The following is a 57,671-nucleotide window of genomic DNA, read 5'->3' as shown; positions in this document are numbered from 1 at the left end:
GCCGCCGCTGAGATTGTCGGTCAGATCCGTCGCGGTGATATCGGTCAGCCCGGCCTCATCAAGCATTTGACGCAAGCGCTCCGCCAGATCCCAGCGTTCGTCGATAAGGTCGAAATCTTCGGCTGTTGCACGACCCTGTTTCAGTCGTTGCAGTGCGCGGATCACCGGAGCTGTTCCTGTCGCGTCAGCTACGGTTTGTCCAGGTGTGGTGACGAAGGTTTGCGCGACATAGTGCGCGGACGCTGAACGTGCCACGCTGCCGAAATCAGGCTGCAACTGCCCGGCAATCAAGCGTGCGAGCACACTTTTGCCGACGCCATTGCGCCCGACAATAGCGGTCGGTTGACCATCGAAATTCAGGTTCAGGGCTTCGAATAGCGTTACGCCATTGGCGAACTGAAAACCCAGTTGATTCAGGGAAACGAGTGCGGCTGTACGCGAGACGTGAGTCATCGGCACCTCCAAAAATGTCGTGAAAACTGACAAGCGCCGAGAGCGGCGTGTCGCGATTGCATTTTTAGAAGGCTGCGTTGTTCACTTCTGCGGTCGTCCGGAGGAGGGGAAGGTCGCTAGCCTAGATGACGCTGCGCAGCGGATCAAGGTGCGTCGGTCATTTCGCTCATTCGCTCGAGAAACATTGCCAATGCGACTTCCTCGGCCCGCAAGCCCTTGCGCACACGCGGACGCGGCAGTTCGGCAAGCGCGCCGAGCATGAATTTTTCCACCACAGCAGGGTGGATGTAGCACTTTCGGCAAACCGCCGGCGTGTTGCCCAGCTGCCTGGCGACGCCTTTGACCATCTCGACCACGTGCCGCTTGGCTTCGGTCTCGGACTCCCATTGCAACTCGCGCAATACCGCCAACGCCAAAGCGCTGCCGGCCCAGGTGCGATAGTCCTTGGCGGTGAAGTCGGCGCCGGTGAGGGTTTGCAGGTAACTGTTGACGTCGGAAGAGCTGACGGTGTGGCGCTCGCCGTTTTCATCCAGATACTGGAACAGGTTCTGCCCGGGAATTTCCAGACAACGCTTGATGATGCGCGCCAGGCGCCGGTCCTTGACGGTGATCTGATGTTCGATGCCGCTCTTGCCGCGAAACTGGAACAGGATTGCGCTGCCGTTGACCTCGACATGTCGACTGCGCAGGGTGGTCAGGCCATAGGAGCGATTGTCGCGGGCGTATTGCGTGTTGCCGACGCGAATCAGTGTGGCGTCGAGCAGGGTGATTACCGTGGCCATGACCTTGTCGCGACTGAAACCGGGCGCGGCCAGCAACGCCTCCAGTTGTTTGCGCAATTTCGGCAGCGCCAGACCGAACTCGCGCAGGCGTGAATACTTGTCGGCATCGCGCACTTCGCGCCAGCGCGGGTGATAGCGATATTGCTTGCGGCCACGGGCATCACGGCCGGTGGCCTGCAAGTGGCCGCACGGGTCGGCGCAGATCCACACATCGGTATAAGCCGGCGGCACGGCGAGCGCATTGATGCGTTTGATTTCATCTGGGTCGCTGATGCGCTCGCCAGACGGTTTGAAATAGCTGAACTTGCCGCGCAGTTTCTTGCGGGTAATACCGGGCTGGGTGTCATCGACGTAATGCAGATCGGAGGGCAGTTCGGCAATCAGCGCGGTGTCGGGCATGGCGGTTTCCTTCGGTGGCGCGGCGGTCTGTAAAACCATTGACCGCACGCCGTGGCCGTCGTGCCGAATGATTCAGGCGAGGACCGCGACCGCTTTGATCTGCGCCCACAATCGCTGGCCCGGGTGCACGCCCAATTGATCTTTGGAATACCGGGTGATGCGTGCGAGCAGCGGGGTGCCGCCCGCATCGAGACGAATCAGCACGTGGGCAGCGTTGTCGGCCGATTGCTCACTGACCACCGTGACCGGCAGTCGATTGAGAATGCTGCTGAATTCACTGTTCTGCAGGGTCAGGCTGATATCGCGCGCGTGCACTTTGCAGCGCAAGGCCTGACCCAGTGCCATCGGCGCGTGGGTGACGCGGATGCTCATCTCGGTGGCCGGTAGTTGCAGGCTCAGCAATTGATAGTCGGCGTCGTAAGCGCTGACCTGGCCTTCAATGATCACGCCGGCGTCATCGCCCATCGCCATCGGCAGGTCCAGGCGCGCGAGGGTTTCGCCGATCGGGCCGCTGGCCAGCGCTTTGCCTTCGCTGAGCAACACCAGGTGATCGGCCAGCCGCGCGACTTCGTCCTGCGCATGGCTGACGTACAGCACGGGAATGTCCAGTTCGTCATGCAGGCGCTGCAGGTAAGGCAGGATTTCACTTTTGCGCTGGCTGTCGAGGGCCGCCAGCGGTTCGTCCATCAGCAACAGTTTCGGGCTGGTCAGCAACGCTCGGGCGATACCGACACGCTGGCGTTCACCGCCCGACAAATGTTGCGGATGGCGTTCGAGCAAATGACCGATGCCCAAGAGTTCGCTGGCCTGTGCCATGTCTACCCGGCGCTGGGATTTGGCAATGCGCTTGAGGCCAAATTGCAGATTGGCCAGCACCGACAGATGCGGGAACAGGCTGGCCTCTTGAAACACATAGCCGAGCGCACGTTTGTGTGGCGGGACGAAAATGCCGTTTTCGCTGTCCTGCCAGACTTCGTCGTTGATCTGAACGAATCCTTGTTCGGCGCGCTCAAGTCCGGCGATGCAGCGCAGGCAGGTGGTTTTGCCGGAGCCCGAGTGCCCATAAAGCGCGGTCACGCCACGGCCCGGCAGGTTCAGATCGACATCGAGGCTGAAGCCCGGATAGACCCTGTTCAGACGTACATCGATCATCGATCAGCTCCAGCCTGCACGGGTCTTGCGGCTGGAATACAGCGCCAGCAACACCAGAAACGAGAACACCAACATCGCTCCGGCCAACCAGTGGGCCTGCGCGTATTCCATTGCTTCGACGTGGTCGTAGATTTGCACGGAAACCACGCGAGTCTTGTCGGGAATGTTGCCGCCGATCATCAGCACCACGCCGAACTCACCGACGGTATGCGCGAAGCCGAGGATCGCCGCGGTGATAAAACCGGGGCGGGCCAGCGGCAGAATCACGCTGAAAAAAGTGTCCCACGGATTGGCGCGCAAGGTTGCGGCCACTTCCAGTGGACGGGTGCCGATCGCCGAGAACGCGTTTTGCAACGGTTGCACCACGAACGGCATGGAATAGATCACCGAACCGATCACCAGCCCGGTGAAGCTGAAGGTCAGGGTGCCCAAGCCCAGCCATTGAGTGAATTGGCCGAGAAACCCGTGCGGGCCCATCATCAGCAACAGATAGAAACCGATCACGGTCGGTGGCAGTACGAGGGGCAGGGCGACGATCGCCCCGATCGGGCCGCGCAGCCACGAACGGGTGCGCGACAACCACAGGGCAATCGGAGTGCCGACAACCAACAGGATTGCGGTGGTCAGGGACGCCAGTTTCAGGGTCAGCCAGATCGCCGCGAAATCGGCACTCGTCAGCGACATTTAGAGCTGGTAACCGTAGGACTTGATCACCGCAGCGGCTTTCGGGCCTTTGAGGTATTCAACCAGTGCCTTGGCGGCGGCGTTGTCCTTGCCTTTGTTCAGAATGACGGCGTCCTGTTTGATCGGGTCGTGCATATCAGCTGGGACGATCCACGCCGAACCGCTGCTGACCTTGCCGTCCTTGTAGATCTGCGACAGGGCGACAAAACCCAGCTCCGCATTGCCGGTCGAGACGAACTGGTAAGCCTGAGTGATGTTCTGGCCTTCGACGATCTTGGCTTTGGTGGCCTCGGTCAGTTTGAGTTTTTCCAGCACTTGCGTGGCGGCCAGGCCGTATGGCGCTGCTTTCGGGTTGGCGATGGACAGGTGCTGGTACTCGTTCTTTTTCAGAACCTCGCCTTTCCCATCGACATAACCTTCTTTCGCTGACCACAGCGCCAGCGTGCCGATGGCGTAGGTGAAGCGCGAACCTTTGACGGTATCGCCTTCTTTTTCGAGCTTTTCCGGGGTGGTGTCGTCAGCGGAAAGGAACACTTCGAACGGCGCGCCGTTCTTGATCTGGGTGTAGAACTGGCCAGTGGCGCCGTACGCTGCGACCAGTTTGTGCCCGGTGTCTTTTTCGAAATCGGCGGCGATGGCCTGGATCGGTGCGGTGAAGTTAGCCGCAACTGCCACCTGCACTTCATCGGCCTGTACAGCGCCGACGGTGAAGACCGCGAGTAAAGAGGCCAGGCAGGTAGGGGCAAAACGTGAGGCACGAATGGTCATGTAACAGCTCCGTGGTTGGCTAGTGCAGAGCGCAGCTATTGTTGGAAGTGGACTGCGCCGATGCGAGGGGTGAATTCGCTATATAGCGAAATATATAGCGAAATGCCGCCAAACAGGAAGTGTTGCTTGAAATCAAGAGTGAGGATGCTTGAATCCTCACTCTGTATAGCGTCACTGACGAGTGAGTTTTGCCAATGCACCTTGGGCCAATTGCCGGGTTAGTTCTGCGCTACTCAAGTCCTTGCCGAGGGTGAATGCCTGTCCCGCCCAGAGGTTGGCAAACCCGGCCTCGTCGATCGCTCGTAGCGGCATTAACGCACCGCCGGCCAAGGGAAATGCTGGTGCCTTCGATGACATCGGGCCGAGGTCACGCATGACGCGGTTGAGAATACCCCGCGCTGGCCGCCCGGTGAAGATATTGGTGATCGCCGTTTCGCTTTCCTTGGCCGTGCGCAGTGCCTTGTGGTGAGCGGCGCTGACTTTCGCTTCTGGCGTGAACAGATAGGCCGTGCCGACCTGTACTGCCGAAGCGCCCAATACGAACGCCGCCGCTACGCCTCGCGCATCGGCAATGGCGCCGGCGGCAATCACCGGTACGTTCACCGCGTCGACCACTTGGGGCACCAAGGCAAACGTACCCACCTGACTGCTCAGTTCTTCACTGAGAAACATGCCCCGATGGCCGCCGGCCTCGTAGCCCATGGCGATAATCGCGTCGCAGCCGTGCTGTTCCAGCCAGATCGCTTCATCGACAGTGGTGGCCGAGGAGAGAATTTTAGCCCCGGTTGCCTTGACCCGATCGAGCAAGGATTGCTCTGGCAGACCGAAGTGAAAACTCACGACCTCAGGCCGAAATTCCTCCAGCACTGCGCAGGCTGCCGCATCGAACGGCGCTCGATTGGACACTGGTGTCGGTGCGTCGAAATCGGCGCCCAGTTCGCGGTAATACGGTTCCAGCAGATGCTTCCATTCACGCGCGCGTTGCTCATCGGCCGCCGGTGGCTGATGGCAGAAGAAGTTCACGTTGAAGGGCTTGTCGGTGTGTTGGCGAATGGTTTTCAGCTCTTCGCGCAATTGCTCGATGCTCAGCATCGCCGCCGGCATCGAACCCAGGCCGCCGGCATTGCACACGGCGATGACCATCGACGAATTCGTCGCACCGGCCATCGGGCCCTGAATGATCGGCAGCTCAATGCCGAGCAGATCAAGAATGCGGGTGTCTGGCCATTGGCTCATGAACGCTGTTCTCCGAACGGTGGAAGGCAGAGCCGGTTTTTTAACAGCAAAACCGGATTCGCAGCCAGTTCGAAATTCAGAACAACCCGTGCAGTTTTTCAGCGTCGATGAAAGCCACCGCCGCCACCGCCGCCAAACGAGTGATTCATGAATTGCGAGGAATTGTGAAAGTTGTTGGTCCGCTGGTTGCCGAAATTACGCGCAGCAGAGTCGCGGTTGAGGTTCTGCAACTGCGCATTGTTGTTGATGGGGGCGCTGCGGGTCGCGCCGCCGCCAACCATCGACTGCCAGCCGTTATCGGTCTTTTTATACACGTTGCCGTCGTGGCCTGCGTAAACGTTGTCGCCAACATGTGCAGCGCCGCCGTTGCGTCCGCGAATGCCGCCATATTGGGTGGTGTTGCCAGTGTTGGGGTTGTACACGGCGCCACGATTGGCGGTGACCTGCGTGCCAGTGCGCGCATTGCCGGCGGTGACCCGTTCGCCGGCCATTGCGCCACCGTTCGGTCCGACCGCCACGCCACCGCGTCCGGCGGCGTAATTGCCGGTGTAGACGTTATGCACGGCGCCCCGTTGACCGGCAGCCGCGACGCCGGTGCGGGAGTTGTAGGACGCGCCGACCTGACCGGCCCAGCGATTGCCGGTCCAGGCGTTGTAACCGGTGCCGTAGCGGCTGACTGTAGCCCGGTCGCCCCACTGATGATAAATGTTGCCGGTGGTGCCGGCCCAGCCACCGGGACCCCAGGCCACTGCGCCGCCGCGATAACCGTAAGCGGCGCCACCCCAGGCCAAAGGCGCCGGATACAGGTGCGGGCCCCAGGCGTACCCCCAGCCGTAGTTGCCCCACCACGGGTAGGCGCCCCAGCCCCAACCCATCGCTACTGTGCTGCCGCCCCAGCTCCAGCCAAAACCGAAACCGAAGGTCCAGCCGGTCCACGGTGTATAGCGGATGGCGACGCCGAAACCGTAAGTCACCGGCGGGCCATACCAGACGCTGCCCACCCACGGCGTGTAGGGATAGCCGGTGCCATACACCACGACGCCCGTCGCCGGATCCAGATTCGAACCCTGATACCCGGGTGTATAGCCGACCACTACCGTGTCACCGCTGGACTCGTAGACTTTGACGTAAGTGAGGTAATGCATCGGCGAACTCGGCGGGATCGAATAGATCACCGCCGGCACGGAACTGGCCACAAGCCACGGGCCGTTTACGCCAGTGGCAGTGAACCAGATACCGTTCTCCACCGCGTACCAACTGTTGTTGTCGACGCGGATGATAGGCGTGGCGCTGTTGACCACGTATTGCAGCGGCGTGGTATCGATGGCTTTGAGTTGCGGTTCGCCATCGAACTGTGGCGCGGTCATTTTTACCGCGCTTTTCTTGATGGCCGACGTCTGTGGAATGGTCGCGGCAATGGCCGCCTCTTTGGCTTGCGGCGTGCCGGCGACCGAAGCCTTGACGTTCTCTTTCGGGCTGTCGTCGGGAATGTTGGCGAAGTCCGCCGGCAGTTTGTCTGCGGGGGTAAAGGTCCACGGACCATTCATGTCACTGGCGCGAAACCAGCGCCCGGAAATCAGCACATAGCTGTTCTGGTCACCGATTTCCTTGAAGATGTGCCCGGTAGTGTTGCTGACATACAGCAAACCGGTACCCTGAATCGGCGTCCATTGCGCTGCGCCGTCAGTGACCAGCAATTCCGTGGGCGTGGTGGCGATGAAAATCTTCGGTTGCGGCGCTTTGGCCAGGCTTGGAATCTTGTCTTTCGGATCGCTTTGCCCAGTCAGCAGATCCACTTGCCGGCTCTGAATGGCGGCCTGTTTGGCTTTCTCCAGTTCGGCAAACGGCGTAACCAGACGGGTATAGGCGCCATTGACCTGGTCGGCGACCATCCAGCCATCGAAGACATGCAGATAATGTTTGCCCTGTGCATCTTTCAATAACAGCGGGCGAGTGTTGATCACTCGTTGCAGCGCCGTGCCTTCTACCGGTCGGTACGCCGCGTCGCCATCGATATAGACGAGCAGGGCGGGAACGTCGGAACTGATAATCGTCGGCGGGGTGTTTTCCAGCGGCGCGCTGTCGGCTTTCTGTTCTGCAGAGAGTACGCCGACCGCAGCTTCGAGCTGATCGAGCGAAATGGTTTTCTTGCGGTTCTCGGCGTCTTTTTGTAACGCCGCGAGCCAGGTGTCGGCTTGACTGGCATCGGCGGGGAAATCGGCTTTGATGATCTTGTACTGATCCAGCGCGACCCAGCGCGTAGCTTTGTCGACCAGGGTATGTGCGCTGAACTGCACAATTCCGTAGGTGGACTTGCCATCCGCGCCGGTAGCTTCGACAGCCGCACGAGCATTGAGCGTGTAACCGTCCCAGCTGTCGAGTTGCGGCTGATACACCGTCAGTTTCGCTTTGCCGCTGCTGATGACTTGCGGCCAGGTCGGCTCGCTCGGGGCCTCGGTGGCCGGTGCCGCCCAGGCACTGCCGAGCGCCAGCAGACACAACATCAAGATGACAAAGAACGAGCGCGGGTAAGACATTGTCAGCTCCATCGACAGGCCGGTTTCTCAAGGAATAACGGCGAAACCACAGCCGTCGAAAAAGCATAGTCGTCCGCCATGGAAATACCCTGCCGATTCACCGATTGGCGCAAAGTCGAATGTGGCAGGGTGTTGCGATGTGGTATTTCAGGGCACGACATTCCGAAACCAGTCATGCGAGGCAGTCATGTTCAACGCCATTGTGATCGACAAAGACGACAGCGGTTATCGCGCAAACCTGCAGCAGGTCAACGAAGAGCAATTGCCCGAAGGCGATGTCACCGTCGGCGTTGCTTACAGCACGCTGAATTTCAAGGATGGCCTGGCGATTACCGGCAGCAGTCCGGTGGTGCGCAAGTTTCCGATGGTGCCGGGGATCGACCTTGCGGGCCGCGTAGAAGCCAGTTCCCACCCCGACTATAAAGTCGGTGATCAGGTGCTGCTCAATGGCTGGGGTGTTGGCGAAAATCACTGGGGCGGCCTGGCGCAGAAAGCCCGGCTCAATGGCGACTGGCTGATTCCATTGCCCAACGCCTTCACGGCGGCGCAAGCCATGGCGATCGGCACGGCCGGCTATACGGCGATGCTGTGTATTCTGGCCCTCGAGCGCAATGGCGTGACGCCAGAGCAGGGCGAGGTTCTGGTCACGGGGGCCAATGGTGGCGTTGGCAGTTTCGCCATCGCTTTGCTGAGCAAGCTCGGCTACCGCGTCGTCGCATCCACTGGCCGTGTCTCCGAGCATGAGTACCTGAAGCAACTGGGCGCCAGTGAAATCATCGACCGCGCAACCTTGTCAGCGCCCGGCAAGCCACTGGCCAAAGAGCGCTGGGCAGCGGTGATCGACTCGGTGGGCAGTCACACCCTGGCCAATGCCTGCGCCAGCACTCGCTCCGAAGGCACCGTCGCCGCGTGTGGCCTGGCGCAGGGTATGGATTTCCCGGCATCGGTCGCCCCGTTCATTTTGCGTGGCGTGACCCTGGCCGGCATCAACAGCGTGACCCAACCCAAGGTGCGTCGTCTGGAGGCGTGGGATCGTCTGGCCAGGGATCTGGATTTCTCGTTGCTGGCATTGATCAGCCATGAAATCGGTCTGAGTGAGGCCATTGATGCGGCGCCGAAGCTGCTCGCCGGGCAACTTCGCGGACGGGTTGTGGTGGACGTCAATCGCTGACCGCTGCCGACGGGGTGGGACGTCCTCTCAGGACGTCGTCTCGCGTTCCAGCAACTGACGCTTGCGCTCGACGCCCCAGCGATAGCCGGAAAGATTGCCATCGCTGCGCACCACGCGGTGGCAAGGAATCGCCACTGCCAAGCGGTTGGCGCCGCACGCCTGAGCCACTGCGCGCATGGACGTCGGTGCGCCGATGCGCTGAGCGATTTCGGCGTAACTGGCGGTGTGGCCCGCCGGGATTTCCCGCAGTGCCTGCCACACGCGCTCCTGGAACGCTGTGCCGCGAACATCCAGCGGCAGATCCAGGCCAATCGCCGGTGCTTCGATAAACCCCACCACTTTGGCAATCAATTGTTCGAAGCCGGCATCGGCGCCGATCAGGTTGGCCTGGCGAAACTGATCCTGTAGATCGCACACCAGTTGATGCGGGTCATCGCCCAACAGAATCGCGCACACCCCACGCTCGCTTTGCGCCACAAGAATCGCTCCCAGCGAACACTGGCCAACGGCAAAGCGGATGTCGTTGTTTTTCCCGGCCGCACGATAATCGCCAGGTTTCATGCCCAGCAAGTGATCCGCTGATTCATAGAAACGGCTATTGGAATTGAAGCCCGCGTCGTACAGCGCTTCCGTCACCGAATTGCCGTCTGCCAGACGCTCGCGGACTTTGCGCGAGCGATGGGCCGTTGCGTAGCCCTTGGGCGTCAATCCCGTCGCGGCTTTGAAGACACGATGAAAATGAAACGGACTCAGGCCAGCGGTCTGCGCCAGTTCATTCAGTGCCGGCAGGGTCTCGGCGGATTCGATGTGGCGGCAGGCAACGGCGACGGTCGCGGCGTGCTGCGCGGCGACATCACTCTGATCCTTGCTGGCACGCTTGCTCGGCCGATAACCAGCAGCCTCGGCCTGCTCAGCCGTATCGAAAAACTCCACGTTCTGCGGTTTCGGCAAGCGTGAGAGACTGCTCGGGCGGCAGTAGATGCCGGTGGTTTTCACTGCGTAGACAAATTGCCCGTCCGCCCGTGAGTCTCGCGCAACCACGGCGGCCCAGCGTGGATCGTTTTCGGTCTTGAAGGGGGTCGAAAGCGTTTTCATGGTGGTTATCCGTTGTCCTGTTTGATTCAGGTTAACCAGCGTCGCAAGGCGCAACACTCCGAGCCTTGCGGTCAAACTTTTACAGGTTATCCGGCCACGCGAAAAGTCAGATTGATCCGCTGCTCACCCAGACGTGGATGGCGGCCTTGCTTGATCGGCAGCACGCCGTGATAACGCAAGCGATCAACGCCGCCCCAGACCACCATGTCGCCATGTAACAAAGCAATGCGCTGGCTCTTGTCGCTGCGATTGAAACCGCCGAAGAGGAACATGGCCGGCAACCCGAGTGACAGCGAAACGATCGGCGCGCTGTAGGCCTTTTCGTCTTTGTCCTGATGCAATGACATCTTGGCGCCAGGGATATAGCAATTGATAAGGCAGGAATCAGCGTTGAAGTCGGCGAATCCAGCTTGCGCCGCTGCTGAGTGGGCCAGTGCCGCGAAGACTTCCGGCAGCGGCGGCCATGGCATATCACTGAGCGGATCGACGCTCGAGTAACGATAGCCGTGGCGATCAGTTATCCAGCCCAGTGCGCCGCAACTGCTGGTGCCCACCGACATGCTGAATCCACCCGGCGTGACCATGTGGCGCAAGGGCGCTGCGGCAAGAATCGCATCCAGTGCTGGCAGAATCTGCTCGACCAGCGGCAGGGCGAAACCATGCAGCACCCAGGATTGCTCGCCAATCTGCTCGGCGCGCGGGCGTTGTTCGGGTTCATGATCGGCGAACAGATCGAATGTGTTCGGTTGCATGGTCGTCATGTGGCGTCGTGGAAGATGATGCCTAGGGTATGCCTTTTTCCACTGTGCAGGCGACTGACGCCGTGGCGCATGGTCACCCGATAATCACCGCGCACGCCTTTGACCGGGCGCTGATTGACGGCAAAGATCAGCGCATCTCCTTTCTTCAGATCCAGCACGTGCGGCCGCGACTGCATGCGCGGGCGTTGCTCGGTGAGAACAAATTCTCCACCCGTGAAGTCTTGCCCGGGTTCTGACAGAAGAATCGCCACTTGCAGCGGAAAAACCGATTCACCGTATAGATCCTGGTGCAGGCAGTTGTAGTCCTGCGCGCCGTACTGCAATAGGAGAGGTGTCGGGCGGGTCTGACCGGCGGCATGGCAGCGCTGAAGAAATTCGGCGTGATCCGACGGAAAGCGCTCGGGCAGGTTCATGCGTTCGTACCAGCGATTGGCCAATGCAACGAGGTGTGGATACAGCGCGCCGCGCAGGCGTTCGACCGGTGTCGGAAGAGGGTAGCGAAAGTACTTGTACTCGCCGCGACCGAAACCGTGGCGGGCCATGATGACCTGCGAACGAAACGGTTCGGTCTGCGGATACAGCGCACTCAATTGATCACAGGTTTCGGCCTGCAGCAGCGAACGGATGATCGCGCAGCCGTCCTGATCCAGTTGCTGCTCAAGGCTTGCCCAGTCGAGCGAATCCAGCCGGGAAGGGGACATCGACATACTGACTCCTTGACTCATGGTCGAAGAACGTCAGTCTGGGCAGGGCCTTGCGGCAGAACACTCCGGCGCTTGCGGTCAAACTCCTTCGTTGCTTAAAGCGCTTTGCTGACGGCGATGTCGCTGATCTCGTCTTCCTGGCCATGAAGCTTGGCCAGTTCAACCTTGGCTTCTTCTTCAGTGCCGTTTACCAGCTGCGCGAACTCGAAGCGGCGTTCATCGTTGAGTTTGTACTTGATGACATATTTGGTCGTTTGGGCCACGGTCATGCATTCCTTTCTGGTTGAACGGCGTGTCTCAGCTGAGCTTGGTGCTGGAGCGACGGATGATCTTGATCGAGTGAGTCAGCGTCGGCTTGCGCGTCACACTGATCGGACGGCGGTTGACGGTGTCGATGGTGATGTTCCAGAAACCGGTGCTCGGCGCGGTGATACGGGCCGGGAAGGTGTCGAAGGCGCCGCCGTGATAGGTGTGACGGCCGCCATTCTTGAAGCTGCGGAAGTTGGCGTCGTTCATCAGACGGATGTTGCACATTTGCGAGCATTGAATGACGACGATGTCGTCTTCGTTGAGGTGTTCGCGCTGGTGAATGAATTTCATGGGCGCCTCCAGAAGGGCTTTTTCTACAAAATCAAAACGATAGCTTGTCGATTGGGCGCAGTTTATCAGCCCGCACGGGTTATTATCTGGCCGTCGGGCGTTGGTTTGACAATTTTGAACAGATATTCGCAATCGGATGCGGGTTAAATGCAGAAGACCCCGGAGAAAAACGGCATTTGTGCTGTCGGACGGTCTTTAACGGAGGTTTTGTATGAAGTGGGGTGTGGTGTGTCTGCCGTTGATTCTGGCTGTGGGTGGTTGTGCGAGTGTTTCCGAAATCAATGAAACGTTGCCGACCATGAGCGTGATATCCGGCAAGAAACCCCATGAATATGCCCAATGTCTGGCCGAGAAGCTGGCAGGCAGCCGTGGTGCGCTGCAAATGCAGCCGCACAAGGATGGGGTTCGGGTCATCGTGCCGGGGAAATTTTCCACTGGCGCAGCGGCGGTATTTGATATCGAAGATCGCTCGGGTGGCAGCAGCATCAAGCTGCATGAGCGCATGTCGAATGTGCCGGTTCGTCCTCATGACGTACAGAATGCCGCCAATGCGTGCATTTCCGGCTGATAGACTGACAGTCATCAGCACTGATGCCGTCGCAGTCATGCTGTGACGGCATTTTCATTTCTGGAGTCGCGATGAAGCGAGAGCAAGTGCGGGAGCGCCATGCAGAGGGCCTTATCTCTGCCACCCATGTCATCCAGAACCCGGCGAATCCGGGGGAGTGGATCGTGTTTTTCAAGAAGAGCGCCGGGCGCAGTTATTTTCTGGTGGACGATAACGATGAAGTCGAGTCGTTCGGTCGCCTCGACGATCTGATCGAAGTCGTGCGCGGACTCGGTATCAAATTCGCCGAAATTCACATGTAAGGTTTACTTGCAGACGACGACAACGCTGCGGTTCTTGTAGTTGCCGACATCGACGCCAAGGGTTTTGTCGCTTTCTTTGGGTTGAGGCGTGCCGTCTGTGCCAACGATGCGGTAACCGGTGCCTGCGCAGGACGCATCGGCTTTTTCATAGCAGCTCGCCCAGGAGTTGGCTTCGCCGGAGCAATCGATGGCCAGGCCCTGTTCGCCATTTTTCAGGTAAGTAGGCTGAGACGTGGCACAGCCGGCCAGTGCCAATACCGCAATCAGTGGCAGCAATTTTTTCATGGTCATGTTCATGGTCTTCAGCGAGGGGGACTAGACGCTGTGACAGCGCCGATGGGAAAAGGTTATAGCGTTTTGCCACTTGTTTGTACGCGGGTACAAAAAAGCCCTGCTCAAGGGCAGGGCTTGGGCGTATCGCAGATGATCAGTCCTGATCTTTGCCACGGCGTTTCGCCGATGCCGGCGTGTCCGTGAACACTGCCGCTACATCGGTCGCCATTTGTTCGCTGTCGAAAGGCCCGGCGATGTGTTCGCCATTGGTGGTGGTCAGCGTCCACTTGCCGTCTTTCTTGTCGATCACATACCCATTGATGATTTTTACCGCGGCCATCTATCTGTCTCGTTCGCTGGTTCAAAGGCGCCATGATACCGGCAAATGCTCGCATTGGGGGATGATCAGCGTATGGTGATCCGGTTTGTCGACCGCTTTGAGCTACGCTGATCTGGTTGCGCCAGGATGTCGATGGAACTATCGGCGAGAATATTTCTCTATGTTGGCATCGGTTAGCCAGTGCGGGGCATTGTAAGGTGCACGCCGCCTGATTAGACTGCGCCGAAACTCGTACACACAGCCCTTTCAAGGACTTATATGATCAAGAAATGCTTGTTCCCAGCAGCCGGTTACGGTACTCGCTTCCTGCCAGCGACTAAAGCCATGCCTAAAGAAATGCTGCCGGTGGTAAACAAGCCACTGATCCAGTACGGCGTTGAAGAAGCTCTGGATGCTGGCCTGACGGAAATCTCCATCGTCACCGGTCGTGGCAAGCGTGCTCTGGAAGACCACTTCGACATCAGTTACGAGCTGGAAAACCAGATCAAAGGCACCGACAAAGAGAAATATCTGGTCGGTATCCGCAAACTGCTCGACGAGTGCTCGTTCTCCTACACCCGTCAGACCGAAATGAAAGGTCTGGGCCACGCAATCCTGACCGGTCGCCCGCTGATCGGTGACGAACCGTTCGCCGTGGTGCTGGCGGACGACCTGTGCGTCAACCTCGAAGGCGACGGCGTACTGACCCAGATGGTCAAGCTGTACAAGCAGTTCCGCTGCTCGATCATCGCCATCCAGGAAGTCGATCCGCAGGAAACCAGCAAGTACGGCGTGATCGCCGGCGAGATGATCCGCGACGACATCTACCGCGTACACAGCATGGTCGAAAAGCCAAAACCGGAAGACGCGCCGTCGAACCTGGCAATCATCGGTCGTTACATCCTGACCCCGGACATCTTCGACCTGATCGAACAGACCGAGCCAGGCAAGGGCGGCGAAATCCAGATCACCGACGCCCTGATGAAGCAAGCCCAGAACGGCTGCGTGATGGCCTACAAGTTCAAAGGCAAGCGTTTCGACTGCGGTGGCGCTGAAGGCTACATCGAAGCGACCAACTTCTGCTTCGAGAACTTCTACAAGACTGGCAAGGCTTACTAAGAGCGTTTGATTGGCTTGTAAGAAAAACCCGCTTCGGCGGGTTTTTTCATTTTACGCCCCCATATGATTGGCAGCGCTTGCCCAATGGGTGGCTGCAGGTATGCTGATCCCCTGCCGAGGAGATAGAAATGGCCTACGATTTTGACCTTTATGTGATTGGTGCCGGTTCCGGTGGTGTGCGCGCTGCGCGTTTTGCTGCCGGTTTCGGTGCGAAAGTGGCGGTGGCGGAGAGCCGTTATCTGGGCGGGACCTGCGTCAACGTTGGCTGTGTGCCAAAAAAACTGCTGGTGTACGGCGCGCATTTCGCCGAAGACTTCGAGCAGGCGTCCGGTTTTGGCTGGAGCCTGGGCGAAGCGAATTTCGATTGGGCGACGCTGATCGCCAACAAGGATCGCGAGATCAATCGTCTCAACGGCATTTACCGCAATCTGCTGGTCAACAGCGGCGTGACCTTGCATGAAGCGCACGCGAAGATCATTGGCCCGCATGAAGTCGAAGTGAATGGCGAGCGTTTTACAGCGAAGAACATTCTGATCGCTACCGGTGGCTGGCCGCAGATTCCGGAAATTCCGGGGCACGAGCACGCGATCGGTTCCAATGAGGCGTTCTTCCTGAAAGAGCTGCCAAAGCGTGTGCTGGTGGTTGGCGGCGGTTACATCGCGGTCGAATTCGCCGGAATTTTCCACGGCCTCGGTGCGAACACCACGCTGCTGTATCGCGGTGACCTGTTCCTGCGCGGCTTCGATGGTTCGGTGCGCAAGCATTTGCAGGAAGAGCTGACCAAGCGTGGTCTGGATCTGCAATTCAACGCCGACATCGCGCGTATCGACAAGCAGGCTGATGGCAGCTTGAAAGCCACCCTGAAGGATGGTCGTGAGCTGGAGGCGGATTGCATTTTCTACGCCACTGGCCGGCGACCAATGCTCGACAATCTGGGCCTGGAAAACACCGATGTGCAGCTCACCGACAAGGGTTTCATTAAAGTCGACGAGCAATATCAGACCAGCGAGCCTTCAATTCTGGCGCTGGGCGATGTTATCGGCCGGGTGCAACTGACGCCGGTGGCTTTGGCTGAGGGTATGGCGGTGGCGCGGCGCTTGTTCAAACCTGAGCAATACCGTCCGGTGGATTACAAGATGATCCCGACGGCGGTGTTCAGCCTACCGAACATCGGCACGGTCGGTTTGACCGAAGAGGAAGCGCGCGAGGCCGGCCACGATGTGGTGATCTTCGAAAGCCGTTTTCGTCCAATGAAGTTGACCCTGACTGAGTGCCAGGAAAAGACCCTGATGAAGCTGGTGGTCGACAGCAAGACCGACAAAGTTCTCGGCTGCCACATGGTCGGCCCGGACGCTGGCGAGATCGTTCAGGGTCTGGCGATTGCGTTGAAGGCTGGCGCAACCAAGCGTGACTTCGACGACACGATCGGGGTACACCCGACGGCCGCCGAAGAATTCGTCACCATGCGTACGCCGGTCGGCGCTTAAGCGTCCTTCGGTTTGGCCGAGTCTGGCGCTGCCGCAACGGTAGCCGCCAGACGCTGGCTTTCTTCCAGGCTTGCTTGAGCCTTGTTCAATTCTTTTTCCAGTGACTGGTTGAGCAGCGTCTGCTCCTCAATGCTCTGTTTGAGTGTCTGGCTTTCCAGGGTGGCAACGCGCAAACGTTCCTGGAGGAGGGTGCGCTCACTGTCGACGCGGGTCGCTTGTTCGAGCAGTTGATCCTGACGCTGATTGCTTTGCTTGAGCTGATCCTGCATCAGGCTCAGTTCGCGTTGGGTGCCACGGTTCTCGGTAAGCAGACGCTCGTTGTCGCGGTGCAGTTGCGTGATCTCGTCCTGACGCACCAGCGCACTTTGCTGTGCCTGACGCAGCTCGGCCTGAATCTGCTGCACTTGGCTTTCGTGGCGGCTCTGTTCCTGCTCGCGCTGCTCTTTGGTGGCGTTGCGATAGTGTTCGAGCGCATCGCGAGCGTGCAGGTGCTTCTCTTCCAGTGAGCGGATCTGCTCGTCCTTGTCCTGCAAACGCAATTCAAAATCAGCCAATGCCTGATTCAGTCCGGCATTGCGGGTTTGCTCGGTTTGCAGCATCGACCGTGTGTTGCCAAGCGCTTCAGATTCACGCTCTAGCGCGGCCCCTTGAATGTCGTGATCGTGTTCGAGCTTTTCCAGTGCCTGGCGCGTTTGTTTCAGCTCCGATTCCAGTGCTTCGCGCTGCTCTTCAAACTGCTCGCGGGCCTGCTCGATGGGCTCTTGCGCTTGTTCTTTGAGGCGCTGAGCGAGGCGCGAGACAAGGGCGGTCAACTCATCATCGATCGGCTCTGCCGAAGCCTCAATCAGCTGCGCGCCGTCATCCAGTTCTTTCAGGTAACGATGGATCGTGGTTTTCGAGCCGGTGTTGCCCATTTCAATGCGTACTGCATCGATGCTTGGGTGTTCGCCACGAGCGAGGATCGCAGTGCGCGCGATCTGCACCAGGGCTTTGGTAATGCCGCCACGGGCCATGTGAACTCCTACGGTTACGTACTGTGGTACATGCCACTAAAGTACGCAGTGTACCATCCATAAAATAAAGGTAAACGTTTGATAATAAAGACACGGGATATACTGGTATTACCCAGTGTCAGACGGCAAAATGCGTTTCTGCATCCCTGTCTCAGTACGCCAGCGAGAAAACAGCCCATGAGCGATCTGGATCGCTATCTGCAAGCCGCCACCCGCGATAACACCCGCCGCAGCTATCGCGCGGCCATTGAGCATTTCGAGGTGAAGTGGGGCGGGTTCTTGCCGGCCACCGCCGATAGCGTCGCGCGGTATCTAGTGACGCACGCTGAAGAGCTGTCGATCAATACGTTGAAGCTGCGTCTATCGGCGCTGGCGCAGTGGCACAACAGCCAGGGGTTTGCCGATCCGACCAAGGCGCCGGTGGTGCGCAAAGTCTTCAAAGGCATACGTGCGTTGCACCCGGCGCAGGAGAAACAGGCCGAGCCGCTGCAATTACAGGATCTGCAGCGAGTGATTGATTGGCTCGAACATGAAGTACAAACCGCGAGAGAACTGCAGGACCGCCCGCTACTGCTCAAGGCTTACCGTGATCGCGCCTTGATTCTGCTGGGGTTCTGGCGCGGCTTCCGCAGTGATGAGTTGTGTCGCTTGCAGATCGAGCATGTGCAAGCGCAGGCCGGCAAAGGCATCACCTTGTATTTGCCGCGCAGCAAGGGCGATCGGGAAAATCTCGGGCAGACCTATCAAGCGCCAGCGCTGCTCAAGCTCTGTCCGGTGCAGGCCTATATCGACTGGATCACCGAAGCGGCGCTGGTGCGTGGCCCGGTGTTCCGCAGCATCGACCGCTGGGGCAATCTGAACGAGGAGGGGCTGCACGCCAACAGCATCATCCCGCTGTTGCGCCAGGCTTTGCAGCGCGCCGGCATTGCTGCCGAAAACTACACCAGCCATTCCCTGCGTCGAGGCTTCGCAACCTGGGCCCATCAAAGCGGCTGGGACCTGAAATCCCTGATGAGTTACGTCGGCTGGAAGGATATGAAGTCCGCCATGCGCTATGTTGAAGCCAGCCCATTCCAAGGGATGGCTCGGATTACGGATAACCCGGCTTCGTCGTAGATATCGTTTTCTTCTATTAATACAGTCAGCTAATAGCGAAAACAAATCAGCAGCATCAGGTTTGCCAATGAGCCATCCGTCGAGTGAGTGGGTAGGATTCACCCATCGAATTCATAACCACTGACGGAGAGTCATCAATGCCTATCATCAACAGCCAAGTAAAACCGTTCAAAGCTACCGCGTTCAAAAACGGCGACTTCGTTCAAGTCTCGGACGCTGACCTGAAAGGCAAGTGGTCGGTCGTGTTCTTCTACCCAGCCGACTTCACCTTCGTTTGCCCAACCGAGCTGGAAGACCTCGCTGACAACTACGCTGCTTTCCAGAAACTCGGCGTAGAGATCTACAGCGTTTCCACCGACACCCACTTTGCCCACGCTGCCTGGCACAACACTTCGCCAGCCATCGGCAAAATCGAATACACCATGATCGGCGACCCGACCCACGCCATCTCCCGCAACTTCGACGTACTGATCGAAGAAGTTGGCCTGGCTGACCGTGGCACCTTCGTGATCAACCCTGAAGGCCAGATCAAAATCGTTGAACTGAACGATGGCGGCGTTGGCCGTGACGCTTCCGAGCTGCTGCGCAAGATCAAGGCTGCTCAGTACGTCGCTGCTCACCCAGGCGAAGTTTGCCCAGCCAAGTGGAAAGAAGGCGAGGCCACTCTGGCGCCGTCCCTGGACCTGGTCGGCAAGATCTAAGTCTGTGACACGCAACTCAGGGCGGTACGCCGCACCTTCTTAAGTACGCTGCACCGCCCAAAAAAATGCCCGGGCGAGATTCGCTCGGGCTTTTTTTCGCCTCAAATAAAGGAAATCGCCCGTATGTTGGACGCCAATCTTAAAGCCCAGTTGAAATCGTACCTGGAACGGGTCACCCAGCCGATCGAGATCGTTGCCTCCCTCGACGACGGTGCGAAATCCCGTGAAATGCTGGAACTGCTGAAAGATGTTGCCAGTCTTTCGAGCCAAATTACCTTGATCGACAGCGGTGACGATGCTCGCAAGCCATCGTTCTCGATCAACCGCCCGGGCGCCGACATCAGTCTGCGTTTCGCCGGCATCCCGATGGGCCACGAATTCACTTCGCTGGTACTGGCCCTGCTGCAAGTCGGCGGCCACCCATCAAAAGCCAGTGCTGAAGTGATCGAGCAGATCCGCGCGCTGAAAGGCGAGTTCAGCTTCGAGACTTACTTCTCGCTGTCTTGCCAGAACTGCCCGGACGTGGTCCAGGCGCTGAACCTGATGGCCGTGCTTAACCCGAACATCCGTCACGTCGCTATCGACGGTGCGTTGTTCCAGGACGAAGTCAACGATCGCAAGATCATGGCCGTGCCGAGCATCTACCTCAATGGCGAAAACTTCGGCCAGGGCCGCATGGGTCTGGAGGAGATTCTCGCCAAACTCGACACCGGCGCCATCGAGCGTCAGGCCGAGAAAATCAGCGCCAAGGAAGCCTTTGATGTGCTCGTCGTCGGTGGCGGCCCGGCCGGTGCGTCGGCAGCGATTTACGCTGCACGTAAAGGCATTCGCACTGGTGTCGCCGCTGAACGCTTTGGCGGACAGGTGCTCGACACCATGGCCATCGAGAACTTCATTTCCGTGCAGGAAACCGAGGGGCCGAAACTCGCCACGGCGCTGGAAGAACACGTCAAGCAGTACGACGTCGACATCATGAACCTGCAACGTGCCGACAAATTGATCCCGGGCAAGAATGGCGAGCTGCATGAAGTCCGTTTCGCCAGCGGCGCGACCCTGAAAGCCAAAAGCGTGATTCTGGCGACCGGTGCGCGCTGGCGCGAGATGAACGTGCCGGGTGAGCAGCAATACCGCAACAAAGGCGTGGCGTACTGCCCGCACTGCGACGGTCCGCTGTTCAAAGGCAAGCGTGTCGCGGTCATCGGCGGCGGTAACTCCGGCGTAGAAGCGGCCATCGATCTGGCCGGTATCGTATCGCACGTGACGCTGCTGGAGTTCGACGTACAACTGCGCGCTGACGCCGTACTGCAACGCAAGCTGCACAGCCTGCCGAACGTCACCGTGATCACCAGTGCGCAAACCACTGAAGTCACCGGCAATGGCGAGAAGGTCAACGGCCTGCGTTACAAGGATCGCAACACTGATGAGTTGCGCACTGTCGAGCTGGAAGGGATCTTCGTGCAGATCGGTTTGCTGCCGAACACCGATTGGCTGAAGGGCACCATCGAGCTGTCGCCGCGTGGCGAGATCATTGTCGATAACCGTGGTGAAACGTCGATTCCGGGTATCTTCGCTGCCGGCGACGTGACGACCGTGCCGTACAAGCAGATCGTGATTGCGGTAGGCGAGGGCGCCAAGGCTTCGTTGAGCGCGTTCGATCACTTGATCCGCACTTCGGCTCCGGCGTAAGCGTTAAACCAGAAATGAAAAACCCGTGAGTGATCACGGGTTTTTTATTGCGTGTGAAAAGCTGCCCCTCACCCCAGCCCTCTCCCGAGGGAGAGGGAGCCGATCGAGGTGTCTGGCGCTGTCCATCGACCTGAAAGCGCCAGTCGATTATGGATTCAACGCCAATCGTTCAGGTCGGTGAACTTCCCCAATATCCCCCAATCAGTCCCCTCTCCCTTTGGGAGAGGGAGCCGATCGAGGTGTCTGGCGTTGTCCATCGACCTGAAAACGCCAGTCGATCATGGATTCAGCGCCAATCGTTCAGGTCGGTGTAACTCTCCAATATCCCCCAATCAGTCCCCTCTCCCTTTGGGCGGTCCGACGTTTCGGGAGGGTTAGGGTGAGGGGCTTTTCAGCTTTTACAGCGGCGCTGGCTGAATGATCTCTACCCAGTAACCATCCGGGTCCTTGATGAACGCCAGGCTCTTCATGCGGCCATCGGTCAGGCGCTTCTGGAAGTCGCAGCCCAGTTCTTCAAAACGTGCACACGCTGCAACGATATCCGGTACCGAAATGCAGATATGGCCAAAACCACGCGGGTCGGTGTTGCCATTGTGATAGGCGAAATCCGCGTCGTTTTCGGTGCCGTGGTTGTGGGTCAGTTCCAGAATGCCTGGAATCGACTTCATCCATTCGGTGCGAGCAGCGGCGTCGGCCGGGATCTGCGCTTTGTCGACCAGCGCGAGGAAGTACAGGCTGAACTCGGCTTCCGCGAAGTCACGCTTTTCAACCAGCGAGAAACCCAGGACGCGGGTGTAGAAGTCCAGAGATTGAGTGATGTCTTTGACACGCAACATGGTGTGGTTGAATACGAAGTTGCGGGTTGCGCTGTCCGGGGTGGCGGTGACGCCGGGGAAAGTGTTGAGTTCGTGCAGGCTCATGGGCCCTCCAATAACTATGGGCGAGTGAATGGGCGCAATGATACGCATGCCTGCCGGCATCGCCAAATGAAAGGGCAGGCTTGCCCTGCGCGTGGGCGAGGCTCAGACTTTACGGCTCAATCTGCGAGTGCGTCCGGCAATGATCCGACTGTTCAAATCCCTGTTTGTGTTTTTCGCGTGTTCTCTCGGCGCTGTCGGTGCATCAGCAAGTGAGCCGAGCATTACCTGGCCGGCCGGTTGGCAAGTCGAGGTGCTACCTGAAGCGACTGCCCAGGTCTCCCGTCAGCGTGCGGTCAAAAACGACGCTGATGGCAATCAGGTGATGGTCATGGAGTTAACAATGACGCAGGTAGAGACCGGGCATCAGGTCAACTTGCAAGGCGTGTTGCTGGAAATGCGCAAGTCGATCCAGAAGGACTTCTTCCAGGGCGGCTACCAAAGTGTCTGCAACAAAGTACATCCGGCCACGCTGGGTACGTTATCGGCGCTGGAGACCACTTGCACAATCACCGAAAACGGGCGACATGTGTTGTCGCAAACCCTGGTGGCAGCGGTCGAGGCGGACAAGGCTTATGTGCTTTCCTATGCCGGGCAGGCTGAGGTTTATAAGGCGAGCGCCGACGAGATAGTGGCGGTGAGAAACAGCTTGAAACTTTAAGCTGCTGTACTCTTCGCGGGATGGTTAGATACCCGAAGGCATTAAGCACAAAGTTTAAGACTGACCCTGATTCGCAACATTGCGCATCAAAATGTTTGGGAATCTGGCTCAGCAACGTTACAGAAAAGTCGTAACTTGTTCGATGAAAATCATTTCATTTGTTAGATATTGTCAATAAAAAAAGCCCTGCATGATGCAGGGCTTTTTTGTTGGCGCTGGATTAACCGCGCAACCAGGAATCAACGGTGGCTGCACCGTATTGTTCCTTCCACGCTTTCAGGCCGCGGTGGTTGCCGCCCTTGGTTTCGATCAGTTCACCAGTGTGTGGGTTGTGATAAACCTTGACCACGCGAGCGCGGCGGGTTTTAGGAGCTGCAGAGGTCTGCAGACCGGATTTTGCCGGGTTCGGATCGAGAATGGCGATGATGTCTTTCAGGCCTTTGCCGTAGTTTTTCATCAGCCCCTGGAGCTTTTCTTCGAATTCGATTTCTTTCTTGAGCCCGGCATCGTTCTTCAGCGATTCCAGCTGCTTGAGCTGTTCCTGAAGGGCCTTTTCAGCTGCACGAAATTCAGCGAGTCTGGACAATATCTTTACTCCAATAGTGTGTTTGGCTGATACCAACCGCAAACAAAGCTATAAGCCAAGAGCCTTGAAGCGACTCGGTGATAAATGGCTCACCTGCCAATTTTGCTCAGGTTGAAAAAATTGTAGTAGTTAATGCGCCAAGAGTAAATCCTGATGTTGTCTTCATGTAACAACAGCGGTCTTTTGTATCAATTTGGTGCGCCTGATCGGTACGCTCGTCTTAATCAGGCTTAGTTAATGGTGAGTTAATGCGCTGATGAAGTCCGCTGCCGGCATCGGTTTGCCGAACAGGTAGCCTTGCAGGAAGTTGACGTTATGCGCAGTCAGATAATCGGCTTGCGCCTGAGTTTCGACACCTTCGGCAACAATACCCAAATCAAGCTTGGCCGACAGTTCGATAATGGTGTCGAGAATGTGCCGGGACAGCGCGTCGATGCCGATCATGGCGACAAAACTCTGATCGATCTTGAGAAAGTCGACATTGAATTTGCGCAAGTAGCCAAGGCTCGAGTGCCCGGTGCCGAAGTCGTCAATCGCGATCTTCACGCCCAGTGCATGCAATTGCTCGAACAGTTGCCGAGTGATGTCGGTCGGTTCGATCAACTCACGCTCGGTCAGCTCCAGCACCAGGCTGATGCTGTCGGGTGCGAACGCGGCGAGAAACGCCCGGCAGTCTTCAACCAGTTCGAGGTCCTTGCAATGGCTCGCCGTAATGTTGATGCCGATATGAAACGGCGGGGTAAAGGTTGCTGACAGCGGCCCCAGCAGCGCCGCGGTCTGTTGCATCAGGGCGCGGGTCATCGGCACGATCAGGCCCGAATGCTCGGCGAACGGGATAAACAGATCCGGGCGCACCAGCCCTTCTTTGGGGTGAGTCCAGCGCATCAGGACTTCGGCTCCCGACCATTTTTTGCTGTCGCCGTGCACCACGGGCTGAAAGTAAGGAATGAACTCGCCGGCCTCGAGCGCGCGGAGCATTTCGTGGCTGGGTGACGTGGAGCGCTTCTGCAAGACATGACCGATGGCCCCCGACACCACGCCAAAAAAGATCAACAGACTGAACAACGGCGGATATTCATCGGCCATGTAACGCCAAGTTTCGCCCTCGGGAAAACCGGCAGAAACGCTGAACGCATAGCGGGAAGAGTCCAGGGTGTTTTGTGCGATCGGCAACGAGGGCAGGGCACCAGTGTGGACTTTGCCGTCGGCCGACAGCCAGTTATCGCCCACTTGCAGCACCAGCAACATGTGCCGGCCGATCAGACGCAACATGTTGCTCAGATGGTATCCGTCGAGTGTCGTCAGTGCGCCGCCGCGACCTTTGCTGAGCCGATAGACCAGTAGAGCGGTGTCGGGTGTGACCGGGTTGCCATTCATCAGCCACAACTTGCCCTGGTTGTAGTCGCCCGCGTTGACGGCTTCCTTGAAGTCGCCAAACAACGAGCTGCAATAGAGGTTGTCGTCCCACACCAGATTGGTCGAGCGCACGAACGGGCGGCGGGTCACCTGTTCGCGCAGGGCGAGTTTGACGTTCTCGCAGGTCTGGCCGGCCAGTGGCAGCAATTCGCGCGCCGCTTGCGCGGTGTTGTCGAGCATCAACTCGAACTGCTGCAGCGCCTCTTCGGCGGTCTGTTGTGATCCTTGTTCCAGTGTGCGGCCAGCCTGCATGTAAAGAATCGCGCTGCCCAGCAGCACCGGAAGCACACCGCTGAGCAGTGTGACGACGATGCGTGTGCTGCGTTTGCGGCGGGGTCTGACGGTCAACGGCATGGGCGCATCCTGTCGCGGTGGAATGGAACGATCGAATTCAGGCCGGATAACGGCGCGCCGCTGAAACAACTTCAGCCAGAGGGGAGGATAGATGGCAGAAGGCGCTTGCGCCGCTCATCAGTGCTTCATTCGCGTCGCCAGCTCGATAAAGGCCAAAGCGGCGGGAGACGCCTGGCGCCGATCAACAACGGCGAGCCCGACCTGACGTTGTACGGCGGGCAGTAATGGCCTCTTTACGTAGCGAGGCGTTGCCTCTTGCGGCAAAGAACCTTCGGCGACAATCGTGATGGCGTCGCCACGGCCAACCGTGTCGAGCGTGCTGAGCAACTGCGAACAGCGATAGCGAATGTTCGGTTGCAAACGCGCGGCCATGAACAGTCGTGACACCAGCTCCGCAGAACCGGCTTCGGTCAGAACGAACGGTGCGTCGCACAAATCCTTGAGGCTCAACGCCGCTCGCGCTGCCAGCGCATGGCCCAACGGGAGCAGCGCGACCATCTGGTCTTCGATCAAGGCGAAGGTGTCGAAGCGCTCCTCTGGCAGCACCACGAAACCAATATCGATCCGTCGTTCTTCCAGCCATTGCGTCACTTGTCGATCCGGCCCTTCATCGATATGCACTTCGATGCCCGGATGCGCCTCGCGATATTGCCGCAGAATGTTGGGCAGCAGTTTGATCGACGAAGTCGGGCCGAACGAGCCGATGCGCAAGGTGCCGCTTTTCATGCCCCGCGCATCAGCGGCTTCCTGGCGCAAAGTGTTGGCTAGCCCGAGCATGGCTCGGGCGCGCAGCAGCAATTGCTCACCGATGTCACTGAGCTCCACGGACGACTGATACCGGCGCAGCAGTTCGACACCCAGCTCCTGCTCCAGCGACTTCATCGCGTGGGACACCGCCGACTGCGAAATCCCCAGGCGATGGGCCGCGAGGGTGAAACCGCGCAGTTCGGCGACCAGCGAGAAGATTTCCAGTTGCGTGAGGGTCATGAGTGTTTGCTCATTTTACGATGATGTGGAATGAGGTGAATGATACGGCATTCCTCAAAAGCCTTGGTCTGGAGCCTCATGCGCAACGTCGAGCAGCTGCACACAACATCGTCCGACATCCCGGTTTATCTGACACTCGCGATGGTGACCATGGTCTGGGGTGGCACCTTTGTCGCTGGACGTTTCCTCGCCGGCAGCCTGAGCCCGGTGTTCGCCGCCAGCCTGCGTTTCCTGCTCGCCAGTGTGGCACTGCTCGGCTTTCTGTGGCTGGCGCGGATCCCTTTGGCGCGGCCGACTCCACGACAATGGCTGCAACTGGCACTGCTGGGGTTCTTCGGGATCTTCTTCTATAACCTGTGCTTTTTTTACGGCCTGCAATACATCAACGCGTCGCGGGCTTCGTTGATTGTGGCGTTGAACCCGGCGGTGATCGGTCTCGCCTCGTGGTGGTTGTTCAAAGAGCGTCTGGGAAGACTTGAAACTGCCGGTATCGCGATCTGTATTGGCGGTGCTGGCCTGGTGATCGTCAGCCGCAATCCGCAATGGCTGGCCACAACGCCGCAGGCATGGATCGGCGATCTGTTGATTCTCGGCTGTGTGCTGGGGTGGGGCGTTTATTCGTTGTTTTCCCGTGATCTGAATCGCACGTTAGGGCCGGTGCAGACCGTGACGTATTCGATCCTGATCGGCACCGTCATGTTGTGGGCTCTGGCGGCGGTACGCGGCGAACTGAGCTGGCAGGCGCTGGATAATCTGGGCGTGGCGCAATGGCTGAGCCTGCTGTACCTCGGCGTCCTGGGCTCGGCGCTGGCCTACATCGGCTATTACGACGGCATCCGTAAAATCGGCGCGACGCGCAGCGGGGTGTTTATCGCGCTTAATCCGTTGACGGCGGTCATCCTTGGCGCGCTGCTGCTGGGCGAGCAGTTGACACCGGCCATGTACCTCGGTGGCGCGCTGATCCTGAGTGGCATCTACCTGTGCAACAAACCCCTTGCACCGGGCGCAAAAAAGCGGATTTTATAGGGAGGGCAGACAAGCCTATTTACGCTGTGTAGAATCGGGTTACGCATACAATAATAATCGTCTTCTGGCAGCAGAAGCCTCGCCCGCAAGAGCCTTGGGTCGACAATGAAGATATTCGGGTTTCAACTGATCTACGGTGACTTCCTCGCCCGCAGTGTACGTGGCATCTCCTGTGCGCCACCCACCACCCTCGCATGACTGACAAATAACCCTGGTTAATTGATAAGAAATGATGAGGCGTCACCATGGCAGATTTATACGAAAACCCAATGGGCCTGATGGGCTTTGAATTCATCGAGCTCGCATCGCCGGTGCCGGGCACCCTGGAGCCGATATTCGAAATCATGGGCTTCACCAAAGTCGCCACCCACCGCTCCAAGAACGTGCACCTGTACCGTCAGGGCGCGATCAACCTGATCCTCAACAACGAACCCAACAGCGTCGCTTCGTACTTCGCTGCCGAGCACGGCCCGTCCGTTTGCGGCATGGCGTTCCGCGTCAAGGATTCGCAAAAAGCCTACAACCGCGCACTGGAACTCGGCGCCCAGCCGATTCACATCGAAACCGGCCCGATGGAACTGAACCTGCCGGCGATCAAAGGCATTGGCGGCGCGCCGCTGTACCTGATCGACCGTTTCGGCGAAGGCAGTTCGATCTATGACATCGACTTCGTGTTTATCGAAGGCGTTGATCGCAATCCGGTCGGTGCCGGCCTGAAGATCATCGACCACCTGACCCACAATGTGTATCGCGGTCGCATGGCCTACTGGGCGAACTTCTACGAGAAGCTGTTCAACTTCCGCGAGATCCGTTACTTCGACATCAAGGGCGAATACACCGGCCTGACCTCGAAAGCGATGACCGCACCGGACGGCATGATCCGCATCCCGCTCAACGAAGAATCGTCCAAAGGCGCGGGCCAGATCGAAGAGTTCCTGATGCAGTTCAACGGCGAGGGCATCCAGCACGTGGCGTTCCTCAGCGATAACCTGGTGGAGACCTGGGATCGTCTGAAGAAAATCGGCATGCGTTTCATGACTGCACCGCCGGACACCTACTACGAAATGCTCGAAGGTCGACTGCCTGACCACGGCGAGCCAGTCGATCAACTGCAATCGCGCGGCATCCTGCTGGACGGTTCGTCGGAGTCGGGTGACAAGCGTCTGCTGTTGCAGATCTTCTCGGAAACCCTGATGGGGCCGGTGTTCTTCGAATTCATCCAGCGCAAAGGCGACGATGGTTTCGGCGAAGGCAACTTCAAGGCGCTGTTCGAATCGATCGAGCGCGATCAGGTGCGACGTGGTGTGCTTGCCACCGAGTAATCCGCCATTGAAATGAAAAAATCCCGGCCTGCAGTAATGCAGAGCCGGGATTTTTTGCTTCATACAAAACCTGTGGGAGCGAGCCTGCTCGCGAATGCGGTCTCCCATTCAACATCCTGGGTGACTGAACCACCGCTTTCGCGAGCAAGCTCGCTCCCACATTTGTTTTGTGTTGCGTTCAGGGACGACGTTGGCGCGTCAGGTGCTTGAAGCCTTCAAAGACCAGAACGACAACCGCCAGCCAGATCGGAATGTACGTCAGCCATTCCCCGGACTTGATGCTCTCACCGAGCAACAACGCCACGCCGAGCAACAGCACCGGTTCAACGTAACTCAACAAGCCAAACAGGCTGAACGGCAGCAAACGGCTGGCAATGATGTACACCACCAGCGCCGACGCACTGATCAAACCCAGTAAAGGAATCAACCACATCAACCCGGGATATTGATCAAACACGCCAAAGCCTTGCTCGCCACCCTGCACGAACCACCAGGCGACCGGCAGCATCAGCGTCATATCCACCCACAATCCGCCCAGATTGTCGGTCTTCAGGTATTTGCGCAGGACGAAGTACAGCGGATAGCCGACGACCACCACCAGTGTCGCCCAGGAAAACCCGCCAACCTGGTACAGCTCGTTCAACACACCGAGGGTGGCGAAGAACACCGCCATTTTCTGCAGGTACGACAGGCTCTCGCCGTAGGCAATCCGCCCGGTCAGGACCATCGCCAGCGGCAGCAGGAAGTAGCCCAGCGACACATCAAGGCTGTAGCCGTTGAGCGGCGCCCACATGAACAGCCACAGTTGCACGCCGAGCAGGGCGGCCGAGATGATCAGGCCGGCGATTAGTTTTGGCTGTGCCGCGACCATCCGAATCAGCTCCAGCACCCGCCGCCATTCCCCGGACACCAGCATGAACACGGTCATGCACGGGACAGTCAGCAGCATCCGCCAGCCGAAAATTTCCACGCCACTCAACGGTGTGAGCAACGAGGTGTAGTAATACATGACGGCAAACAGCACCGAAGCCGAAACCGATAGAGCGATACCTTTAGACAAACTGTCCTCGCGGGTTGATGGTCAAACGGGGCGCGAAGGATACGTGGTTTTTGTGCTGAATATTGGCCGGTTGCTCAATATTCTTCACACGCATTCCTTCGTAGGAGCTGCCTCAGACTGCGATCTTCTGATCTTGCCTTTAAAAGTCGACATCACTGCGCAACCTTCAACGGATTACCGAAGCGCATGAGGTACATCTCGCCGAACTTGTAAGAGGCGTAATCGGTGATGTGACCAATATCACGATAGACCGGCAAACCGTCGACGGTGGTCATGCACGCGGCGTCTTTGCATTGCACGATTTTCGGGTCAATGACGATCAAACCGGGGTACTCGGTCTTCAGGTCATTGAACAGTTGTTCGAGCGCCGGCTCTTTCGTACCTGACCAGGGCGCCGTAGCGCAGAGGCTGCTTTGCTCGGCACTGCCCATCAAGCCGCGCAGCTTGACCTGTTGCAACAAGCAGGTGTTGATCCCCGCAGGCATGGGCAGCGTGTTTTCCAGAAAAACCGGCGTAGCACCGGATTCGACAATGATATCCAGCGCCTTGCGGATGGCGACCCCGATGCGTTGTTGCGTCAGTTCCGGGCTGCGCGGGTCATCCAGTCTGGTGACGATGTCATCGTCGAGATAAGCCTCCCAGAACTGACCCACGATTACATACTTGAAATGCCGCTTCGCAATCATGTCGTAATAGCGTTGAGTGGCGTCTTGGCATTTTTGATACAGCCCGTTCGTGTATTTATTCACGTCGTAGATATAGATCCCGGGCAAGGCGAGGCACGCCGGGTAGCCCTGTGTCAGTACTGCAAGATTGGCATCTCTGGCCAGTGTTTCGACAAAGCCCCAGTAGTGATTCGAAAACGAATCGCCCATCAGCAATATTTGTGGTGCGGCCCGCGCGGCGCCCGCTATGCAGCCCGGATCGGCGCCATCACTGACACCCAGGCATCCCTCCCGAGTGGCCGGAACAGACGCTTTCAAACCATTGAACACGTTGTTGTAGCCTTCGTTGAAGCGGTCCGGCCAGCCTTCCTGTCTGACGCTGGCCGCGTGGAGCAGCGACAGGCCGATTGCGGGCAGAATCATCAGCACGACCAGGGTTTTGGCAAAACCGAGCCTGGCCTTGCGAAAGCGCTTTTCGATCAGTACGTAGCAGAGCCAGGCCATGACGAACGTGGATACGAAGTAAACGACCGTCGCTGGCGCGGTGAGGGTGACGCCCATGTAGTTCATCACCGCCAGGATCGGCCAATGCCACAAGTACAAGGAGTACGAGAGCGTGCCTATAAACACCAAGGGTTTGAACGCCAACAGTTTCGAAGTGAAGCTCGCATCGCCAACCCCCTGAAACAGCAAGGCTGCAGTAGCGAGGCATACAGCGATGGCGTGATAACGCGGAAAGCCGGGGAGGATATTGTCCAGGGTGGCGCAGTAGAAGATCGTCGCCAGCGACAGCGCACAGATCAGCGTGGCACTCAGGCGATTGAGCCTGAACTTCTCGGTGCTGAAAATGACCGCACAGGAGCCGATCATCAATTCGAAAATTCGCGCAGTGAAGAAGTAGTAGTTTTTGTCAGGAACCGAGTAAGACAAGTACAGCGCGAGCGCCATTGCCGCCAGGGTCAAGCCGAGCACCACCGCTTTGAACAGGCTTTTCGCCAGGTAGCGATAGAGCAACCAAAGGCCCAGCGGCAGGGCCAGATACCACTGCCATTCGATGGCCAGCGACCAGGTGTGCAACAGCGGCAGGCTGGCCGCATCAGGTGTGGCGTAGCCGGTTGTGACTTTGGAAAAGTACTGATTGGAGATGATCAGTGACGTGTACTTTTCGCTTTTCAGAAAGTCGACGTAGTCATCGGGCAGGTACAGCAGTGTTGTGATTGTCAGGGTCACGACCAGCAACGCAATCACCGCTGGCTGCAAGCGCCAGATTCGCCGCGTATAAAACCCCGAGAACGTGAACGTACCGTTGTTCAGCGATTTCATGATGATCGCGGTGGTCAGATAACCCGAGATCACGAAGAAGATATCGACGCCAATAAACCCGGACGGGAAAAACGCCAGACCGCCGTGGAAAATCAACACCAGCAACACCGCGATTGCGCGTAGCCCGTCGATGTCCGCCCGGTACTCGATCGATGGTTTGCGATCACCGGCAGTCGCAGCCGGTGAAGGAGACTCGCGCTGCTGTTTATCGCCAAATATTTTAAACAGTAGCCCTCGCAAAGGCTTTCCGGCTACCTCAACGGGGCGATTGAGCATTTATTAATCCCTGACTGGTTCAGAACCAACAATCAATGCATTCCGTTTGATCGCGTTTGTTTCAATGAAAAACAGCCGAGTGTATCGGCTGTTGAAAGGACAGGGGAATCTAAGCCTGATGTGGTTTACGCCCCGACACAAAATGACTGACATCGTTGAATCCCGGGGTCGACGCGTGACCTGGCGTGACCAGCGAATCGATGAACGCCTCATCCTGCGCTGTGATCTGCACAGCCTGCGCCTTGGTATAGGCATCCCACTGTTCTTCAGTTCGCGGCCCGACAATCGCCGACGTCACCGCACTGTTGTTCAACACCCAGGCAATCGCAAACTCGACCATCCCGACCCCGCGCTGTTCGGTGTACTGCTGAATCTCTTGGGCGATACGCAGCGACTCTACGCGCCACTCGGTTTCCAGAATGCGCTTGTCCTGACGTCCGGCGCGGCTGTTGGCGTCCGGTTTCACATCGGGAGCGTACTTGCCGCTGAGTACGCCGCGGGCCAGCGGACTGTAAGGCACTACGCCAAGGCCGTAGGTTTGAGCGGCAGTGATCTGCTCGGTCTCGGCCTGGCGGTTGACGATGTTGTACAACGGCTGACTGATCACCGGGCGATCAACGCCGAGTTTGTCGGCGACGCGAATCACCTCGGCAATCCGCCAGCCGCGATAGTTGGACAGCCCCCAATAACGAATCTTGCCCTGACGAATCAGGTCGCCAATCGCCGACACGCTGACCTCCAGCGGCGTGTTGTGGTCTTCGCGGTGCAGGTAATAAATGTCGAGATAGTCGGTACCGAGCCGGGTCAGGCTGGCATCGATGCCATTGAAGATGTGTTTGCGGCTCAAACCGCTGCGATTCGGCACACCGTCCACCGGGCCGAAACCGACCTTGGTCGCCAGCACCCACTCCTGCCGATGCCGGGCAATCGCTTCACCGACGATCTCTTCGGACCGACCGTTGGTATAGACGTCGGCGGTGTCGATGAAATTGATCCCCTGATCCCGGGCCTTGTCGATGATACGCAGCGAATCCTCAGCGCTGGTCTGCTCGCCAAACATCATCGTGCCGAGGGTGAGGGTGGACACCTGCAAGCCCGAGTGACCGAGTGTGCGATAGCTCATGCCGAAATCCTTTTGTCGGTGGGAAAGGGGTAATCAAATAGCAGAAGCGAGACGTGTCGGCAAAGAGATTTGTTACTCGGACTGCGGGCCAGATTGCGTTCAGTGAGTGACCATTCGTCTTGACTGTCAGATATGACAGTAGGCAGTTGTCGGATAAATGGAGCCTGATCCTGAACGACGGGGCTAGCCCCAAATGCCCTATTCCATGAGCCAGGTCAGGAGTGTTCCATGACTAATCAACCTTGTTTTCCAGCGACATCCGATGAGTCTGTACTAGCTCTTTATCCGCCGAACCTGCCGGACAGCAACAAGTCTGTGGCCGGCGCAGACTGCGGTATTGCAAAGCAGTTTTATGACCTGACGCCAAGCGGCGCTAAGGTCATCGTTGATTCCTACCTGGGTCAAGCACCGCTGGACACTGTTCAGCTCAATTTGAACGGTGAAACTAATATTGCCAGCACCCAGACCCAATCCACTGATGATTCGGTGGTGCTCTATATACCCAAAAACAAGTTGAGGTCAGATCCCGGCTACCTCAACAAACTTACGTATACAGTCGTTCGCGGGAGCAGTAATGAAGGCACTTCGGAACCACCACTGACGATTTTGTACAACGCTATCCGGCCGGGCATGGACGACCAGATCGACGGTGATGAAGGACATTCCGAACTCGAACTCGTACTGCCTCAAGACCTGATTGACGACGGTGTTGATGCCGACAGGGCAGCGCAGGGCGTGCAGGTTTACTTCTCCTACCCTTACTGCCGGGCCTACGACAGAATATTGCTTAACTGTAATGGTCATGATGTATCGCGTGAAGTGCACCCTGACGAGGCTCCAGCCACACCCACTAGCGTGCCGACCCGGCTCGGTCTGTTACTCGATAAAGCCGACTTGGAGGCAGCAGGCGATCATCCGCAGTTCGCTTTTTCTTATACCGTGAGCGATCAGATTGGCAACGGTGCCGACTTGAATTCGCCATGGTCGGCGGCGATCCGGGTCGTGGTCGATCTCAAGGGCACACGGCTGGCAGCTCCCGATATTGCTGAGGATCCCGATGACCCAAATGATGCTCCAGACACCATTGATTTGAACAAACTGGGCAGCAAGGACCTGACCGTCCAGGTCCATGTTCTTGAGCCTGTCTGGGCAACCGGCGACACCCTCCGGATGAAATACACCGCGACACCAAATACCGGCCCCGTCGTTGAATATCCAAGAGACGAGCCTGTCGGCCGACTTCCTTTCGTGCACCGGTTGATGATTCCCAATGCCAAGGTCATTGCCGACAGTAAAGTCGCCGTCACGTATGAGCAGGTTCGTGGGGGCGTCGTTATTGCGACGTCGAAAGTTGCTCGGGCGCGGGTGATTGTAAAACCGGTCATTACGGAGGTTAAAAATTCGTCTGGAGTGGATCTGCAAAACGGCGGCACGGTTTCGGACAATAGAGTGGTGTTGTCAGGCTCTGCGCTGGCGGGGATGGTGGTGCAACTCTTTGATGGCGGGGTGTTTATTGAGGAAATTCAAACAGTAGCGAACTATAAGTGGCAGAGCAGGTTGATACCGATTGCGGTGGGATCGCACAGCTTTACCGTGAAAGAAAAAACCGGGAATCAATTCGAGTCAGATCCTTGGCAGATCGAGCGTTTGGCGCTAAGCATTGACCGGACGCAGATGAAGCTGGACGGATTCTCGGTGAAGGTGCCGCAATGGCCGAAAACCGGTGAGGATTCGATTGGTAATACGGGCGTTCGGGTTCCTTCGGGCGGGGTACCACCATATGACTATGCGTCATCGGATCCGCTGACTGCACCTGTGTCTTCAGCAGGTAAGGTGACGGGACTCAAGCAGGGGGTTGCGACGATATACGTCACGGATCGAGAGGGTGAAACAGTCAACTACCTGGCGGCTGTTACGAATGTTTACAGGCTGCAGATCAGTGACCAGACGATGGACTTTCTCGAGGCTGAAGCATGGAGGAATTCGTTGGGAGGTCGTCACATCTACGACCGTATCTTCAGAAACGATATTGTTCGCGTTTACTCACCTCCACTCCGTTCCACGAATATATGGGGTTGCGCTACCTATGGGGCATGGGGCGCATATCTGCGCCCCGACTATTCGTTCAATAGCATTAATTACCCTTATAAATGGACCGCTTGGTGCTTGCTGGAGATCTGAGCTGTAATCATTCCCACGCACTGCGTGAGAATGCCTCAACGGTCGCTCCGCGTTCGGCTCTGGCTGGGACGCAGAGCGTCCTGGGCTGCGTTCCTTTGCTGCGTGTGGGAACAACCAACCAGAAGCGTGTGATGCGACATAGTGATTTGCGTTTTTGCGGGATTTTTCCGTGATTGGCAAGGATGGATACTGCAATCAGTCAATAATTGCAGGAGAGACGCATGAGCTGGACATTCGATCATCTGGCGTTCAATACCGCTGATGGGCAGACCTTGCAGGATGGTTTCGCCCTGTTGCTCGGACTGGCACCGGGGCGGCGGCCGGCGTTTCCGTTTCCCGGGCGTTGGCTGTATCAGGATGAGCACGCGATGGTGCATGTGATCGAGCGGCCGATCCCTGATGACACTGTACGCAGCCACATCGCGTTTCGTACTGATGAGCCGGCGCAAGCGGTGTTGCAGTGGGTGCGTGACAGTGGTTTGCCCTATCAACTGGCGCAGGTGCCGGGCGAGGGGATTGCGCAGATTTTTGTGCAGATGCATTAGAAGCCCCTCACCCTAACCCTCTCCCGGAGGGAGAGGGGACTGACCGAGGTGTTTGAATGAGGTACGCCGACGTGCAATACCGAGTTGAATTCAGGTTTTGAAAAGCGTCCAAGTCGGCTCCCTTTCCCTTGCCGCCGATGGGAGAGAGGGGACTGACCGAGGTGTTTGAACAAGTCACACCAAAGTTCAATTTCAAGTCGAACTCAGACATTGGAAAGCACGCAGATCGGCTCCCTTTCCCCCTCGCCCCCCTTGGGGGAGAGGGCTGGGGTGAGGGGGAACAAATTGACAGAACAGCACAAACTCCAAGCCAGACACCCAATAAAAAACGGCCCTGAAAAAGGGCCGTTCTTCCGTGCATCAAAACCTCAAGCGCGCAACGTCCGCGTCATGCGCAGCGCCAGCAGACTCCCACCAACAATCACCCCCGCGAGCAGATACAACGCCGCGTCGGTAGACCCCGTGCTGTCCTTGACCCAACCCACCAGATACGGGCTGAGGAAACCGGCCATCTGCCCCATCGAGTTGATCAACGCAAGACCACCCGCCGCCGCACCGGCGCTCAACATGGCCGTCGGCACCGGCCAGAACATCGGCAGACCCGTCAACGCGCCCATGGTGGCAATGGTCAGACCGAGAATCGCAATCGCCGGGTTCGCCGCAAAGTTAACGGCGATCACCAGACCGATCGCGCCCATCAGCATTGGCACCACCAAATGCCAGCGGCGTTCCTTGCGCAAATCTGCCGAACGCCCGACGACCAGCATGAACACCGCCGCCAGCAGATACGGAATCGCACTCAGCCAGCCGATCACCAGGTTATCGCTGAAGCCAAGGTTCTTGATGATCGACGGCAGCCAGAAGTTGATCGCGTACACGCCGCTCTGGATGCAGAAGTAGATCAGGCCAAACGCCCAGATCGCCGGGTTCTTGAACACTGCCAGCAGCGAGTCGGAGGTGGTTTTCGGCTTGTTCGCCAGGTCTTCGGCCTGATCCGCTTCCAGCACTGCACGCTCATGCGGGCTCAGCCATTTGGCGTTGGCGAAGCTGTCGCTCAGGAGGAAATAGGCGAGGGCGCCGAGGATCACCGTCGGTATGCCTTGCAGCAGAAACATCCACTGCCAGCCGGCCAGACCGCCCTGGCCTGCCGCGAAGTGATTGAGAATCCAGCCTGAGAACGGGCTGCCGAGCAGACCGGACACCGGGATCGCCGACATGAACAACGCCATGATCCGGCCACGGCGGAAGGTCGGGAACCACTGCGAGAGGTACAGCACGACGCCCGGGAAGAACCCGGCTTCGGCCGCACCGGTAAACAGGCGCAGGGTGTAGAACCCGGTCGGGGTGGTGACGAACAACAGGCAGGTCGACAGCGTGCCCCAAGTGATCATCATCACGGCAATCCAGCGCCGTGGACCGAATCTGGTCAACGCGAGGTTGCTCGGCACGCCGCACAGCACGTAGCCGATGAAGAAGATACCGGCACCGAGGCCGTACACGGTTTCGCTGAACTTCAGCGCGTCGAGCATCTGCAGTTTGGCGAATCCAACGTTGACCCGGTCGAGGTAGTTGAACAAGTAGCAGATGAAAATGAAGGGAATCAAACGCAGGGTGATGCGTTTGTAGACGGCGTTTTTATCGTCATCGATGGTCAGGGTAGCTGCGGCGCTCTGCGACATAGCGGCTCTCTCTTTATTATGATTTTTTGCGATGCAAAGGGTAACGTTGATCGCCCCGAGAGTCTCGGTCACCTTTGGCCGGATTGTCTTTGTGCCTGAGCACAGGGTTTGCCGTCAGACCCTGTGCGGGTGAACAACCGCCAGCGCGATAAATCAAGGATTGCCGCCGTTATGTTCGAACTCGACCACGACCTCGCCCAGGACATCGTCGACCGGGCCATGGCCATTTTGCCTTACAACGTCAACGTCATGGACAGCCAGGGGCTGATCCTCGGCAGCGGCGAACCGGAGCGCATCAACACCCGCCACGAAGGCGCGCAACTGGTGCTGGCCAATGGTCGCGTGGTCGAGATCGACGCGCAAACCGCTGTGCATCTCAAAGGCGTGCAGCCGGGTATCAATCTGCCGTTGTTGCTTGATCAGCGCTTGATCGGTGTGCTCGGCATTACCGGCGAACCGGAGCAACTGCGAACGTATGCCGAACTGGTGCGCATGACCGCCGAAATGCTCGTCGGCCAGCGCAATCAGCAGGCCGAGCAGCAATGGCGGCGCCAGCGTTGTGATGACTTGCTGGCATTGCTGTTGAGCGAAGCAGGGGACTCGCCGCGTCTGGTCGATGAAGCGCAACAACTCGGACTGAAGCCGCAACTGACGCGAGTGCCGTATCTGTTTGAGCTAGGCCTTGAGCATGGGCCGGGGCAAACCGTCGAGGCGTTGAGCGCCTGGCTGATGTCGCGCTATCCCGATAGCTGGTGCGTGAGTTCGGCGAAGTCATCGCTGCTGTGGTGTCGGCCGGCGAGTCAGACCGTCGAGCACGACCGTTTGCTGGAAAAGCTCGACGGTCTTGGCTGGAAGGTGGTGCGTATTGCCGTGGGCGGGCAGGCCGATGGGCTCGCCGGGTTGCGTCGTTGTTATCGACGGGTCGGCGACTTGCTTGCCTATGGCCGGGAGGTGTTGCCGCACTCGCGTTTGCTGACGCTGAACCGCTATCGATTGCCGGTGATGTTGTGGCGCCATCGCAACGATGATGCGCTCGACGAATTGCTCAAACCGTTGCGCAAAGTGATCGCCAAGGACGGCAACGGTCAGTTGCTCGCGACCCTGCGCAGTTGGTGTGAGCACGATGGCCAGAGTCAGGCGTGCGCCGATGCGTTGGGGATTCATCGCAACAGCTTGCGTTATCGGATGGAGCGGATTGCCGAGTTGAGTGGGGTCGATCCGTTAAGGCTGGACGGGATGCTGGCGCTTTATCTGGGGGTGCAGCTGCTGCCGCAGACTGACCTGTCGGCATGAGGTGTTCTTCAGGACGCCTTCAACAAAAATCTTTTTGTGAAAATGAACAATAAACGCCCCCGCCACTTGTGCAGCGGACCGGCGTCAAGGCGCGGGCCGACTGGCAGCATGAGGGGCATTGCAAACGGAGAATTCCCATGAAGATCGTCATCGCCCCCGACTCGTTCAAGGACAGCCTGAGTGCCCAAGGTGTCGCCGAAGCCATTGCCCTTGGTTTGGCGCAAGTCTGGCCGCAGGCCACCCTGATCAAATGCCCGATGGCTGACGGTGGCGAAGGCACGGTCGAGTCGATTCTGGCCGCCTGCGAAGGCGAACTGCGCCGCACCCGTGTGCGCGGTCCGTTGGCCGCGCCGGTCGATGCCGCGTGGGGCTGGTTGCCACACAATCACACCGCAATCATCGAAATGGCCGAGGCCAGCGGCCTGCAACTGGTGCCCCCGGGGCAGCGCGACGCCTGCATCAGCAGCACCTTCGGCACCGGCGAACTGATCCGGGCCGCGCTGGATGTCGGCGCGCAACGGGTCATTCTGGCGATTGGTGGCAGTGCGACCAACGATGGCGGCGCCGGCGCAATGCAGGCATTGGGCGTGAAGTTGCTCGATGCGCAGCATCAGGCGCTGGTGCCCGGTGGTTTGGCATTGGCGCAACTGGCGCGGCTGGACCTGAGTGAACTCGATCCACGTCTGGCGCAGGTGCGTTTCGATATCGCCGCTGACGTCAACAACCCGCTGTGTGGCCCGCACGGTGCTTCGGCGATTTTCGGCCCGCAAAAAGGCGCATCACCGGCGCAGGTGCAGCAACTCGATCGGGCCTTGGGGCATTTCGCCGAGCTGTGCGCACAAGCGCTGGGCAAAGACGTTCGTGACGAGCCGGGCAGTGGCGCGGCGGGCGGTTTGGGGTTCGCGGCCAAGGCTTTTCTCGGCGCGCAATTTCAGGCCGGGGTGGAAGTGGTTGCCGAACTGGTCGGCCTCGGCGAAGCGGTTAAAGGTGCCGATCTGGTAATCACCGGGGAAGGGCGCTTCGATGCCCAGACCTTGCGCGGCAAGACGCCGTTCGGGGTGGCGCGGATTGCCAAACAGCAGGGCGTACCCGTGATTGTCATCGCCGGCACCTTGGGCGAGGGTTATCAGGAACTCTACGATCACGGCATCGATGCGGCATTCGCCGTGACCAGTGGCCCGATGACGCTGGAGCAGGCCTGTGCGGAGGCTCCGCGTTTGTTGCGCGAACGCGCTACCGACATCGCACGCGTCTGGCAGATGGCGAAACACAACGGGTGAAACAGGTCCACAGGGTGTTTCAATCTTGTAACATCCTGAAAAATAATTGCCCTTGACCCGCAATATTCCTAAAGCCTGGCCGATACAGTTAACAGGCGCGCACAAGACATCCTCAAACAGTGACGCCGGACTGAAGCCCGCCCCCCGGGCCAGTGATCACGGCATGGACGCTGGTAGCTTTCTTTCATCCGAGAGTCCAACTATGTCCTTGCGTAACCTGAATATCGCGCCCCGTGCCTTCCTCGGTTTTGCCTTTATCGCCTTGCTGGTGGTCGTGCTCGGCGTGTTCGCCGTTAACCGCATGACAACCATCCGCCAGGCGTCCATCGACATGGCGACGAATCAACTGCCCAGCGTTGGCTATCTCGGCGTCGTGACAGAAAACGTCCTGCGCCTGCGCATTCTGTCGTTCCGTATTCTGGTCAACCGTGATCCGGCAGGTTTGCAGGAAGCCCAGACGCGCATCGGCGTGCTGGTCGACAAGGTCCGCAGCGCCCAGGCCAGTTACGCCGCGCTGCCGGCTGGCGCCGATGAGACCGCACAATATCGGGCTTTCGCCGCAACGCTCGATAACTACCTGCAAGCGCAAAACCAGATGATGGAGCTGTCGCGCCAGGACAAAGTCGATGAGATGCGCACCTTGATCAACACGCGAATCAAGGACGGCACTGATCAGATGGGCGAGCAGCTCAACAAACTCATCGCGATCAATGCCGCGGACGCGAAAACCGCCTCCAATGAGGCCGGCGAACATTACGACAGCGCCATTACCGGCATCATCATCGTATCGGTGTTTGCCGCACTGGCCACGGTGTTGCTCGCTTTGCTGCTGACCCGCAGCATCGTCGCGCCGCTGAACCGCGCCGTGCAGGCCGCGCAAACCATCGCAGACGGCAACCTCACCAAAGTCATCGAAATCGACGGCAAAGACGAGCCCGCGCGCCTGCTCGAAGCGCTCGCCGCCATGCAGAGCAACCTGCGCAAAACCATCGAACAGATCGCCGGTTCCGCCACGCAACTGGGCGCCGCTGCCGAAGAACTCAGCGCGGTGACCGAAGAAGCCTCCCGTGGCTTGCAGCAGCAGAACAACGAAATCGAACAAGCCGCCACGGCCGTCAACGAAATGACCGCCGCCGTCGAGGAAGTCGCGCGCAACGCCGTGTCGACTTCCGAAGCTTCGAACCAGTCGACCCACGCCGCCCGTGAAGGCCGCGACCAAGTTGTAAAAACCGTCGACGCGATCCAGACCATGACCCACGACGTGCAGAACACCGCGCAAATGATCGAAGGCCTGGCCGCACAGGGCCGTGACATCGGCAAAGTTCTCGACGTGATCCGCGCCATCGCCGAACAGACCAACCTGCTGGCACTCAACGCGGCGATTGAAGCGGCGCGTGCCGGTGAGGCCGGACGGGGTTTCGCGGTGGTGGCGGACGAAGTGCGCGCACTGGCCCATCGCACCGCGCAGTCGACTCAGGAAATCGAAAAAATGGTCGCCGGCATTCAGAACGGCACCGGTGAAGCGGTTTCGTCGATGCAGCAAAGCAACCAGCGCACCCAATCCACCCTGGAAATGGCCCGCGCGGCCGGTGTGGCGCTGGAGCAGATCACCCAGTCGATCCATCAGATCAACGAGCGCAACCTGGTGATCGCCAGCGCTTCGGAAGAACAGGCGCAAGTTTCGCGTGAAGTCGATCGCAACCTGGTCAATATCCGCGATCTGGCCACGCAATCTGCCGCTGGAGCCAACCAGACCAGCGCCGCAACCCACGAACTGTCGCGTCTGGCCGTCGATTTGAATGCCATGGTGGCGCGTTTCGTGATTTGAGATACGGTGAAGGCTGGAGACCGCGCAATCAGGAGACGTACATGCGCTATTCAGCCTTGACCCAACGAATCGCCGGCGAGGGAGCAGCCGCCTGGCAGATTCACGACCGAGCGCTGGAGTTGCGCGCCGAGGGTGTCGATATCCTGCTGCTGAGCGTGGGCGATCCGGATTTCGATACGCCACTGCCGATCGTTCACGGCGCGATCGACAGCCTCTTGGCCGGTGACACCCATTATTCCGAAGTGCGTGGTCGTTTGGCACTGCGCAAGCTGATTGCCGAACGCCATCGGCGGCGCAGCGGACAGGCGGTCGATGCCGACCATGTGATCGTCATGCCCGGCGCGCAATGCGCGGTGTATTCGGTGGCGCAATGCTTGCTCGATCCGGGCGATGAAGTGATCGTCGCCGAACCGATGTATGTCACCTACGAAGGCGTGTTCGGCGCTTGCGGCGCGACGGTGGTGCCGGTGCCGGTGCGCCCGGAAAACGGTTTTCGCGTCGATCCGGGCGATGTCGCTACGCGCATCACACCGAAAACCCGCGCCATGCTGCTTAACAGTCCGAACAATCCGAGCGGTTCGAGCCTGTCACTGCTGATCTGGCAGGAACTGGCGGCTCTGTGCGTGCGGCATGACTTGTGGATGATCAGCGACGAGGTCTACAGCGAGCTGCTCTACGAAGGTCAGCACGTCAGTCCGGCGAGTTTGCCGGGCATGGCCGAACGCACGGCGACGATCAACAGCCTGTCGAAATCCCACGCCATGACTGGGTGGCGCATCGGCTGGATGATCGGGCCGAAATCGCTGGCCGAACATTTGGTGAATCTGTCGCTGAGCATGCTCTTCGGTCTGCCGGACTTTGTGCAGAAGGCCGCGCAGATAGCGCTGGAAACCGATTTGCCGGAAGTGACGCAGATGCGCGACGAATATCGTCTTCGCCGGGACCTGGTCTGCGAGCGTTTGAATGGTTGTCCGGGGCTGTACCCGATTCGCCCCGATGGCGGCATGTTTGTGATGGTCGATGTGCGCCAGACCGGGTTGGGCGCTCAGGCGTTTGCCGAGCAGTTGCTGGAGGGCTATGGGGTTTCGGTCCTCGCCGGTGAGGCGTTCGGGCCGAGTGCGGCGGGGCATATCAGGATTGGTTTGGTGCTGGATCGGGTGAAACTGGCGGATGCCTGTGCGCGGATTGCGCTTTGTGCGGCGCAGCTTCTGCAGATGCGCAGTGCCTGATGGTTTTGTGTTTGATCGTTCCCACGCTCCGCGTGGGAATGCCTCAAGGGACGCTCTGCGTTCCAGCTCATAGAAGGGACGCAGAGCGTCCCGGGCTGCATTCCCACGCAGAGCGTGGGAACGATCAGGTCTCAGCTCTGCCAGGCCGATGGATTCACCAGATTCGCCGGCTTCTCTCCCTTCAGCGCGGCCAACAGGTTCTCCACCGCACACCGCGCCATCGCCTCGCGCGTTTCATGCGTTGCCGAGCCCATGTGCGGCGTCGCCACCACATTATTCAGCTGCAACAACGGCGAGTCATGCTGCAACGGCTCTCGTTCGAACACATCCAGCCCCGCCGCACGAATCCGCTGATGGCGCAGTGCATCAATCATCGCCGCCTCATCTACCACCTTGCCTCGCGAAATATTGATGAAGTTGCTTTCCGGGCGCATCAGCGCAAACTGCTCGGCGCCAATCAACTTTTCAGTCTGCGCCGTCAGCGGCAAGGTCAGGCAAATGAAATCGGCCTGCTTGAGCAGATCTTCGAGGCTGCGGTATTGCGCATCGAATCGTTCCTCGACCGCCGGTTTGCGCGACTGGCTGTGATAGATCACCGGCATGCCGAAACCGAAATGCCCACGCTGGGCTAGCGCCTCGCCGATGCGGCCCATGCCGATAATTCCCAGCGTCTTGCCATGCACATCGGTGCCGAAATGCGCCGGCCCGATGTTGCGACTCCATTGACCGCTGCGCACCATGTTCGCCAGTTCGACCACACGCCGGGCAGCGGCGAGGATCAGCGCGAATCCGGTGTCGGCGGTGGTTTCGGTGAGCACGTCCGGGGTGTTGCTGAGCAGGATCTGGCGTTGGTTCAGGTAATCGATGTCGTAGTTGTCGACCCCCACCGAAACGCTGGCGATAGCTTCGAGTTGCGGCGCGAGATCGAGCAACGCCGCGTCGAGTTTCAGGCTGGCACCAAGCAAACCGTGGGCACGGGGCAGGGCATCGCGCAGTTGCATCAGACCGTCGGCGTCGAGGCTGTCGATCAGTGTCACCTCGCACTGTTCTTGCAAACGCGCCATCAGCGCGGGCGAAAGCTTCTTGTACAACACGACCTGTTTTTTCATGGCAAAAGTCTCTTCAGGAATGCGCCGGCACGGCAGGCGTGGCAACGGCTTTGGCGACGACGCGATCACTGGCGCCGGGCTTGAGAAAAATTGTCAGCACCACCGACAGCAGCAGTGCGCCGCTCATCAGCAGATACGAAGCACCGGGCGAACCGGTGGAGCTGTTCAGATAACCCACCAGGTACGAGCCGCCGAACGAACCCAGCGCGCCCATGCTGTTGATCAACGCCATCGCGCCACCGGCGACGTTGGCCGGAAGAATCTCCGGAACGATGGCAAAGAACGGACCGTACGGCGCGTACATGCACGCGCCGGCAATCACCAGCAGCGTGTACGACCACCAGAAATGTTCAGCGCCCAGTGCGTAGGAACCGTAAAATGCGATGGACGCGATCAGCAGCGGCGGCCAGACAAAGCGTTTGCGCTTCTGCAACTTGTCCGAACCCCACGACACCAACAGCATGCCAATCACCGCCGCCAGATACGGCAGCGCCGACAGCCAGCCGGCCTCGATCATGTCCATTTGCGCGCCGGCCTTGAGGATCGACGGCAGCCACAACACGAAGCCGTAGACGCCGATGCTCCAGCAGAAAAACTGCAGTGCGAGAATGATCACCTTCGGCGAACGGAAGGCCTCGGCATAGTTCTTCACCGCTTTGATGCCGACCTGTTCGGCGGCCAGTGCGCTTTCCAGATCCTGTTTCTCCTGATCACTGAGCCACTTGGCTTGAGACGGACGATCATCGGCCAGACGCCACCAGATAAACGCCCAAATCACCGCCGGCAAACCTTCAATGATGAACATCCAGCGCCAACTGAAATGCTGCACCAGATAGCCCGAAACCACCGACATCCACAGCATCGTCACCGGGTTGCCGAGGATCAGAAAGGTGTTCGCCCGCGAGCGTTCGGCACGGGTGAACCAGTGACACAGATACACCAGCATCGCCGGCATTACCGCCGCTTCAACCACACCGAGCATGAAGCGGATGACGATCAGCCAATAGGCGTTGGAGACCACGCCAGTCAGTGTGGCGAGACCGCCCCAGAGAATCAGGCTGACGAAAATCAGCTTCTTCACGCTGTGTTTTTGCGCGTAGATCGCACCCGGTACCTGGAAGAAGAAGTAACCGAGGAAGAACAGCGCGCCGAGCAGCGATGACAGGCCCGGGGTGATCATCAGGTCGGCGGCCATCCCGGAGGCGGCGGCGAAACCGTAATTGGCGCGATCGAGATACGCCAGGCTGTAGGTGATGAACACGATGGGCATGATGTACCACCAGCGGCGGGTGGCGAGGGTTGCGGTTTTCATGGGTCTTGCTCCTGAGCTTGTTGTTTTTGTCGCAGCAGGTTCAAACAACTTCTCGTTCCCACGCTCTGCGTGGGAACGCCTCTAAGGACGCTCCGCGTCCTCTGTGACGCGGAGCGTCACGGTATGCATTCCCACGCTGGAGCGTGGGAACGATCGATCAAGTTCAGCCCGGGTTGGAAGGCCCTCCATATCCCCGCGACTCTGCACCGCCCGACTGCCAATCCAGTTCGCACGCTGCACCGCCTCGGCAAAACTCTGGTGCTCGAGCAGGGCACTGATCATCCCCACCGCAAAGCCGTCACCGGCACCGACCGTGTCGACGACATGCGCCACTGGCACACCGGCGACAAATCCCGACGCCAGATGCGTTCGGTAATAAGCGCCTTCCGGGCCAAGCTTGATCGCCACGGCCTCTGCACCTTGATCGAGATAAAACGCCGCAATGTCCGCCGGATCGTCAAAACCGGTCAGCAAGCGGCCTTCACTCAGCCCCGGCAACACCCAATGGGCGAGGGCGGCGAGGCGGTTGATCTCACTGATCATTTCGCGCTCGCTGGCCCACAGGCTCGGGCGCAGATTCGGGTCGAACGACACACTGCGCCCGGCATTGCGCATGCGTGTCATCAATTCAAAGGACATCTCCCGCGCCGAGGCCGACAACGCAGGAGGAATGCCGGTAGCGTGCAGATGGCGAGCACTCAGCAAACTGGCCGTGATCGACTGCGGCGACAAATGACTGGCCGCCGAACCGCGCCGGAAATACTCGACCTGCGGGTCGCTGCCATCGTCATTGCGCGATTTGAACTGGAAACCGGTCGGGTGCTGTTGATCGACCTCGACATGGCTGCAATCCAGACCTTCCTTGATCAAGGTCTCGACCACGAAGCGCCCAAGCGAATCATTGCCAACCCGACTCAGCCAGGCGACGTTGAAACCCAGACGCGACAGCCCGATCGCAACATTGCTGTCAGCTCCGGCGATGCGCTTGTGGAAGTGCTCGACCGCCGCCAGATCACCGGTTTGTTCAGCCACCAGCATCGCCATGGTTTCGCCGAACGAAAGAATATCGATCTCAGACATGGGCAGGCTCCAGTCGGGATTGGCCGAGGCGGGCGAGGGCGGCGACATGCTCGGTGGTCAGTTGCACCAGATCTTCGCCCTGCAACGGGTATTCGGCCGCGCGCATAACGCCTTGGGCCATGTGTCGCAGCAGTTGTTCCCACAGATGCAGGTCACTGACGGCGGGCGGCACAGCAACCAGTTTGCCGTCGGCGCGACGAGCCACGGCTTTGCAGTGCACATAGCCGACATGCCGGCCGAGCAGGCGGGCGGCGCTGGTGGCGGACTGGTCCTGCCACTGCCAGTTGCCGATGTCAAAGGTCATCTTGATCGGCAGGTTGTGCTGCTCGACAGCGTTGAAGAAGCGTTGAAATGGCTCGATGCGTCCGCCATGCAAGGTCTGGTCGTTTTCCACCAGCAACTGCACCGGACTGTGTTTCAAGCGTTCAGCCAGGGCTTGCAGATCATTGGTGTCGGTGAAATAGCCCAGCGACACTTTCAGCCATTTCGAACCGAACGCTTCGGCCTGTTGCAGGGCGGTGATCAATTCGGGATTCGGTTGTGCCTGACCGGCCAGCCACAGTTCGGTGGGTGAGGAATAGATGCTTTGCAGGCCCAGCGCTTGAGTGGCCATGGCCAGTTGCGCAGGGTCTTCACGGGTCAGCAATTCTTCGCGCCACTCAATGCGATTGGCCCCGGCCGCAGCCAGAACATCAATAAAAGAAGCTTGCCCGCGTTGGCGCACAAGCTCGGCGCCGTAGCTGGACAGACTGATGGAAACGGCGGGTTTGTTCATTGTTATTGACCTCTGAAACCGGTTTCATTTTTGTTCAAAAAAATATCAGTGAGTGTTGTGTTGTTTTTGCGGGCCCCTTCGCGAGCAAGCTCGCTCCCACATTTGCAACGCGGTCACCTGTGGGAGCGAGCTTGCTCGCGAAGGCGTCAGCTCAAACACCACCAACCTCACGAGTCGACCCACGCTCAACCAGCACCGGCGCAAAATCCACCCCCCGCGCCGCCTCATCATCCCCACGCAAACGCTTGAGCAAACACTCAAACGCTCGCGCGCCTATCTCTGCCGTCGGCTGAGCCAGCGCGGTAATCCCGCTGCCCACCAACGGGTACCAATCCAGATCATCCAGGGCGATCAGCCCGACATCCTCGAACAACCGCGAGCCCATCGCCCGCAACGCCGTGGTGGCAGCAAGCGCCGCCACACCATTGGCGCAAAACAACGCTTTCGGGCCATTGCCGGGGGTATTCAAGAAGTTTTGAAGTTGTGCGCTCAGATCATCGCCGGTTTCCTGCACCGCCCCAGCCAGCGCCGAGCGCTGAGCAATCTGTGCCTGAAAACTGCTGACCCGCTCGATCCGCGAACTGGTGCCGTCATACGGTTCAGTCACCAGCACCAGATCCCGATAGCCACGTTGTTCAAGGTGGGTTATCGCCATCTCCACGGCTTGCGGGTTATTCAGCCCGACCATGTCACTGTCGAGCCCGTCGACCTTGCGATCCACCAACACCAGCGGCATCTCGCGGCGCAGCTCGTGCAACTCGTCACGGTGATGGCCCAGGGTGTTCACGATCAGCCCTTCGATGTTGTACGAGCGCAACAGCGCCAGGTGCTGGCGTTCCTGCTCGTCATCGCGGTCGGTGTTGCACACCACCAGGCTGTAACCGTGCGCACGGCAAGCGGTTTCCACCCCGTGCATCACGGCAATCGAATAAGAGTTACGGATATCGGCGACGAGCATGCCGATCAGGCGCGTGCGTCCGCGTTTCAGGCCGCGGGCCATTTGGTTGGGACGGTAGCCGAGTTCGCTGATGGCCTGCTCGATACGCAGGGCTATGGCATCGGAGAGCAGGGCACGGTCATCGCCGATGAAGCGCGAGACGCTGGCCTTGGACACGCCAGCGCGCTCGGCGACGTCGAGCATGGTGACGCGGTTGCGCTGGGCGACTGAGAAGTCGTTCATCGATGGACCTTGTTGTTATTGAACTAATGCTGAAACCGGTTTCAGTAGGGGCAAAAAATAAAAATTAGTCAAGTTTTACGTACCTTGGCCTTGAGGTAAAACCGACAAACGGTAGCGAAACCTGTCAGATATGACAGTAGACCGGTCTGAACAAGGCGAGCTTAATTATCTGACGTGAATTTGAATCTGCTTGGTCTTTCACTCTCGGAAGGAAATGGCATGGTTATTTATAAGGGGGCATCAGGAAATGCATCTGTCCCACTATCTTCGATCGCTATCTACGACTACGACGCCCCGGAAGTCGAGGGAGTTGATGTCAATGATCCTGAAGGTAATGTTCCTGAAGAACTTCTTGTTAAAGGTTTGAATGTGATAGTTGACCGGTAGCCAAACTTCCCGGATGTACCGCCGAGGGTTGACCGCCTCAAGGTTGCATGGGAATTTGACGGAGTAACCAACTGGATATACGACGAACTGATTTACCCTGTTCCGCCAGAAAAGATGTTTATAAGAATTGACCCGTCATGGCTGACTAAAAGTGGCATCGCTTATGTTCATTATGAGGTTTGGTTTGAAGATTTGAATGAAGATAAATCATTCAAGCGTAAGCTGACCATAGATGCATCTCCGGTAAATATAGCGGCGCCAAAGTTTAAAGGCGCGGACGCATGGGGATGGCTGCATTGCGCTTCTGAACCGCCGTTATGGGATGGGGTTTTTGTTTTGATTGCGCCTGATCCGGCATTTGATCTAGGCGATGTACTCGTTGTGACATGGAATGGTTATTACAGTCCGAACGGAAGTGGGACGCCAATAGCGAAAACTTATAAAGAAATACGTAAAAAAATAGAAACTCAGGAAGAACTTGCTAGTGGTGTGGAGGTTCGGGTCTGGCCTTTCGATCCTCATATTGAGCCTATGGTAAACAAGGCCTCTGCACTGGCACGGTGTTTTCTGGAGCGTAACGGCCAAGTGATCCGAAAGTCGAAAGTTGGGTTACTGAGAATTGACAGGGTCGTCGTAGGACAAGATGAACCCTGTGGCCCGCCGAAAGTTGAGGAGAATAAAATTGATGAAGATGTGGTGGTGACTGAACAATTAATTGGAGCGAAAACATGAGCAATGCATACAGTGGAAAATCCAAAGTGCGTCCATTGGGCAAACGGCCGGAAGGCGCTTTGACCGAGCCAGCACCTACTATTGACGGCATGCTGGAGGACGGCACGCTGCCAATCGAACTCATCCCGGTAGGAACTGCGCTCAAGGTACAGATTCCCTCATGGACCGGCAGACTGGATATTGATGAATATGATTTCCGAATTCTAAAAGACGCGGCTCCGACTGACCCGAAACATGACGGCACCGTTCTAGAAGATGAACCTGCCGGGCCAGCCAACGGACTGCCTGTAGACGTTGTAGTACCCAGTGGACCTTGGCTGGATGATGATCCCGCTGTACCAGGTCCTTCAACTTATTACGTCTGGGCCGTTATTTACTTGGCCGGCATTAACCCTATTGAAACGTTCCCCACAAAGTTTATAGTCGATCGTTTTGCACCGGGGCAAAACGAGACAACAAATGTAAAAGCGCGACTTAAAGTCATGACATGGCCTGCCGCGTGGGCTGGGCCCATCACTGACAAGCTTATTGCCGATCACCCGGCGGGTTTGGTCATGCAGGTGGATCGAACTTATGTTAATCCACTGAATCCACCCTATGGCGACAGTTTTGAAGTCTGGATGAGTTCGCAGTACTCCGCTGTGCCACCATTTCTACCTGTCATCAGCGGGATGTTGCCCGCGGACGGCTCAGTCACTATACCCATCGCTGAAGTGGCCAAGTTAAAAGGTGATACTGTTTATATTTGGTGCAGGCTGACCGACTTTGCGCATAATGTGAGTAATATGTCCATTCCGGCAGGGAAGTCCGTGGCGTTATTGCCACCGCCGGTGCTGGCAGATATTACAGTTCCGAAAGCGGATCCGGTGATAACAATTGAAGATGCTGCCGCAGGTGTCACGGCCGAGTTTGCAAGGGGAACCGATGTTCAGGATGATGATCTCTACGTGCTTTATTATGGTGATCTTTTAATTTATGATGATATAGCTGGTTCAGAAACTTCTTATTCAGTGCCGATACTTAAGTCTGACCTGGCCAAAAAGTATGATGATGCAGCCGGGGGCGATCAGCTAATAACAGTTACATGCGCTTTGGCACGTGGCCCGTTGCCTGTCGGAACTCCAAAAACCGTGGATGTTCTTGCTAACTTCGAATATGCAGGCCCGACGAACCCGAATCATCCAGATCCTGTCAACCCGACAATGAAGAAATTGAAAGTGTTCGGTGAATTGGATAGGGAGAACGAATTGACGCCGGAGGACTTTGAGAAAGATTGTACAATTGAAATTGAATTATGGGATGAAGTTGGCAGGCAGCCTCAAGATGGTCAGGAAGTAAAGGTTTTTGTTGGCGGTAAATTTGTTCCGCCCGCTATTTTCTTGCAGAATGGCGACGAGGGTAAGACCAAGGTGCATCCTCTCCCGTGGGATGTTATTAAAGATGTAACTCCCGGTGGTTCATTCGACGCTTATTGGACAGTGACGACAATTGGTAGTGTGAACACTCCAAGGTCAGAAGAGACAGATGTCACTTTTGGGGCAATAAAAATCGTACTCGCTGCGCCAGAGGTCAGAGGTACAAGAAACGGCAGGTTAGGCTGTCCTAGTACAAGCGGCGCTGATCACGGGATTACTGTCTTCGTAAAATCCGATCCAGTCTACTTACCTGAGGATACGGAAGTCGAGATTTTCTTTAAGGGCTATTCAGATTTTCCGGGTGTTACGCCAAATCCTGCTGCGAACCCATTTATAGTAAAACATAAAGTGCTGGATACAGAGGTTGATACTGGATTTGAAGTGCGCGTTGCTCCTTTCAATCCCGTACTTAAGTATTCCACTGCTGAACCCAATGAAAGTGTTCCTGGTACATATTCCGGTGCTGCGGAAGTCTGGTATGAGGTGGCCATAGGCGGAGCGCCATCACCAACGCCATCACTTGTAAGTTCTTATGAAGTTATTCTGATCGCATCGGGATTTATTTATTGTGATGGTAGCAAGTATGACGACGATAAACCTTAGTTGACGGGGTTTGAGTTGGGGAGGATTGGAGTCCTCCCCTTTTTTGGGATTTTTCCTATGGCATTGGTAGGTGATTTTCTCGAGCAATTGCAGACTATTCCTACATACCGCGGCGTATCTGGGGGGATATTCTCGCCCGCTATTTGAGGTCGAGCGATTACCACACGCTCTTGATTTGACTTTCCCAGGAAATTCTATGCCACGCATATTCATACATACAGTTAATTGTTTGCCTGCTTCTTGCATTGCAGTCATGGCGATGCTATCTGGAAACCAGACGCAAGCACGGCAGTTGTTACCCGGAGAAATCGTTGTAATTTCAAACCCGTCTCCGGCGGAAACATGGGCCGCCGGCAGTGCCAGTTCTTTGACTATTAACGGTGGAGTCACCCTCAGTATTTCGGCGAGCGGCGCTTCCTCTGTGGTGCTCAACGGTGTATCGACAACCGGAAGCAGCGGCCCCAGTGCCGTGCAGATTACCAATAGCACCGCTGAAATAAACGCCAGCACTATCCTTGGTAACCGAACGGGGCTGAATGTTGCTCGTGTTTCAGGTACTACCAGTGGTTCGGTAGTCAACGCAAACGACAGTGTGATCTCAGGTGTGAATGGCGGTGCTGCCGTTTCCTCTTACAGTACACTCAACTTGTCCAATACCCAGGTCTTTGGTACAGGCGCGAGCAGTTTTGGCGTGGTGTTGGCTGGGGGCAATGTCAACGCGTCTGCGAATAGCGTGATTGCAGGCGAGCAGAATGGGGTGGTTTTCAGGGCAGACCCTACGGATACGCAATCCAACACACTCACGCTGAACAAGTCCCATGTTCAAAGTACAAACGGTGCTGCCATTCTCGTCGATGTCCCGAGCGTTTCCGGTTCAACTGTGCAAATAGATGTAAAAGATGGCTCAACAATCGTGGGCGGCAATGGCGTAATCCTGGATGTCAGGGGAGGCGCAATCACAACGATGAATGTAGAGCGCAGCGCTTTGTCAGGTGACATTATCAGTGACTCAGTGAGCAACACTTCCGTCGTTCTGGGCTATCAGGCGGTACTCAACGGGCGTATGGAAAATGTCGCCAATGTCAGCATCAATGACAGTGGTCGCTGGAATGTGACGGGAGCAAGCGACGTAGGTGCGTTGCAATTGAATGGCGGGACAGTCTCCCTGCAATCAGGGCTTGGTTTTTACCAGTTGAATATCGCTAGCCTGAGCGGAAGTGAAGGTACTTTTGCATTGAAGACCGACTTCACAACCGGCCAGACTGACAGTGTCAATATTGTTGGTAATGCTTCTGGAAATCACAATCTACAGGTAGCCAGCAGCGGAGTCGATGCTCCCAGCGGGCAGCCGATTACGCTGGTTCGCACTGGGGGTGGCGATGCGCAGTTCCGCTTGAGTAATGGTTCCGTCGATCTCGGCGCATTCCGTTATCAATTGGCAAGCAGCGGCAATGAATGGTTCCTCGATCCGACAACACGCACCATCAGCCCGGGTGCGCGTTCTGTTTTGGCGTTATTCAATACGGCGATACCCGTTTGGTACGGTGACATGGCACCTGTTCACACCCGATTGGGTGAACTGCGCAGTAGTGAAAATAATGCCGGAGCGTGGGGGCGGGTGTATGGCAAAAAATACAACGTTGCCGACGGTTCCGGTGTGGGATACCAGCAAACACAACGAGGTTTCTCGCTTGGCTGGGATATTCCATTGCCTTCCTTTGCTGATGGTCAATGGTTGATAGGCATCATGGCAGGACACAGCGATTCTGACCTGGACCTTGATTACGGCACCTCGGGCGAGATCGAAAGCAACTACCTGGGGGCTTATGCGACGTGGGTGGATAGAGCCAGCGGCTATTACTTTGATGGTTTGGTGAAGTACAACCATTATCGCAACGAAGCTAAGGTTTCCTTGAGCGATGGCACACGTGCCGAAGGCAGCAACAATACCTCGGGCATCGGGTGGGAAAGTGAATTCGGGCGCCACATAATGCTCACCGAAAAATCTTTCATTGAACCATTCGCAAGGCTGTCGGCAGTTGTTATTCAGGGTGATGATTTCCGTCTGGATAATGGCATGGATGCCAAAGGGGATGCAGCGCGATCCTTACTGGGCAGCGTTGGGATGAAGGTCGGTCGTACCTTCAATGTGGAAAAAAATGTGTCCATTCAGCCTTACTTGAAGGGCAGTCTGGAACACGAGTTCGCCGAAAATAACGAAGTCAAAGTAAACGATAATGTATTCAACAATAACCTGTCGGGTAGTCGTGTTGCCTGGGGCACCGGTCTTGCAGTGTCGGTGAGTAAGTCTCTGCAGGGCCATGCAGAGTTTGACTATATAAAAGGCAGGAATTTTGAACAGCCTTATGGCTTTAGTCTCGGTTTGCGGTATCTCTGGTAACTTTTTACGAGATTCGACTTTGAAATAACGCCGGGCTCGAAATTTGCGGGCTCCGGCGTTAATGCACTACTTCCCGAGAATCAGGAAATTTTCAACTGCAATGGTAAAGGTCTCGCTGCCATCGCCTTCATAGCTGTCCATGACCGCATTAAGACTTCCACCGAAAACTTTGTTTTCTTTATCGAGTGTGAATTTTATGTCGCCTGCGACGCTTTTATGAGCGACTGGATTCTGCGGGTCAGAGTAGTCGACGTAACTAACAACTATTTTGGTCGTTGAATCGAGCGCATGCTCTCCATCAGCAGCCGCTATTGGAATATAGATGGAGACTTCCTTGTAGGTGAAGTTGACAGCTCTTTGATGAACGCGTGCCTCCCAATGCGGACCAATCTCCCCCGGAAAGTCGTTGTTAATCAACCTGAAATTATTCGCTTTGAACTGGATATTGTTAATTGTTCCTTCGAATTTGTTCTCCTGATTGTTATGAATTCGAGGCTTATGTACGCGCTGAGCTGATGTAGCCATGATTGAAGACTCCAATTTTGAGAGAAGTTATCTTGCAATACGGGGTGCCTTACTGCTGGCTACATCATGTAATCCCAGTTACCCAGACCTGTAAACTGTCAAGCTTGACAGTTTACAGGTCTGGGTAACTGTGGTAGCGGATTTAGATTGCATTAATGATGTGCATGTACTTCAAACTTTCTAGTAATAAAGGGACAATATTTGCCGGTTCAACCAAAAAGGCCCGCCGCGATGTTGATGGAAAATCCCAAAATTGCCGTATTGAACACAAACCCGATCAACGATTGCGCCAGCACGATTTTTCGAATTTCCCGCGTCGCAACACCCACATCCGACGTTTGCACAGCCACCCCAATGGTGAACGAGAAGTACAGAAAGTCCCAGTAATTTGGGGTAGTAAGTCCTTCGGAGAAACGCAATGCCGGCTCCTTGCCATCCCAGGTGTAAAACAACCTGGCGTAGTGCACGCAGAAAATCACTCCGATCAGCAGCCATGAACCGATCACCGTCAGCGCGGTAAAACCGTAATGCATGAGTTTTCGCGTGGTTTCCAGATCCTTGCTGCCCGCCAGTTCGAAAGTAATGGTCGCCAGACTAGCGAGGGCAGCGATGCACACCACGAACAGCACCAGCCCGGCATTCTCGTCTTCGACTTCTGCGATGCGTTTGACGTCCGGGGCCTTGGCGCGCACGGTCAGCCAGAACATCAGGATCAGGTAGGTCCATACACCGGCGTTCCAGCCTATGAGGATTTTACTGACGATGGAATCGGCGGGGGCCAACAGGCCAGTGGCGAGGCCGAACAGAGCTGCGGCGGACAGGCGAGGGTGGGTGCGGGCGAGGAAGCGCATGAGGACTCGATGGGCCAGGGTGGTTCAGACACCTTAGCCCAGCGATGACAGGTATGACCACAACGCTGGATGTTTGCAAAATCCCTGTGGGAGCGAGCCTGCTCGCGAAGGCGTCGGTAGATTCAACATAGATGTTGGCAGACCGGACGCTTTCGCGAGCAGGCTCGCTCTCACAGTTTGGATCAGTGGCGTTTGGTGAAGCGTCGTACGAGCTTCATGACGACAACAAAGAATACCGGCACAAAGATCACCGCCAGCGTCGCTGTAATCATCCCGCCAATCACCCCGGTGCCGATCGCTTGCTGGCTTGCCGAACTGGCGCCGGTGGCAATGGCCAGCGGCACCACGCCGAGAATGAACGCCAGCGAAGTCATCACGATCGGCCGCAGACGCAAGCGAGCTGCCTGCAACGTCGCATCAATCAGGTCGTGACCTTCGTCATACAGGCTCTTGGCGAACTCGATGATCAGGATCGCGTTCTTCGCCGACAGACCGATGATGGTAATCAGACCAACCTTGAAGAACACATCGTTGGGCATACCGCGCAACGTCACGGCCAGCACCGCGCCGAGCACGCCCAGCGGCACCACCAGCAACACCGAAGTCGGAATCGACCAGCTCTCGTACAACGCCGCCAGACACAGGAACACCACCAGCAACGACAGGCCGAGCAGGATCGGTGCCTGATTACCGGACAAGCGTTCCTGCAATGACAGACCAGTCCATTCCTGACCCAGGCCTTTCGGCCCCTGCGCCACCAGACGTTCAACTTCCGCCATGGCCTCACCGGTACTGTGCCCCGGTGACGGTTCGCCGGAAATCGCAATCGCCGGATAGCCGTTGTAACGAGTCAATTGCGCCGGGCCCTGAATCCAGTTGGCCTGCACGAATGCCGACAGCGGCACCATGTGCCCGGCGTTATTGCGCACATGCATTTTCAGCAGATCGGCCACTTGGCTGCGTTGATCACCTTCGGCCTGCACGACGACGCGCTGCATGCGCCCCTGATTGGGGAAATCGTTGATGTAACTGGAACCGACGGCAGTGGACAGCACATTGCCGATATCAGCAAAAGACACGCCCAAGGCATTCGCCTGTTTACGGTCAACGATCAATTGCACTTGCGGCGCTTCGGCCAGCGCGCTTTCGCGCACGTTCATCAGCACCGGGCTTTTCTCGGCTGCAGCGAGCAGTTCGCTGCGCGCCTGCATCAGTGTTGCGTGGCCAAGGCCACCGCGATCCTGTAAGCGGAACTCGAAACCGCTGGACGTACCGAGGCCATCCACGGGCGGTGGCAGTACCGAGAACGCCATGGCGTCCTTGATCTCGCTCAGCGCAATGTTGGCGCGATCGGCAATCGAGCTGGCGGAATCATCACTGCCGCGCTGCGACCAGTCCTTCAGCGTCGAGAACGCCAACGCTGCGTTCTGCCCGCTGCCGGAGAAGCTGAAACCGAGAATCACCACACTGTCACTGATCCCCGGCTCGCCGGCGTTATGCGCCTCAAGCTGTTCAGCCACGGCCACTGTACGATTCTTGGTCGCACCGGGCGGCAGTTGAATGTCGGTGATGGTGTAACCCTGATCTTCCACTGGCAGAAACGAGGAGGGCAGGCGCGCGAAGCACAGCCCCAGCCCGACCAGCAACACGACGTAGATCAACAGGTAACGACCGCTGCGTTTCAGCGCATAGCCGACCCAGCCTTGATAACGATCGGTCAGATGCTCGAAGCGGCGGTTGAACCAGCCGAAGAACCCGGATTTCTCGTGATGTTCGCCCTTGGCAATCGGCTTGAGCAATGTTGTGCACAATGCCGGCGTCAAGGTCAGGGCGAGGAATGCCGAGAACAGAATCGACGTGGCCATCGACAGCGAGAACTGCTGGTAAATCACCCCGACCGAGCCCTGCATGAACGCCATCGGAATAAACACGGCCACCAGCACCAGCGTGATACCGATGATCGCGCCAGTAATCTGCGTCATCGCTTTGCGCGTTGCCTCCTTGGGCGACAAGCCCTCGGTGGCCATGATCCGTTCGACGTTCTCCACCACCACGATGGCGTCATCCACCAGAATGCCGATGGCCAGCACCATGCCGAACATGGTCAGCACGTTGATCGAGAAGCCCAGCGCGAGCATGGTCGCGAACGTGCCCATCAGCGCCACTGGCACCACCAGCGTCGGGATCAGCGTGTAGCGCACGTTCTGCAGGAACAGGAACATCACCGCGAACACCAGCAGCATCGCCTCGCCCAAGGTGTAAACCACTTTGGTGATCGAGACTTTGACGAACGGTGAAGTGTCGTACGGAATCTTGTATTCCACGCCTGCCGGGAAGTAGCGCGCCAGTTCATCCATCTTCGCCCGCACCAGTGTTGCGGTGTTCAGTGCGTTGGCGCCCGGCGATAGTTGCACGCCGACAGCGGTGGACGGTTTGCCGTTTAGACGTGTGCCGAACTGGTATTCCTGACTGCCGATTTCGACCCGCGCGACGTCACCGATGCGCACGGTCGAACCGTCGCGATTGGCCTTGAGCACAATGTCGGCGAATTCTTGCGGCGTCGACAACTGACCCTTCACCAGAATGGTCGCGGTGATTTCCTGGCTGGACGGATTGGGCAGATC

The 57,671-nt window shown here is 57.7% G+C and carries 52 protein-coding genes (2 of these 52 cut by a window edge); 21 read left to right on the top strand and 31 right to left on the bottom strand.

The annotated features are described in order from the left end of the window. From L8H52_RS11810 to L8H52_RS11780, 7 genes are all read right to left on the bottom strand, one after another. Nucleotides 1-453, bottom strand: partial view of an ATP-binding cassette domain-containing protein gene (locus tag L8H52_RS11810; protein WP_242207183.1) — the start only. It extends 1,185 nt beyond the left edge of the window; only the first 453 of its 1,638 coding nucleotides appear in the window; its start codon is at nt 451-453; its stop codon lies off the left edge, out of view. Nucleotides 454-596: 143 nt separating this feature from the next. Continuing rightward, nucleotides 597-1,634 (bottom strand): DNA topoisomerase IB, encoded by a 1,038-nt coding sequence (locus tag L8H52_RS11805; RefSeq protein WP_242207280.1) that lies wholly within the window; start codon nt 1,632-1,634, stop codon nt 597-599. Between the two features lie 72 nt (nt 1,635-1,706). Continuing rightward, complete coding sequence (modC, locus tag L8H52_RS11800; RefSeq protein WP_242207182.1) at nt 1,707-2,786, bottom strand: molybdenum ABC transporter ATP-binding protein; 1,080 nt, start codon at nt 2,784-2,786, stop codon at nt 1,707-1,709. A 3-nt stretch (nt 2,787-2,789) separates the two neighbouring features. After that, nucleotides 2,790-3,470, bottom strand: coding sequence for a molybdate ABC transporter permease subunit (gene modB / locus L8H52_RS11795; RefSeq protein WP_103307181.1), 681 nt, complete (start codon nt 3,468-3,470; stop codon nt 2,790-2,792). Beyond that, the gene (gene modA, locus L8H52_RS11790) at nt 3,471-4,238 is read right to left on the bottom strand and encodes a molybdate ABC transporter substrate-binding protein (RefSeq protein WP_242207181.1); all 768 of its coding nucleotides are present in this window, start codon (nt 4,236-4,238) and stop codon (nt 3,471-3,473) included. It lies immediately after the preceding gene. Between the two features lie 171 nt (nt 4,239-4,409). Then, nucleotides 4,410-5,474, bottom strand: a complete 1,065-nt coding sequence (locus tag L8H52_RS11785) for a nitronate monooxygenase (protein WP_242207180.1) — start codon at nt 5,472-5,474, stop codon at nt 4,410-4,412. Nucleotides 5,475-5,572: 98 nt separating this feature from the next. Continuing rightward, nucleotides 5,573-8,011 (bottom strand): autotransporter, encoded by a 2,439-nt coding sequence (locus L8H52_RS11780; protein ID WP_242207179.1) that lies wholly within the window; start codon nt 8,009-8,011, stop codon nt 5,573-5,575. A gap of 187 nt (nt 8,012-8,198) precedes the next feature. On the opposite strand from L8H52_RS11780, the gene L8H52_RS11775 reads away from it, so the two are divergent. Continuing rightward, entirely contained in the window at nt 8,199-9,182 is a 984-nt protein-coding gene (locus tag L8H52_RS11775) for an MDR family oxidoreductase (protein WP_242207178.1), read from the top strand. Nucleotides 9,183-9,209: 27 nt separating this feature from the next. Here L8H52_RS11775 and ada read toward each other — a convergent pair whose 3' ends face one another. The 5 genes from ada to L8H52_RS11750 form a co-directional block, all read right to left on the bottom strand. Next, complete coding sequence (ada, locus tag L8H52_RS11770; RefSeq protein ID WP_242207177.1) at nt 9,210-10,277, bottom strand: bifunctional DNA-binding transcriptional regulator/O6-methylguanine-DNA methyltransferase Ada; 1,068 nt, start codon at nt 10,275-10,277, stop codon at nt 9,210-9,212. Nucleotides 10,278-10,363: 86 nt separating this feature from the next. Next, a complete protein-coding gene (alkB, locus tag L8H52_RS11765) occupies nt 10,364-11,029 on the bottom strand; it encodes a DNA oxidative demethylase AlkB (protein ID WP_242207279.1) in 666 nt (221 codons plus the stop codon). A gap of 5 nt (nt 11,030-11,034) precedes the next feature. Then, on the bottom strand, nt 11,035-11,745 hold the full coding sequence (locus tag L8H52_RS11760) for a 2OG-Fe(II) oxygenase (RefSeq protein ID WP_242207176.1): 711 nt from the start codon (nt 11,743-11,745) through the stop codon (nt 11,035-11,037). A 92-nt stretch (nt 11,746-11,837) separates the two neighbouring features. Continuing rightward, the gene (locus L8H52_RS11755; protein WP_242207175.1) at nt 11,838-12,011 is read right to left on the bottom strand and encodes a hypothetical protein; all 174 of its coding nucleotides are present in this window, start codon (nt 12,009-12,011) and stop codon (nt 11,838-11,840) included. A 28-nt stretch (nt 12,012-12,039) separates the two neighbouring features. Then, entirely contained in the window at nt 12,040-12,342 is a 303-nt protein-coding gene (locus L8H52_RS11750) for a DUF1883 domain-containing protein (RefSeq protein WP_016984992.1), read from the bottom strand. Between the two features lie 211 nt (nt 12,343-12,553). Between L8H52_RS11750 and L8H52_RS11745 the strand changes: the two genes are divergently transcribed. Further along, nucleotides 12,554-12,910, top strand: coding sequence for a hypothetical protein (locus L8H52_RS11745; RefSeq protein ID WP_242207174.1), 357 nt, complete (start codon nt 12,554-12,556; stop codon nt 12,908-12,910). A gap of 71 nt (nt 12,911-12,981) precedes the next feature. After that, nucleotides 12,982-13,212 carry a hypothetical protein gene (locus tag L8H52_RS11740; protein WP_064390226.1) on the top strand — a complete coding sequence of 77 codons (231 nt, stop codon included), beginning with the start codon at nt 12,982-12,984 and terminating at the stop codon, nt 13,210-13,212. A gap of 3 nt (nt 13,213-13,215) precedes the next feature. Here the strand turns inward: L8H52_RS11740 and L8H52_RS11735 are convergent, their stop codons facing one another. After that, nucleotides 13,216-13,497 (bottom strand): hypothetical protein, encoded by a 282-nt coding sequence (locus tag L8H52_RS11735; protein WP_242207173.1) that lies wholly within the window; start codon nt 13,495-13,497, stop codon nt 13,216-13,218. Between the two features lie 142 nt (nt 13,498-13,639). Next, complete coding sequence (locus L8H52_RS11730) at nt 13,640-13,825, bottom strand: hypothetical protein (RefSeq protein WP_160058168.1); 186 nt, start codon at nt 13,823-13,825, stop codon at nt 13,640-13,642. A gap of 258 nt (nt 13,826-14,083) precedes the next feature. Here L8H52_RS11730 and galU point away from each other — a divergent pair, with 258 nt between their 5' ends. Together galU and gorA are read left to right on the top strand one after the other, a co-directional pair. Next, nucleotides 14,084-14,923 (top strand): UTP--glucose-1-phosphate uridylyltransferase GalU, encoded by an 840-nt coding sequence (gene galU / locus L8H52_RS11725; RefSeq protein ID WP_007912230.1) that lies wholly within the window; start codon nt 14,084-14,086, stop codon nt 14,921-14,923. 128 nt (nt 14,924-15,051) lie between these two features. Next, complete coding sequence (gene gorA / locus L8H52_RS11720) at nt 15,052-16,410, top strand: glutathione-disulfide reductase (RefSeq protein WP_242207172.1); 1,359 nt, start codon at nt 15,052-15,054, stop codon at nt 16,408-16,410. Here gorA and L8H52_RS11715 read toward each other — a convergent pair. Then, nucleotides 16,407-17,423, bottom strand: a complete 1,017-nt coding sequence (locus L8H52_RS11715; RefSeq protein WP_242207171.1) for a DNA-binding protein — start codon at nt 17,421-17,423, stop codon at nt 16,407-16,409. The two genes, gorA and L8H52_RS11715, sit on opposite strands and share 4 nt — an antisense overlap. A gap of 177 nt (nt 17,424-17,600) precedes the next feature. Between L8H52_RS11715 and L8H52_RS11710 the strand changes: the two genes are divergently transcribed. The 3 genes from L8H52_RS11710 to ahpF all read left to right on the top strand — a co-directional run bounded on the left by L8H52_RS11710 (nt 17,601) and on the right by ahpF (nt 20,926). Further along, the gene (locus tag L8H52_RS11710; protein WP_242207170.1) at nt 17,601-18,539 is read left to right on the top strand and encodes a site-specific integrase; all 939 of its coding nucleotides are present in this window, start codon (nt 17,601-17,603) and stop codon (nt 18,537-18,539) included. A gap of 137 nt (nt 18,540-18,676) precedes the next feature. After that, entirely contained in the window at nt 18,677-19,240 is a 564-nt protein-coding gene (gene ahpC / locus L8H52_RS11705) for an alkyl hydroperoxide reductase subunit C (protein WP_007912224.1), read from the top strand. A 123-nt stretch (nt 19,241-19,363) separates the two neighbouring features. Continuing rightward, nucleotides 19,364-20,926, top strand: a complete 1,563-nt coding sequence (ahpF, locus tag L8H52_RS11700) for an alkyl hydroperoxide reductase subunit F (RefSeq protein WP_242207169.1) — start codon at nt 19,364-19,366, stop codon at nt 20,924-20,926. A gap of 398 nt (nt 20,927-21,324) precedes the next feature. Here the strand turns inward: ahpF and gloA are convergent, their stop codons facing one another. Next, on the bottom strand, nt 21,325-21,846 hold the full coding sequence (gloA, locus tag L8H52_RS11695) for a lactoylglutathione lyase (RefSeq protein WP_242207168.1): 522 nt from the start codon (nt 21,844-21,846) through the stop codon (nt 21,325-21,327). A gap of 139 nt (nt 21,847-21,985) precedes the next feature. Between gloA and L8H52_RS11690 the strand changes: the two genes are divergently transcribed. Further along, on the top strand, nt 21,986-22,504 hold the full coding sequence (locus L8H52_RS11690; protein ID WP_242207167.1) for a DUF4946 domain-containing protein: 519 nt from the start codon (nt 21,986-21,988) through the stop codon (nt 22,502-22,504). A 220-nt stretch (nt 22,505-22,724) separates the two neighbouring features. Here the strand turns inward: L8H52_RS11690 and L8H52_RS11685 are convergent, their stop codons facing one another. The 3 genes from L8H52_RS11685 to L8H52_RS11675 all read right to left on the bottom strand — a co-directional run bounded on the left by L8H52_RS11685 (nt 22,725) and on the right by L8H52_RS11675 (nt 25,847). Beyond that, on the bottom strand, nt 22,725-23,090 hold the full coding sequence (locus L8H52_RS11685) for a histone-like nucleoid-structuring protein, MvaT/MvaU family (RefSeq protein ID WP_242207166.1): 366 nt from the start codon (nt 23,088-23,090) through the stop codon (nt 22,725-22,727). Nucleotides 23,091-23,324: 234 nt separating this feature from the next. Then, on the bottom strand, nt 23,325-24,860 hold the full coding sequence (locus L8H52_RS11680) for an EAL domain-containing protein (protein ID WP_242207165.1): 1,536 nt from the start codon (nt 24,858-24,860) through the stop codon (nt 23,325-23,327). Between the two features lie 117 nt (nt 24,861-24,977). Next, nucleotides 24,978-25,847: a LysR family transcriptional regulator gene (locus L8H52_RS11675; protein ID WP_242207164.1), complete on the bottom strand. Its 870-nt coding sequence runs from the start codon at nt 25,845-25,847 to the stop codon at nt 24,978-24,980. A 78-nt stretch (nt 25,848-25,925) separates the two neighbouring features. Here L8H52_RS11675 and L8H52_RS11670 point away from each other — a divergent pair, with 78 nt between their 5' ends. Further along, nucleotides 25,926-26,873, top strand: a complete 948-nt coding sequence (locus tag L8H52_RS11670; RefSeq protein ID WP_242207278.1) for a DMT family transporter — start codon at nt 25,926-25,928, stop codon at nt 26,871-26,873. A 245-nt stretch (nt 26,874-27,118) separates the two neighbouring features. Then, nucleotides 27,119-28,195 (top strand): 4-hydroxyphenylpyruvate dioxygenase, encoded by a 1,077-nt coding sequence (hppD, locus tag L8H52_RS11665; RefSeq protein WP_242207163.1) that lies wholly within the window; start codon nt 27,119-27,121, stop codon nt 28,193-28,195. A 178-nt stretch (nt 28,196-28,373) separates the two neighbouring features. Here hppD and rarD read toward each other — a convergent pair whose 3' ends face one another. The 3 genes from rarD to L8H52_RS11650 form a co-directional block, all read right to left on the bottom strand. After that, nucleotides 28,374-29,255 carry an EamA family transporter RarD gene (gene rarD / locus L8H52_RS11660; protein ID WP_242207162.1) on the bottom strand — a complete coding sequence of 294 codons (882 nt, stop codon included), beginning with the start codon at nt 29,253-29,255 and terminating at the stop codon, nt 28,374-28,376. 152 nt (nt 29,256-29,407) lie between these two features. Beyond that, nucleotides 29,408-31,519: an acyltransferase family protein gene (locus L8H52_RS11655; protein ID WP_242207161.1), complete on the bottom strand. Its 2,112-nt coding sequence runs from the start codon at nt 31,517-31,519 to the stop codon at nt 29,408-29,410. Nucleotides 31,520-31,628: 109 nt separating this feature from the next. Continuing rightward, on the bottom strand, nt 31,629-32,642 hold the full coding sequence (locus L8H52_RS11650) for an aldo/keto reductase (protein ID WP_242207160.1): 1,014 nt from the start codon (nt 32,640-32,642) through the stop codon (nt 31,629-31,631). 228 nt (nt 32,643-32,870) lie between these two features. Here L8H52_RS11650 and L8H52_RS11645 point away from each other — a divergent pair, with 228 nt between their 5' ends. Together L8H52_RS11645 and L8H52_RS11640 are read left to right on the top strand one after the other, a co-directional pair. Further along, entirely contained in the window at nt 32,871-34,823 is a 1,953-nt protein-coding gene (locus L8H52_RS11645; protein ID WP_242207159.1) for an Ig-like domain-containing protein, read from the top strand. 221 nt (nt 34,824-35,044) lie between these two features. After that, the gene (locus L8H52_RS11640) at nt 35,045-35,368 is read left to right on the top strand and encodes a hypothetical protein (protein ID WP_242207158.1); all 324 of its coding nucleotides are present in this window, start codon (nt 35,045-35,047) and stop codon (nt 35,366-35,368) included. A gap of 368 nt (nt 35,369-35,736) precedes the next feature. Here L8H52_RS11640 and L8H52_RS11635 read toward each other — a convergent pair whose 3' ends face one another. After that, on the bottom strand, nt 35,737-37,047 hold the full coding sequence (locus L8H52_RS11635; protein WP_242207157.1) for an MFS transporter: 1,311 nt from the start codon (nt 37,045-37,047) through the stop codon (nt 35,737-35,739). 171 nt (nt 37,048-37,218) lie between these two features. Between L8H52_RS11635 and L8H52_RS11630 the strand changes: the two genes are divergently transcribed. The 4 genes from L8H52_RS11630 (at nt 37,219) to L8H52_RS11615 (ending at nt 42,677) form a co-directional block, all read left to right on the top strand. Further along, a complete protein-coding gene (locus L8H52_RS11630) occupies nt 37,219-38,340 on the top strand; it encodes a sugar diacid recognition domain-containing protein (RefSeq protein WP_242207156.1) in 1,122 nt (373 codons plus the stop codon). 137 nt (nt 38,341-38,477) lie between these two features. Beyond that, nucleotides 38,478-39,620 carry a glycerate kinase gene (locus L8H52_RS11625; protein WP_242207155.1) on the top strand — a complete coding sequence of 381 codons (1,143 nt, stop codon included), beginning with the start codon at nt 38,478-38,480 and terminating at the stop codon, nt 39,618-39,620. A gap of 202 nt (nt 39,621-39,822) precedes the next feature. Beyond that, complete coding sequence (locus L8H52_RS11620; RefSeq protein ID WP_242207154.1) at nt 39,823-41,448, top strand: methyl-accepting chemotaxis protein; 1,626 nt, start codon at nt 39,823-39,825, stop codon at nt 41,446-41,448. Between the two features lie 41 nt (nt 41,449-41,489). Further along, nucleotides 41,490-42,677: an aminotransferase class I/II-fold pyridoxal phosphate-dependent enzyme gene (locus L8H52_RS11615; protein WP_242207153.1), complete on the top strand. Its 1,188-nt coding sequence runs from the start codon at nt 41,490-41,492 to the stop codon at nt 42,675-42,677. Nucleotides 42,678-42,808: 131 nt separating this feature from the next. Here L8H52_RS11615 and L8H52_RS11610 read toward each other — a convergent pair whose 3' ends face one another. The 5 genes from L8H52_RS11610 to L8H52_RS11590 form a co-directional block, all read right to left on the bottom strand. Beyond that, entirely contained in the window at nt 42,809-43,786 is a 978-nt protein-coding gene (locus L8H52_RS11610; RefSeq protein ID WP_242207152.1) for a D-glycerate dehydrogenase, read from the bottom strand. A 13-nt stretch (nt 43,787-43,799) separates the two neighbouring features. Next, nucleotides 43,800-45,098: an MFS transporter gene (locus L8H52_RS11605; RefSeq protein ID WP_242207151.1), complete on the bottom strand. Its 1,299-nt coding sequence runs from the start codon at nt 45,096-45,098 to the stop codon at nt 43,800-43,802. Nucleotides 45,099-45,179: 81 nt separating this feature from the next. Then, on the bottom strand, nt 45,180-46,178 hold the full coding sequence (locus L8H52_RS11600) for a sugar kinase (RefSeq protein WP_242207150.1): 999 nt from the start codon (nt 46,176-46,178) through the stop codon (nt 45,180-45,182). Next, nucleotides 46,171-46,953, bottom strand: coding sequence for a sugar phosphate isomerase/epimerase (locus tag L8H52_RS11595; protein ID WP_242207149.1), 783 nt, complete (start codon nt 46,951-46,953; stop codon nt 46,171-46,173). Before L8H52_RS11595 ends, L8H52_RS11600 begins: the two co-directional genes overlap by 8 nt. Before the next feature lie 151 nt (nt 46,954-47,104). Further along, the gene (locus L8H52_RS11590) at nt 47,105-48,133 is read right to left on the bottom strand and encodes a LacI family DNA-binding transcriptional regulator (RefSeq protein ID WP_242207148.1); all 1,029 of its coding nucleotides are present in this window, start codon (nt 48,131-48,133) and stop codon (nt 47,105-47,107) included. Between the two features lie 219 nt (nt 48,134-48,352). Between L8H52_RS11590 and L8H52_RS11585 the strand changes: the two genes are divergently transcribed. The 4 genes from L8H52_RS11585 (at nt 48,353) to L8H52_RS11570 (ending at nt 53,671) form a co-directional block, all read left to right on the top strand. After that, nucleotides 48,353-48,520: a hypothetical protein gene (locus tag L8H52_RS11585; protein WP_242207147.1), complete on the top strand. Its 168-nt coding sequence runs from the start codon at nt 48,353-48,355 to the stop codon at nt 48,518-48,520. Nucleotides 48,521-48,634: 114 nt separating this feature from the next. Beyond that, on the top strand, nt 48,635-49,252 hold the full coding sequence (locus L8H52_RS11580) for a hypothetical protein (RefSeq protein WP_242207146.1): 618 nt from the start codon (nt 48,635-48,637) through the stop codon (nt 49,250-49,252). Then, nucleotides 49,249-51,270, top strand: coding sequence for a hypothetical protein (locus tag L8H52_RS11575; protein WP_242207145.1), 2,022 nt, complete (start codon nt 49,249-49,251; stop codon nt 51,268-51,270). Before L8H52_RS11580 ends, L8H52_RS11575 begins: the two co-directional genes overlap by 4 nt. Before the next feature lie 196 nt (nt 51,271-51,466). Further along, nucleotides 51,467-53,671, top strand: a complete 2,205-nt coding sequence (locus tag L8H52_RS11570) for an autotransporter outer membrane beta-barrel domain-containing protein (protein WP_242207144.1) — start codon at nt 51,467-51,469, stop codon at nt 53,669-53,671. Nucleotides 53,672-53,737: 66 nt separating this feature from the next. On the opposite strand, the gene L8H52_RS11565 is transcribed toward L8H52_RS11570, so the two are convergent. The 3 genes from L8H52_RS11565 to L8H52_RS11555 form a co-directional block, all read right to left on the bottom strand. Further along, complete coding sequence (locus L8H52_RS11565) at nt 53,738-54,196, bottom strand: hypothetical protein (protein ID WP_242207143.1); 459 nt, start codon at nt 54,194-54,196, stop codon at nt 53,738-53,740. 209 nt (nt 54,197-54,405) lie between these two features. Further along, nucleotides 54,406-55,047, bottom strand: a complete 642-nt coding sequence (locus L8H52_RS11560; protein WP_242207142.1) for a DUF1345 domain-containing protein — start codon at nt 55,045-55,047, stop codon at nt 54,406-54,408. Between the two features lie 182 nt (nt 55,048-55,229). Continuing rightward, on the bottom strand, nt 55,230-57,671 hold the 3' portion of the coding sequence (locus tag L8H52_RS11555) for an efflux RND transporter permease subunit (protein ID WP_242207141.1). 657 nt of this gene lie beyond the right edge of the window; only the last 2,442 of its 3,099 coding nucleotides appear in the window; its start codon lies off the right edge, out of view; the stop codon is at nt 55,230-55,232.

This window comes from Pseudomonas sp. CROZ-RG-20F-R04-15, assembly GCF_022662375.1.
Taxonomy (GTDB): domain Bacteria; phylum Pseudomonadota; class Gammaproteobacteria; order Pseudomonadales; family Pseudomonadaceae; genus Aquipseudomonas.
Note: the sequence above shows the minus strand (reverse complement) of the source record. Positions and strands in the feature narration are given on the sequence as shown.

Coding starts and splice junctions, on each gene's coding strand:
- L8H52_RS11805 (WP_242207280.1), bottom strand. CDS start 1,634: ATGCCCGACACCGCGCTGATTGCCGAACTGCCCTCCGATCTGCATTAC.
- modC (WP_242207182.1), bottom strand. CDS start 2,786: ATGATCGATGTACGTCTGAACAGGGTCTATCCGGGCTTCAGCCTCGAT.
- modB (WP_103307181.1), bottom strand. CDS start 3,470: ATGTCGCTGACGAGTGCCGATTTCGCGGCGATCTGGCTGACCCTGAAA.
- modA (WP_242207181.1), bottom strand. CDS start 4,238: ATGACCATTCGTGCCTCACGTTTTGCCCCTACCTGCCTGGCCTCTTTA.
- L8H52_RS11785 (WP_242207180.1), bottom strand. CDS start 5,474: ATGAGCCAATGGCCAGACACCCGCATTCTTGATCTGCTCGGCATTGAG.
- L8H52_RS11780 (WP_242207179.1), bottom strand. CDS start 8,011: ATGTCTTACCCGCGCTCGTTCTTTGTCATCTTGATGTTGTGTCTGCTG.
- L8H52_RS11775 (WP_242207178.1), top strand. CDS start 8,199: ATGTTCAACGCCATTGTGATCGACAAAGACGACAGCGGTTATCGCGCA.
- ada (WP_242207177.1), bottom strand. CDS start 10,277: ATGAAAACGCTTTCGACCCCCTTCAAGACCGAAAACGATCCACGCTGG.
- alkB (WP_242207279.1), bottom strand. CDS start 11,029: ATGCAACCGAACACATTCGATCTGTTCGCCGATCATGAACCCGAACAA.
- L8H52_RS11760 (WP_242207176.1), bottom strand. CDS start 11,745: ATGTCGATGTCCCCTTCCCGGCTGGATTCGCTCGACTGGGCAAGCCTT.
- L8H52_RS11755 (WP_242207175.1), bottom strand. CDS start 12,011: ATGACCGTGGCCCAAACGACCAAATATGTCATCAAGTACAAACTCAAC.
- L8H52_RS11750 (WP_016984992.1), bottom strand. CDS start 12,342: ATGAAATTCATTCACCAGCGCGAACACCTCAACGAAGACGACATCGTC.
- L8H52_RS11745 (WP_242207174.1), top strand. CDS start 12,554: ATGAAGTGGGGTGTGGTGTGTCTGCCGTTGATTCTGGCTGTGGGTGGT.
- L8H52_RS11740 (WP_064390226.1), top strand. CDS start 12,982: ATGAAGCGAGAGCAAGTGCGGGAGCGCCATGCAGAGGGCCTTATCTCT.
- L8H52_RS11735 (WP_242207173.1), bottom strand. CDS start 13,497: ATGAAAAAATTGCTGCCACTGATTGCGGTATTGGCACTGGCCGGCTGT.
- L8H52_RS11730 (WP_160058168.1), bottom strand. CDS start 13,825: ATGGCCGCGGTAAAAATCATCAATGGGTATGTGATCGACAAGAAAGAC.
- galU (WP_007912230.1), top strand. CDS start 14,084: ATGATCAAGAAATGCTTGTTCCCAGCAGCCGGTTACGGTACTCGCTTC.
- gorA (WP_242207172.1), top strand. CDS start 15,052: ATGGCCTACGATTTTGACCTTTATGTGATTGGTGCCGGTTCCGGTGGT.
- L8H52_RS11715 (WP_242207171.1), bottom strand. CDS start 17,423: ATGGCCCGTGGCGGCATTACCAAAGCCCTGGTGCAGATCGCGCGCACT.
- L8H52_RS11710 (WP_242207170.1), top strand. CDS start 17,601: ATGAGCGATCTGGATCGCTATCTGCAAGCCGCCACCCGCGATAACACC.
- ahpC (WP_007912224.1), top strand. CDS start 18,677: ATGCCTATCATCAACAGCCAAGTAAAACCGTTCAAAGCTACCGCGTTC.
- ahpF (WP_242207169.1), top strand. CDS start 19,364: ATGTTGGACGCCAATCTTAAAGCCCAGTTGAAATCGTACCTGGAACGG.
- gloA (WP_242207168.1), bottom strand. CDS start 21,846: ATGAGCCTGCACGAACTCAACACTTTCCCCGGCGTCACCGCCACCCCG.
- L8H52_RS11690 (WP_242207167.1), top strand. CDS start 21,986: ATGATCCGACTGTTCAAATCCCTGTTTGTGTTTTTCGCGTGTTCTCTC.
- L8H52_RS11680 (WP_242207165.1), bottom strand. CDS start 24,860: ATGCCGTTGACCGTCAGACCCCGCCGCAAACGCAGCACACGCATCGTC.
- L8H52_RS11675 (WP_242207164.1), bottom strand. CDS start 25,847: ATGACCCTCACGCAACTGGAAATCTTCTCGCTGGTCGCCGAACTGCGC.
- L8H52_RS11670 (WP_242207278.1), top strand. CDS start 25,926: ATGCGCAACGTCGAGCAGCTGCACACAACATCGTCCGACATCCCGGTT.
- hppD (WP_242207163.1), top strand. CDS start 27,119: ATGGCAGATTTATACGAAAACCCAATGGGCCTGATGGGCTTTGAATTC.
- L8H52_RS11655 (WP_242207161.1), bottom strand. CDS start 31,519: ATGCTCAATCGCCCCGTTGAGGTAGCCGGAAAGCCTTTGCGAGGGCTA.
- L8H52_RS11650 (WP_242207160.1), bottom strand. CDS start 32,642: ATGAGCTATCGCACACTCGGTCACTCGGGCTTGCAGGTGTCCACCCTC.
- L8H52_RS11645 (WP_242207159.1), top strand. CDS start 32,871: ATGACTAATCAACCTTGTTTTCCAGCGACATCCGATGAGTCTGTACTA.
- L8H52_RS11640 (WP_242207158.1), top strand. CDS start 35,045: ATGAGCTGGACATTCGATCATCTGGCGTTCAATACCGCTGATGGGCAG.
- L8H52_RS11635 (WP_242207157.1), bottom strand. CDS start 37,047: ATGTCGCAGAGCGCCGCAGCTACCCTGACCATCGATGACGATAAAAAC.
- L8H52_RS11630 (WP_242207156.1), top strand. CDS start 37,219: ATGTTCGAACTCGACCACGACCTCGCCCAGGACATCGTCGACCGGGCC.
- L8H52_RS11625 (WP_242207155.1), top strand. CDS start 38,478: ATGAAGATCGTCATCGCCCCCGACTCGTTCAAGGACAGCCTGAGTGCC.
- L8H52_RS11620 (WP_242207154.1), top strand. CDS start 39,823: ATGTCCTTGCGTAACCTGAATATCGCGCCCCGTGCCTTCCTCGGTTTT.
- L8H52_RS11615 (WP_242207153.1), top strand. CDS start 41,490: ATGCGCTATTCAGCCTTGACCCAACGAATCGCCGGCGAGGGAGCAGCC.
- L8H52_RS11610 (WP_242207152.1), bottom strand. CDS start 43,786: ATGAAAAAACAGGTCGTGTTGTACAAGAAGCTTTCGCCCGCGCTGATG.
- L8H52_RS11605 (WP_242207151.1), bottom strand. CDS start 45,098: ATGAAAACCGCAACCCTCGCCACCCGCCGCTGGTGGTACATCATGCCC.
- L8H52_RS11600 (WP_242207150.1), bottom strand. CDS start 46,178: ATGTCTGAGATCGATATTCTTTCGTTCGGCGAAACCATGGCGATGCTG.
- L8H52_RS11595 (WP_242207149.1), bottom strand. CDS start 46,953: ATGAACAAACCCGCCGTTTCCATCAGTCTGTCCAGCTACGGCGCCGAG.
- L8H52_RS11590 (WP_242207148.1), bottom strand. CDS start 48,133: ATGAACGACTTCTCAGTCGCCCAGCGCAACCGCGTCACCATGCTCGAC.
- L8H52_RS11585 (WP_242207147.1), top strand. CDS start 48,353: ATGGTTATTTATAAGGGGGCATCAGGAAATGCATCTGTCCCACTATCT.
- L8H52_RS11580 (WP_242207146.1), top strand. CDS start 48,635: ATGTTTATAAGAATTGACCCGTCATGGCTGACTAAAAGTGGCATCGCT.
- L8H52_RS11575 (WP_242207145.1), top strand. CDS start 49,249: ATGAGCAATGCATACAGTGGAAAATCCAAAGTGCGTCCATTGGGCAAA.
- L8H52_RS11570 (WP_242207144.1), top strand. CDS start 51,467: ATGCCACGCATATTCATACATACAGTTAATTGTTTGCCTGCTTCTTGC.
- L8H52_RS11565 (WP_242207143.1), bottom strand. CDS start 54,196: ATGGCTACATCAGCTCAGCGCGTACATAAGCCTCGAATTCATAACAAT.
- L8H52_RS11560 (WP_242207142.1), bottom strand. CDS start 55,047: ATGCGCTTCCTCGCCCGCACCCACCCTCGCCTGTCCGCCGCAGCTCTG.